Origin of the sequence: Nostoc sp. (genome assembly GCF_036917815.1) — a bacterium.
GTDB lineage: Bacteria > Cyanobacteriota > Cyanobacteriia > Cyanobacteriales > Nostocaceae > Nostoc.
Map to the genome: position 1 here is coordinate 171,043 of NZ_JBALEK010000100.1, position 57,671 is coordinate 228,713.

Annotated in this window: 44 protein-coding genes and 2 pseudogenes (1 of these 46 running past the window's edge); 24 read left to right on the forward strand and 22 right to left on the reverse strand. The window is 41.9% G+C overall.

Annotated elements, in window-relative coordinates:
* Positions 1-65 precede the first annotated feature (65 nt).
* Positions 66-968 carry a class I SAM-dependent methyltransferase gene (locus tag V7K97_RS30595; RefSeq protein ID WP_334804721.1) on the reverse strand — a complete coding sequence of 301 codons (903 nt, stop codon included), beginning with the start codon at positions 966-968 and terminating at the stop codon, positions 66-68.
* Between the two features lie 263 nt (positions 969-1,231).
* Here V7K97_RS30595 and V7K97_RS30600 point away from each other — a divergent pair, with 263 nt between their 5' ends.
* On the forward strand, positions 1,232-2,743 hold the full coding sequence (locus tag V7K97_RS30600; RefSeq protein ID WP_334804722.1) for a hydroxysqualene dehydroxylase: 1,512 nt from the start codon (positions 1,232-1,234) through the stop codon (positions 2,741-2,743).
* Positions 2,744-2,824: 81 nt separating this feature from the next.
* Here V7K97_RS30600 and V7K97_RS30605 read toward each other — a convergent pair whose 3' ends face one another.
* Both V7K97_RS30605 and V7K97_RS30610 read right to left on the reverse strand, forming a co-directional pair.
* Positions 2,825-2,956: a hypothetical protein gene (locus tag V7K97_RS30605; RefSeq protein ID WP_334804723.1), complete on the reverse strand. Its 132-nt coding sequence runs from the start codon at positions 2,954-2,956 to the stop codon at positions 2,825-2,827.
* Positions 2,957-3,021: 65 nt separating this feature from the next.
* Positions 3,022-3,525 carry a 2TM domain-containing protein gene (locus V7K97_RS30610; protein ID WP_334804724.1) on the reverse strand — a complete coding sequence of 168 codons (504 nt, stop codon included), beginning with the start codon at positions 3,523-3,525 and terminating at the stop codon, positions 3,022-3,024.
* 308 nt (positions 3,526-3,833) lie between these two features.
* On the opposite strand from V7K97_RS30610, the gene V7K97_RS30615 reads away from it, so the two are divergent.
* Positions 3,834-4,550 carry an ROK family protein gene (locus V7K97_RS30615; RefSeq protein WP_334804725.1) on the forward strand — a complete coding sequence of 239 codons (717 nt, stop codon included), beginning with the start codon at positions 3,834-3,836 and terminating at the stop codon, positions 4,548-4,550.
* A gap of 416 nt (positions 4,551-4,966) precedes the next feature.
* Complete coding sequence (locus V7K97_RS30620) at positions 4,967-5,263, forward strand: hypothetical protein (protein WP_334804726.1); 297 nt, start codon at positions 4,967-4,969, stop codon at positions 5,261-5,263.
* 16 nt (positions 5,264-5,279) lie between these two features.
* On the opposite strand, the gene V7K97_RS30625 is transcribed toward V7K97_RS30620, so the two are convergent.
* The 4 genes from V7K97_RS30625 to V7K97_RS30640 all read right to left on the reverse strand — a co-directional run bounded on the left by V7K97_RS30625 (position 5,280) and on the right by V7K97_RS30640 (position 10,349).
* Complete coding sequence (locus V7K97_RS30625) at positions 5,280-8,033, reverse strand: DUF3769 domain-containing protein (protein ID WP_334804728.1); 2,754 nt, start codon at positions 8,031-8,033, stop codon at positions 5,280-5,282.
* A gap of 297 nt (positions 8,034-8,330) precedes the next feature.
* Positions 8,331-8,447, reverse strand: coding sequence for a photosystem II reaction center protein I (locus V7K97_RS30630; protein ID WP_041566417.1), 117 nt, complete (start codon positions 8,445-8,447; stop codon positions 8,331-8,333).
* A 363-nt stretch (positions 8,448-8,810) separates the two neighbouring features.
* A complete protein-coding gene (locus V7K97_RS30635; RefSeq protein WP_334804729.1) occupies positions 8,811-9,506 on the reverse strand; it encodes an acyltransferase in 696 nt (231 codons plus the stop codon).
* A gap of 714 nt (positions 9,507-10,220) precedes the next feature.
* Positions 10,221-10,349, reverse strand: a complete 129-nt coding sequence (locus V7K97_RS30640; RefSeq protein ID WP_334804730.1) for a hypothetical protein — start codon at positions 10,347-10,349, stop codon at positions 10,221-10,223.
* A 610-nt stretch (positions 10,350-10,959) separates the two neighbouring features.
* On the opposite strand from V7K97_RS30640, the gene V7K97_RS30645 reads away from it, so the two are divergent.
* The 4 genes from V7K97_RS30645 to V7K97_RS30660 all read left to right on the forward strand — a co-directional run bounded on the left by V7K97_RS30645 (position 10,960) and on the right by V7K97_RS30660 (position 15,092).
* A complete protein-coding gene (locus V7K97_RS30645) occupies positions 10,960-11,283 on the forward strand; it encodes a hypothetical protein (protein ID WP_334804731.1) in 324 nt (107 codons plus the stop codon).
* 565 nt (positions 11,284-11,848) lie between these two features.
* Complete coding sequence (gene glgP, locus V7K97_RS30650) at positions 11,849-14,416, forward strand: alpha-glucan family phosphorylase (RefSeq protein WP_334804732.1); 2,568 nt, start codon at positions 11,849-11,851, stop codon at positions 14,414-14,416.
* A gap of 129 nt (positions 14,417-14,545) precedes the next feature.
* On the forward strand, positions 14,546-14,821 hold the full coding sequence (locus V7K97_RS30655; RefSeq protein WP_334804733.1) for a BrnT family toxin: 276 nt from the start codon (positions 14,546-14,548) through the stop codon (positions 14,819-14,821).
* Complete coding sequence (locus tag V7K97_RS30660) at positions 14,802-15,092, forward strand: ribbon-helix-helix protein, CopG family (RefSeq protein ID WP_334804734.1); 291 nt, start codon at positions 14,802-14,804, stop codon at positions 15,090-15,092. The genes V7K97_RS30655 and V7K97_RS30660 overlap by 20 nt, the downstream gene beginning before the upstream one ends.
* A gap of 216 nt (positions 15,093-15,308) precedes the next feature.
* Here the strand turns inward: V7K97_RS30660 and V7K97_RS30665 are convergent.
* A pseudogene (locus tag V7K97_RS30665) lies at positions 15,309-15,581 on the reverse strand (DUF429 domain-containing protein); the annotation flags it as partial.
* Between the two features lie 82 nt (positions 15,582-15,663).
* Between V7K97_RS30665 and V7K97_RS30670 the strand changes: the two are divergent.
* Together V7K97_RS30670 and V7K97_RS30675 are read left to right on the forward strand one after the other, a co-directional pair.
* Positions 15,664-16,512, forward strand: a complete 849-nt coding sequence (locus tag V7K97_RS30670; protein ID WP_334804735.1) for an RnfABCDGE type electron transport complex subunit D — start codon at positions 15,664-15,666, stop codon at positions 16,510-16,512.
* Positions 16,513-16,544: 32 nt separating this feature from the next.
* Entirely contained in the window at positions 16,545-17,924 is a 1,380-nt protein-coding gene (locus V7K97_RS30675) for a DUF2330 domain-containing protein (protein ID WP_334804736.1), read from the forward strand.
* 518 nt (positions 17,925-18,442) lie between these two features.
* Here the strand turns inward: V7K97_RS30675 and V7K97_RS30680 are convergent.
* Positions 18,443-18,805, reverse strand: coding sequence for a hypothetical protein (locus tag V7K97_RS30680; protein WP_334804737.1), 363 nt, complete (start codon positions 18,803-18,805; stop codon positions 18,443-18,445).
* Between the two features lie 386 nt (positions 18,806-19,191).
* Here V7K97_RS30680 and V7K97_RS30685 point away from each other — a divergent pair, with 386 nt between their 5' ends.
* The 3 genes from V7K97_RS30685 to V7K97_RS30695 all read left to right on the forward strand — a co-directional run bounded on the left by V7K97_RS30685 (position 19,192) and on the right by V7K97_RS30695 (position 22,735).
* On the forward strand, positions 19,192-19,842 hold the full coding sequence (locus V7K97_RS30685) for a sigma-70 family RNA polymerase sigma factor (protein WP_334804738.1): 651 nt from the start codon (positions 19,192-19,194) through the stop codon (positions 19,840-19,842).
* Between the two features lie 69 nt (positions 19,843-19,911).
* Positions 19,912-20,055: a hypothetical protein gene (locus tag V7K97_RS30690; protein WP_334804739.1), complete on the forward strand. Its 144-nt coding sequence runs from the start codon at positions 19,912-19,914 to the stop codon at positions 20,053-20,055.
* Between the two features lie 46 nt (positions 20,056-20,101).
* Positions 20,102-22,735: a CHAT domain-containing protein gene (locus tag V7K97_RS30695; protein WP_334804740.1), complete on the forward strand. Its 2,634-nt coding sequence runs from the start codon at positions 20,102-20,104 to the stop codon at positions 22,733-22,735.
* A gap of 425 nt (positions 22,736-23,160) precedes the next feature.
* Here V7K97_RS30695 and V7K97_RS30700 read toward each other — a convergent pair whose 3' ends face one another.
* The 8 genes from V7K97_RS30700 to V7K97_RS30735 form a co-directional block, all read right to left on the reverse strand.
* A complete protein-coding gene (locus V7K97_RS30700) occupies positions 23,161-24,270 on the reverse strand; it encodes a hypothetical protein (protein ID WP_334804741.1) in 1,110 nt (369 codons plus the stop codon).
* 45 nt (positions 24,271-24,315) lie between these two features.
* Positions 24,316-25,284, reverse strand: a complete 969-nt coding sequence (locus V7K97_RS30705) for a lysylphosphatidylglycerol synthase transmembrane domain-containing protein (protein ID WP_334804742.1) — start codon at positions 25,282-25,284, stop codon at positions 24,316-24,318.
* A gap of 163 nt (positions 25,285-25,447) precedes the next feature.
* The gene (locus tag V7K97_RS30710) at positions 25,448-28,747 is read right to left on the reverse strand and encodes a glycosyltransferase family 39 protein (RefSeq protein ID WP_334804743.1); all 3,300 of its coding nucleotides are present in this window, start codon (positions 28,745-28,747) and stop codon (positions 25,448-25,450) included.
* A gap of 8 nt (positions 28,748-28,755) precedes the next feature.
* Positions 28,756-30,105, reverse strand: coding sequence for a tetratricopeptide repeat protein (locus V7K97_RS30715; protein WP_334804744.1), 1,350 nt, complete (start codon positions 30,103-30,105; stop codon positions 28,756-28,758).
* A 195-nt stretch (positions 30,106-30,300) separates the two neighbouring features.
* On the reverse strand, positions 30,301-31,008 hold the full coding sequence (locus V7K97_RS30720; RefSeq protein ID WP_334804745.1) for a class I SAM-dependent methyltransferase: 708 nt from the start codon (positions 31,006-31,008) through the stop codon (positions 30,301-30,303).
* 96 nt (positions 31,009-31,104) lie between these two features.
* A complete protein-coding gene (locus tag V7K97_RS30725) occupies positions 31,105-32,649 on the reverse strand; it encodes an efflux RND transporter periplasmic adaptor subunit (RefSeq protein WP_334804746.1) in 1,545 nt (514 codons plus the stop codon).
* Between the two features lie 155 nt (positions 32,650-32,804).
* Positions 32,805-34,031 (reverse strand): glycosyltransferase family 4 protein, encoded by a 1,227-nt coding sequence (locus tag V7K97_RS30730; protein WP_334804747.1) that lies wholly within the window; start codon positions 34,029-34,031, stop codon positions 32,805-32,807.
* Positions 34,032-34,124: 93 nt separating this feature from the next.
* Positions 34,125-34,949 carry a glycosyltransferase family 2 protein gene (locus tag V7K97_RS30735; RefSeq protein ID WP_334804748.1) on the reverse strand — a complete coding sequence of 275 codons (825 nt, stop codon included), beginning with the start codon at positions 34,947-34,949 and terminating at the stop codon, positions 34,125-34,127.
* Positions 34,950-35,954: 1,005 nt separating this feature from the next.
* On the opposite strand from V7K97_RS30735, the gene V7K97_RS30740 reads away from it, so the two are divergent.
* From V7K97_RS30740 to V7K97_RS30750, 3 genes are all read left to right on the forward strand, one after another.
* The gene (locus tag V7K97_RS30740) at positions 35,955-36,923 is read left to right on the forward strand and encodes a DUF1822 family protein (RefSeq protein ID WP_334804749.1); all 969 of its coding nucleotides are present in this window, start codon (positions 35,955-35,957) and stop codon (positions 36,921-36,923) included.
* Between the two features lie 276 nt (positions 36,924-37,199).
* Positions 37,200-39,533 (forward strand): CHASE2 domain-containing protein, encoded by a 2,334-nt coding sequence (locus V7K97_RS30745; protein WP_334804769.1) that lies wholly within the window; start codon positions 37,200-37,202, stop codon positions 39,531-39,533.
* Between the two features lie 253 nt (positions 39,534-39,786).
* On the forward strand, positions 39,787-40,635 hold the full coding sequence (locus V7K97_RS30750) for a DUF928 domain-containing protein (RefSeq protein ID WP_334804750.1): 849 nt from the start codon (positions 39,787-39,789) through the stop codon (positions 40,633-40,635).
* Positions 40,636-41,312: 677 nt separating this feature from the next.
* Here V7K97_RS30750 and V7K97_RS30755 read toward each other — a convergent pair.
* Entirely contained in the window at positions 41,313-41,807 is a 495-nt protein-coding gene (locus V7K97_RS30755) for a DUF4363 domain-containing protein (protein ID WP_334804751.1), read from the reverse strand.
* Between the two features lie 433 nt (positions 41,808-42,240).
* Here V7K97_RS30755 and V7K97_RS30760 point away from each other — a divergent pair, with 433 nt between their 5' ends.
* Positions 42,241-42,525, forward strand: coding sequence for a peptidase (locus V7K97_RS30760; protein WP_334804752.1), 285 nt, complete (start codon positions 42,241-42,243; stop codon positions 42,523-42,525).
* An 83-nt stretch (positions 42,526-42,608) separates the two neighbouring features.
* On the opposite strand, the gene V7K97_RS30765 is transcribed toward V7K97_RS30760, so the two are convergent.
* From V7K97_RS30765 to V7K97_RS30780, 4 genes are all read right to left on the reverse strand, one after another.
* Positions 42,609-44,456, reverse strand: a complete 1,848-nt coding sequence (locus V7K97_RS30765) for a glycosyltransferase family 39 protein (protein ID WP_334804753.1) — start codon at positions 44,454-44,456, stop codon at positions 42,609-42,611.
* A gap of 102 nt (positions 44,457-44,558) precedes the next feature.
* Entirely contained in the window at positions 44,559-45,803 is a 1,245-nt protein-coding gene (locus V7K97_RS30770; RefSeq protein ID WP_334804754.1) for a glycosyltransferase, read from the reverse strand.
* An 805-nt stretch (positions 45,804-46,608) separates the two neighbouring features.
* Entirely contained in the window at positions 46,609-48,318 is a 1,710-nt protein-coding gene (locus V7K97_RS30775) for a multicopper oxidase family protein (RefSeq protein WP_334804770.1), read from the reverse strand.
* Between the two features lie 848 nt (positions 48,319-49,166).
* Complete coding sequence (locus tag V7K97_RS30780) at positions 49,167-49,337, reverse strand: hypothetical protein (RefSeq protein WP_334804755.1); 171 nt, start codon at positions 49,335-49,337, stop codon at positions 49,167-49,169.
* A gap of 90 nt (positions 49,338-49,427) precedes the next feature.
* On the opposite strand from V7K97_RS30780, the pseudogene tnpA reads away from it, so the two are divergent.
* From tnpA to V7K97_RS30820, 8 genes and pseudogenes are all read left to right on the forward strand, one after another.
* A pseudogene (tnpA, locus tag V7K97_RS30785) lies at positions 49,428-49,823 on the forward strand (IS200/IS605 family transposase); the annotation flags it as partial.
* 584 nt (positions 49,824-50,407) lie between these two features.
* Positions 50,408-51,331 (forward strand): energy-coupling factor ABC transporter permease, encoded by a 924-nt coding sequence (locus V7K97_RS30790; protein WP_334804756.1) that lies wholly within the window; start codon positions 50,408-50,410, stop codon positions 51,329-51,331.
* Entirely contained in the window at positions 51,324-51,977 is a 654-nt protein-coding gene (locus V7K97_RS30795) for an energy-coupling factor transporter transmembrane component T family protein (protein WP_334804757.1), read from the forward strand. The genes V7K97_RS30790 and V7K97_RS30795 overlap by 8 nt, the downstream gene beginning before the upstream one ends.
* A 114-nt stretch (positions 51,978-52,091) precedes the next feature.
* Positions 52,092-52,856, forward strand: coding sequence for an energy-coupling factor ABC transporter ATP-binding protein (locus V7K97_RS30800; RefSeq protein WP_334804758.1), 765 nt, complete (start codon positions 52,092-52,094; stop codon positions 52,854-52,856).
* Positions 52,857-52,986: 130 nt separating this feature from the next.
* Positions 52,987-53,466: a hypothetical protein gene (locus V7K97_RS30805; RefSeq protein WP_334804771.1), complete on the forward strand. Its 480-nt coding sequence runs from the start codon at positions 52,987-52,989 to the stop codon at positions 53,464-53,466.
* Positions 53,467-53,785: 319 nt separating this feature from the next.
* Positions 53,786-55,678 (forward strand): iron uptake porin, encoded by a 1,893-nt coding sequence (locus V7K97_RS30810; protein WP_334804759.1) that lies wholly within the window; start codon positions 53,786-53,788, stop codon positions 55,676-55,678.
* A gap of 147 nt (positions 55,679-55,825) precedes the next feature.
* Positions 55,826-56,857 (forward strand): hypothetical protein, encoded by a 1,032-nt coding sequence (locus V7K97_RS30815; RefSeq protein WP_334804760.1) that lies wholly within the window; start codon positions 55,826-55,828, stop codon positions 56,855-56,857.
* Positions 56,858-57,419: 562 nt separating this feature from the next.
* On the forward strand, positions 57,420-57,671 hold the 5' portion of the coding sequence (locus tag V7K97_RS30820; RefSeq protein WP_334804761.1) for a DUF1361 domain-containing protein. Its footprint extends 411 nt past the window's final position; 252 of the gene's 663 nt are visible here — the first part of the coding sequence; the start codon lies at positions 57,420-57,422; its stop codon lies off the right edge, out of view.

Below are 57,671 nucleotides of genomic sequence, written 5' to 3' on the forward strand. Positions count from 1 at the left end.
GCGCGGTTTCTAACCGCCCTTTTAACTACGACAGGTGTAATTCAAATAGATGAAAATAGCTGTAATTAGTCCAGTTGACTGCTGTAGGCACTAAAACCATAAGCCAAAGTTTCTTTTAAATTACCTGATGGCTTGAGACTTCTGTTGATAGCATTAGCAAACGGTACTGGGATTCCTTTGATGGTTTCCGGCAAAATTGCATATTCTTCTGTTGGTTCGACAATGTATTGGGAACACTTCGCTTTCATCCCAGCAGTCGCTAACATTTCTTCTATTTCGGCAGCTGAATATTGCTTGAGATAAACTGGATTTCTCACAAATGGGTTCAGCCTTCTGATAAAATTATGGATAATATGAGAAGGACAAGACTTGTTGTGAAAGGAATGATTAAAAACAAAAATTCCACCAGGTTTTAGCACACGAGATATATCAGCCAACAAATTTCTTAATTGTGCATCTGGGATATGCATAAAGACACAGTTAGAAATTACCAAATCTATAGAATTATCTTCTAAAGGCAATATTTCAGCAGAAGTGCAAATCAAGTTAAATTCAGCTTCTGGGAAAAAATTATATTCTTGTTTAACCTTGATTAACCGCCGTAATAAAGGCTCAGAAATATCAATGCCATAATATTTCTCGCATCTCAGATTTTTCGCTTTAGAAAGATGCAAAGGTGCGCGACCATAACCAGAACCAATTTCCAGAATAGAACCGACAGATTTATTCAACGGAAATTTGTTCCAAGTACCTCCAGGCGTTCCAGTTAGCAGAGTGTAATCTTGTTTAATGGGCGATGCATCTGTAATTTTTTCGATTTTTTGGGAACCATAATAGGTTTTACCAATTGCGTCCCATGTTTTTTTATGTTGAGTATTATTCAATTGTTCATAGTCGCTAGGAAAATAAATCCCATCTCGTAATTCAAAGTCATTCAAACTGAATTTTACATCTGCTAATTGAGACATTATGATTATTCCTCATGAATAGTTTAAGTCTGTTTTCTGTTATACTCTTAACTCAGCATTAACCGCAAGTGATTTTTACTGAACTGCTTACGGGAAGCTTTTTTTAAAGTCTATAGCTGTTTTAAATTCGATAGGATACGACAGATTTGCTACCAAAGCGCCTATTGCATCCAAAGGAAAACCGCTATAATAACAACCCGTCGCCTGATTAGAACCCAAGTTCGTATACATTAATTGATGGACTGCAACAATTGGAGGCTGTGATGGTAGAAGGGTCACAACAAAAACGGGTAGTAGTTGTAGGTGCTGGTTGGGCTGGTTTAGGAGCAACCTACCATTTGGCAAAACAAGGTTATGACGTTACCCTTGTAGAAGCAGGCCCCTATCCCGGTGGATTGGTGGCAGGTTGGCAAACAGCCGCCGGAAAATCTGTAGAAGCTGGCATTCATGGCTTTTGGTATCCTTACAGAAATATTTTTTCCCTAATCAATGAATTAGGAATTAATCCTTTTACTACTTGGACTCGTTCTTCGCAATATTCGCCAGCAGGTTTGGAAGTTGAATCACCAATTTTTCAAGACTTACCGCGACTCCCCTCGCCACTGGGAACTTTTCTCTACACTCAGTTTAAGCGGCTACCACTAATTGACCGTCTTAGCGCCCTCCCTTTACTTTATGCTGTTGTTGATTTTAACAATTCTGATGCAGCTTGGCGGCGCTATGATTTTGTAACCGCCCGTGAATTGTTCAAAGATTTTAACGTTTCTGCACGGCTTTACCGTGAGGCTTTTGAACCGATGTTATTAGTGGGTTTATTTGCCCCTGGTGAACAATGTTCAGCCGCCGCCACTTTAGGGATGCTTTACTTTTTTATTCTGGCTCATCAACCGGATTTTGATGTAGTTTGGTGTCGGGGAACTGTGGGGGAAAAGATATTTCGTCCTTGGGTGGAACGGATTGAAAAAGCTGGTGTGCGAGTCTTACCCAAGCGTCGGGTTACAGATTTAATTGTTGATAGTAATCATCGAGCCAAGGGTGTGGTTTGCGGTGATGAAGTAATTGAAGCAGATGCCGTGATTTTTGCGGTTGGAATCACGGGGATGAAGAAAATTGTCTCAACTAGTCCTATTTTGCAAAGCCGTGAAGAATTCCGTAATTTGAGCAATTTAGGAGCAATTGATGTTTTAGCAACGCGACTATGGTTTGACCGCAAAATTGATATTCCTCGTCCTTCTAATGCTTGTTTTGGATTCGACACAAGTACAGGTTGGACGTTTTTTGATTTGAATGCTCTACATGATGAATATCGGGATGAGCCGGGAACGGTGATTGAAGCTGATTTCTATCACGCGAATCAGTTCCTGGGTTTGAGTGATGAGGAGATTTTAGCAATCGTTCAGGGTTATTTAGCAACTTGTGTACCAGGGTTTCGGGAAGCAAAGATCATTGATAGCAGTGTAATTAGGCTATCTCAGGCGGTGACTCACTTTGCACCTGGTAGCTATCGTTATATGTTGCCCGCTAAGACAAGTTTTGAAAATGTGTTTATGAGTGGGGATTGGATTGTAAACCGTCATGGTTCCTGGTCGCAGGAAAAGGCTTATGTTACTGGTTTGGAGGCGGCGAATTTGGTGGTGTCTTATTTGGGAGAAGGTCAGCCATCTGAGATTTTAGCTGTAGAACAGGATGAAGTGCATATCCAAGTGGCGCGATCGCTCAACCAAATTTGGCGTGACTTGGGCAAATCTATTCTACCTAACTTTTGGTTACCCTAATGTATGTATATTTCTCGCAAATCTAGTTAATCATTAATTGTAATCTAAATTCGGTAAGCTAAAGAAAGCGATCGCAGCATATCAGCTAATTCGCTCTAGCAGTACCTCATTAATAACTGTTTGATAGCCAATACCTGTCACGGCTTCCTCAAATGTAATACCATGCTTAAGAAAATTAGACTCAGCTTTGTTGCCGTCCCACTCAAAGCGCATTTATAGTATATACCAAAAATCTGTCCTCCAGTTATTTTATACTGGCTGATAGCCAAGCAAATCTACTAAGCCTGCAATATCTTAAACCACTTATTCAAAACTGTGCTGATGGTTTTCTTAATCTGATGTTTACGACTCCACTTCTGGAATGCCATTTCATACTCTTCGCCTTTGATTTGAAAGGTATTCCAGACATCAAGACCTACAGGCAATACGCAGAACAGTGAAATGTACAGCGACCAAGAAATTCCGCCACCAGTGATGAAATCTACCAGTATTAAAAAGCCATTGAAAATTGCATAATTGCCTAGACGCTTCTGAAATCTTCTGATGCGGTAAGCGTCAAAGGCTTTTCGTTGTTGGACTTGGCCTTGTTGTACTAACCAATCGCGTTCTGCTAATTTTAAAGACTCTGGTGAGATTTCTAACTCAGCAGCAATTTCTAATATCTGCTCATAAGAAAATTCTGTGTCTTTGTCATCAGCTTGACGAGCGATCGCTAAGTGCAGTATTTGTTGGACATCTTCTTGGCTATAAGAGCGGATGCTTTGAGTTTCAAAGGCTGTCATAATTCTTTCTCTTATATTACTTTTAATAGAAATTTGCGGCTCGATAGATTTTAAGCAGTTATGCCAGTGCTATTCCCCTTATCCTTACATTAGCAAATCTAGATGCTGTCCTGCATCTAAATGTATTGGATTTTTAACTTTGGGCATGGGGCAGGAGGCAGAAGTTCTTTTATTGGGAATTTGGAATTTGGAATTGATTTCTACCCACTCCCCCTCAATATAAAGACTCTCCAAACATCAGGATATTATCAGATGCGGCAGAGCATAATTAATAACGAAATAACAAGCATTAACAAGGATGTCATTCAATGGTTGAAGAAAATGGATCGATTCGTACCCTATCCGTTGATATTGGCGGTAGTGGCGTTAAGGCTATGGTTTTGGATATTACAGGGAATCCGGTAACGGAAAGAGCGCGTTTAGATACACCCCAACCTGCTACACCAGAGGTTGTAATTAATGCAATTGTTGTGTTGGCAGCCGCTCAAGGTGAATTTCATCGCGTTTCGGTCGGTTTTCCTGGTGTGGTGCGGTATGGAGTCACGGAAACGGCGGTAAACTTACATCCAGATTGGATCGGATTTGATTTTGAAACAGCATTATTAAAACACTTAAACAAGCCTGTGCGGGTGATTAATGATGCAGATATGCAGGGGTTGGGAGCGATCGCAGGTAAAGGTGTAGAATTGGTGATTACTCTGGGTACAGGGTTTGGTTCGGCTTTATTTGTAGATGGTAAGCTAGTGCCAAATATGGAAATGGGGCATCATCCATTTCGCAAAGGAGAGACTTTCGAGCAGCAATTGCAGCGTGCAGAGTTAGAAAAAATTGGTGATAAAAGATGGAATAAACGTTTAGAAAAAGCGATCGCATCCTTGCAACATCTGTTTAATTATGATTATCTTTACATTGGCGGCGGGGAAGCTGTGAGAGTGAATCTTCAGCTACCTTTAAATGTCAAACTCATCCCCAATATCACTGGTTTGTTAGGTGGTATTGCTTTGTGGCGAGATGAGAAAAGGTAAAAAGTTTTTCAGTATCCTCAACTGGGCGTACTAAGCGATGTCTAAGGGCAGGCTACGCCTAAGCGCATTTTATTAAGGTGCATCCTTTTTCAAAATTATCCTCGTTAGAAAACAATACGCTTGGGTTAAGGAAAATTGTAGGTTGGGTTAAGCAAAGCCCCGATAATGTTGGGTTTCCTTCCTCAAACGCCAGATGCTTCTCCCTGGGCGCTAGCCTCTCACGGGTGGGAGAAGACCGCGCTGGCTCCCCAGCCTACACAATTTCAGGTTTTTGACGCTAACCCAAGCGTATTGCGTTATAAAACTTCATTACGAATTATTTTAATAATTTTTATTTATGATTTTGAGCAGAAATTATATTAGCTACTATTGATACTTTCCCTTAAAGTGAAATGAGCAATTTTGAATACACGTATATGATATTAATCATGGAAAATATTAATCCCATTCCAGAAATACTTGGTGAAACAACCGACGTGGAATCTTGGCTGATTCGAGCTGGGCTAAGATTTTCAGACTTAGGTAACGATGCCGCCAGTATAGCAATCCGCAAGCAATGGCGAGAGTACCAAGCCGCAGTTCAAAGATGCTGTGCAACTCTACACCAACCACCGTCAGGTGTTCAACTAAGCGGCGACTATGCCAACCTGAGAATACCTGGTGGTACATCAACCAATTCTGCAATCAGCTGTCGAGTCGTCCCAAATCCTTAGACTGGGCAAAAGTTGACTAATTACCCTGTTGCACACCGTTCACTACTGGCTTAACTTCTGAAAATGGATCAGTGCCGCCACCCCAGTTAAAATCACTAATTCTGATGCTGAAGCCGCCTAGCTGCAACACCGGATTGTAACGTAAGGTGATGCCATAGCTACGACGACTATATTCCACAATGTAGTCGGTGCTAGTTTGTACACCAGTATCCAAGTTAATAGATGTTTGGAAGCCCAAGCGAAAAGGTCCGTAGATTTGCTGTGATATCCCAGCGCTCAAGACTTTGTTATCAACAGACCGATCAAACAAAAAGGGTGAGAATCCGTTATTTAAACTTTGGGAGAAACTGATATTAAAGGCGGTATAGTCTAAAAAAGTCCGAGAAAAATGACCAATTTGACCTTGTAAGCCAATGGTACCAGTTAAGGTGCTTTGGCTATCACCACTGCTGTAATAACTGCTAGTACCTGTAACGCCCGTGAACACTTGCAAGTAAGGAACTACAGGATTAGCCGTGTATCGTAATCCCTCAGTGGCAGTGGGTGCTAATGGTTTTCCCCGCCACAGTAAAAACCCGCGATTGAGGGAAGCACTGCCTTGTAAACGACTTAATGAGATCAGACCGGTTGCCTCCTGCGGTTGTTTTAGTAAGTCTTGGCGATCGGTATTGGCATTGATATACTCAGCACTTGCCTGATAGGTGAGGTTGATTCCACTTTTTCCTAAAGGAATTACAGGAGAGGAAAGAATGCCGCCAAAACTGCTCTGGACAGTTTGAAAGCCGAGGCTGCCGTTGTATAGAAGATCGCGGTAATTATATTGTAAATTCAACATATAGGGAAGGCGATCACCTATTTTCTGGTGCAATGCTAAATCCACCCGCAAATTGTTTTCCACCTGGCTCAAGTCAAGACTGCTTAACTGCCCAGTCCCCTGAAGTGTTGTCCGTGGACTCAAAACAGAATTTATCGTTGTCTTCACACCAAATAGTGCGCCTAAGTCACCCGTGCCTTCTTGCACAGCTCTCTGTACTAATAACTGGGGCGTGATCGTCCAGTGAGTCTGGCTTGTACTAATCACTGAAAAGCCACGCTGAATATAGAAACCACCCCGATCAGTTCCATCATAACCAGGGGAGACTAGAAAGGGTGTAACGTCCCTTTGGTTGCGGTCAATAGTCCACCGATCCAGCAGAATTGGTAAGGAGAATGTTTGATCAAATACCAAACGCTGTCGCTGTGTGCTAAGGGTCTCTACCAAGGGTGTCTCTTCCGTCAGAGTTGCTTGATCTGCGCGTAATTCTAGTTCTGGGGGCGAAAAAGGATCATTGGTGATGCGGACATTGCTTCCTTGCCAGCCGTGCGGATAGAAGTCAATGTGTTCAGCTTCAAACCTGAGCCGATTGACTACACCCCCTGATTTTAGTGGCGAGAGGTTGCTAGGATCTGTCTGATCGCCAATTGTCGTATTAATTCCTCCAGGGCTGCTCACACCTGAAAGGGGTTGATTGGCTGTAACGCGATCGCTTAGAGTACGTTTTTGGACTCCACTCGTAGTTACATCCGTGGGTAAAAATGCTAAATCTGTTTGTGCTGAGGGTACGTAAATTTCTCCTCTAGCATTTTCCAGTTCCCCGCTATCTTGAACAAAGTTATAGGTAAAGCGTTGTCCATGCAGTATCTGACGGCCCCTTGTTAAAGTGACGTTGCCTTCCCCCGCAGCGATCAAGTTATCCAAATTGACTTGCAAGCGATCGGCATCCACTACCGCCCCATCAAATCGCACAACTACATTACCAACAGCTGTAATAATTCGCTGTTGCTCATCATATTCTTGCCGATCTGAAGTAACTTCCACAGTTCTCGGTGTGGCTGGCAGCGTCCTAGCTGGGGCAGTTGTCGCAGATGGTTGACGTTGTGGCTGATTACTGGTGTTTACCTTTGGTGTAGGCGTTGGTTGCTGGACTTGGGACTGGAATTCTACAGTGATGGGCTTTGATAGTTGGTTTGTCGGGTTACGAGACTTGAATTCTATAAAATTTTGTACTGATTGAGAACCCGGTGCAAGATCAGTAGTAGATACAGAAATATTGTCTCCTTTTGGAGACTCTTGTGTAGTAATATCACGTTGCTGTTTTTCTTGGGTTAACTTCTCAGCGACAATTTCCGCCTTGGACTCGACTAACTTGTGGCTATCTGCGATCGGGGCAATTTCCAGAGGAGGCGGAGATTGGGCGACAAGGGGATTTGGGGAAACTCTATAGCTAAAGGTACCAGAATCCACAATGCCTTCTCTTGGGATTTTCCCTTTACGCAGGGCTGAAATTAGGAGAAGTTGCGATCGCCCGATGCCGATGCTCGGACTTGTCTTTGTATTTTCTTGATCTTGGCCATTAGAGGTTGTAACCTCTTGTGTGGGATAACCAACTACAAGCGGTTGCCCCAAAAATGCAGCACTTCTAGAACCTGTGAGTGGGGAAGTTTCTGGTGGGAAGGTTTCTGGTGAATGAGGTACAGAGGGAGTTTCGGCAACTACCAAGTTATCTTGGGTTGAGTTGAGCAGAGTTCGCAATGGCGGATCACTCTTGGTGTTACCCGCAATTGCCAACTGAGCCAAATTCTTGGGCTGTTTGGATTTGTCTGTCTTTTCGCGTATTCCAGTATCTACACCTGAAAGAAATTTTGTATGACTAGCAGATGAGGCGGGATTTACAGGTTGTAAAGATTCGACGATAGGAGGCGGATCGGGCGGCAGAACTGGATGAAGCATATTTGAGCAAAATCGGGCTAACAAACAGCCAAATGACGGACGGAAGGATAAACATACATTTTGCCTTCCGACTGTCGCCTTCTGCCACTTATAGCAAGCCACTTGCAGGAAGAAACTTACTACGCAAAAGTTTACAGAACTTACGCAAACAATAGCCGAAACCCTGGTTTTCAGATGTAAGAGCAATTCATGAATTGCCCCAGGGCGCGTCTAGTTTTGCGTAAGTCCTAGTTTAGTAAGTATCCGTGGCGTTTAGTATCTTCTGCCTTTCGGAGTCGCGGATGATTTATCGCCCTTTTACTCTAAGTCCCGACGGCCGGGGTTACGAGCTGGATCGTTCGACAAAAATCCGAAGATGAAGATAGTTACGAAGAAGGCAACAACAATATAAACAGCGATTTTTAAAGTCAGCATAGAAATATCTCCAACGGGTAAAACAAAGAGAGCTTTTCTTTCAGGATCTGCCATGCAGAAAAGATGGCTACTTTATATTACCCAAATCTCGTCCCTTTTTTAGAGGACTCTGGGGACTGGGGACTGAGGATTAGGGACTGGGGACTGGCAGTAACTATCCTACGGTTATTGAGAATGGTGCAAAATGTCAGTTGTCTGACTTTTAGATGCCCTTAATAAATAACTCAGAGATTGTTTACTCTTGTGACGTTAACCTACGGCAAAGGTTTCCCAAAATAGTTAATAATGCCCCATGCCCCATGCTTCTCTACGAGAGGCTGCGCCAACGACTGCGCTCAGTACAAGTGCCCAATGCCCAATTTCTCAGCTTGAAGTAATGCTTAAGTCTTTGCCAATTCGGTTTTTGATTACTCGTGCAGGTATGCCTACAGCAACGGAGAAAGGAGGAATATCTCTATTGACAACTGCTCCCGCACCAATAACGCTGCCTTTGCCGATGGTAACGCCATCTAATACCGTTACTCCATGCCCTAGCCAACAATCATCCTCGATCGCAATTCCTTTCCGAGTAACACCTTGGTATTTGATCAGCTCCATCGGCTCGGCAAAATTATGATTATTGGCATATATCCCTGAGTGGGCAGCAATCAAGCAGTGTTTACCAATTTTAATGTCTCCTGGCCCCTCAATACACACGTTGGGAGCAATAAATGTGTCTTCATCAATATGTATATACGTATCTTCCAAAGACCCTATATCAACGTTACGCTCAATAGCGACTCTATTTCCTACATGAATCCTATTATTTTTGTGTCCTCTAGCATCCATCCGCACACCTTTAAAAATATAGACTCCACTGCCGATCTCAATACAAGAAGTACCGTTAAATTCAACACCATTCTGAATATACACTTGACTGCCTATCTGGGCAAAAATACTCCGATATCCCAAATTACGCAACTTTGTCCCTAGAAGAAGTGTTGGGATATCTCCTAACACCGTAGTTACTAAAAGTTCTTGCACACGCTGCAATTTTGAGAAATATTCCTTGTGATGCATGGTTACATATCTCTTCAATCAATTGTTGTTGACAGTGTTAAAAGTTGTTTTGGCTGTATCCTAATCTTCTGCAAATACCAACCGCGTTACTATTTATTGGCACAGGAGGTAACTTGGCAGTATTACCTAAATTTCCCAATATTTTAGATGGTTTTTCAACAGTTGAAAAACCCAAGTTTGGCTTCTTTTTTACCAGAGCAATTAACAAAACAATTTCAGTGCATTGCCGGATAAAAGCTCAGACTATAGCGCTAGATACCTAACCCCCAAGCCCTTCCATTAAAATTTAAAGCCTCTCTCTTTTTCCTTTATAGGAGAGAGGTTTGGAGAGCTAAAAGTTTGATTGCAAGTTTCATCTACTCAAAGCTTTTCAAGATAGAGATCAGAATGTATTGGATACAAACGAGCATAGACGCGGAGCGGCTTGTCGTCAGACATCGCTATATGAAATTGTCTGATGAGACAATTTACTGTTTTGATTATCCGGCAAATTTGCAAAGCTTGTTATGCAACTGGGGATAGAGTTGTTTGCCTTGAGGCTACTTCCTCTCAGGCGGTTTTAGTCTTTTAAAACAACTCAGTTTCCCAAGCTATTTTGCAACAAAAAATACATTTAACTAGACTATTTCAAAGATTTAGATAAATTTTATGCCTAGCATGACAATGTAATTATTGTTGGATTCCTCTGGGTATTTTTGCCCAAATAAAATCCAATTAGGGTGGATTATCTCCCACATCAGCCATCACATTGAAGTTAACCATCGGTGCAAACAAGTAAGCGCTTCCCCGACTGCTATGACGACTTTCTGGCAACGAATTTTTAGGGTATGCTGCTCGAATCATGTTGCACACGGATGATTTACAGGCTAACCAATTCACGTTTGTAATTAGGTGAATGGTTTCTAATAACAATTGCTTTTAACGATAACACATTTTATTTTTAGTGGAACACTCTCAATAAATAAGTTGATTTTCGGGTTGTTTGTTGATGAGAATTGTGGAAATCAGTTAACTTTTTTACTGGAGCGATGCCTAGGTTGGGCAAAGCCTACGTTACTATAAAATAATTTTATCCACTTAGATAAAATCCCTTGGTTACGAGGAATAAAAAATGCTGTAAGCGGTTAATTAGCATTTTTGTATATATTTCTACCGTTGCTTGTCCAAGTAATTTTATGATTGGGCATTAAACTCAGAATGATATCTACTATACTGATGACACCCTATTCTTGAAAAAGCTAAGATGTTTTTCTTCGCTATGAATTGTATCTAAAAATTTGTAAATCACCCATTCGGGTGAGCCAAGCGGGTGATGCGTGCTTGGCACTACTCATTATAAATTTTATTGAAGGAAAGCTAAGACGTAGCTTAATTTTCAGGGTAAGCCTACAAAACAAGATCAAATTGCCCAAATTGAGGTATCGGTTTTTAACTCACACACTTGGTTCAAATTATGGCTTTAATTAAAGAAATTGTGCAAGAAGCTCTAACTACTGGCTATCTAAGTGTTGTAGCGGAAGATAAACTGCGATCGCAACTTCAAAGTAATTATGACTCAGAAGACCTAGATGCCTGGATCATTTTACAGCGAGCTATTGGAGCCGGTGGTGTCAAACAAGAGTCCCGCCGAAAAAAAGCTTCCCTCACTCCTAAAGCCAAGGACGCTTCATCGAGTATCAAACTTGCTTATCAAATGGCGGCGGAAATTGCTTATGCAGCAGCCGTAGCTCTGACAATGACAAAAAGTACTAAAGATCAGCCTTCACTAGGTGCATAAAATAACACGTTACTACGTTATTTTTCTGCTTTAATGTCAACATTTAATACCAAGTAGTTAGCGTAGGCATAGCCCAACCCAGGCATCGCCTTTCCTGCTTAACTACTTGGTACTGTTTTTACCAAGCCAACGATATATTAAGTAACGCATCACCTTAAACTAAGCTTAATCTCACACGGCTTTTTTCCCAGCGCAAATTTATTAAAAAATAGTTAAATTTTTAACCTTCCTGGATACAGCTATGAGGAATTTTCACCCTTAGCCAAGACCTGAGAATTGATCCCCGAAAGCAATAGTAAAATAAATATAAATTATTTGTTCAAAACTAAATTTTTTTAAGTGATATATGCCAGTAAATGATTAAATCTTAAAATACCAAGTATATGGCTGAGTGTGAGGCATAGAATTAGAAACACCTTGGTGTAAACTTTAGCAACGAGGTTAAAAAGAATTCTCAATGTTTAACGAAGTCATCGCTTTTTCACAAAGTACAGTGTGAAGAATTGGCAACATTGGTAAAGAGAGTAAACAATAACCATAGCTAAACTTGGAGTTTTGCCAACCTATGCAGCCAATTCGCACATTTAACGTATCTCCTTCACTACCGCCGCGACTGGAACCACTACGGCGGCTAGCATATAACTTGCACTGGGATTGGAACGTTGATACTAAAGATTTATTTCGTCGCTTAGACTCCGACCTATGGGAGTCTAGCCATCATAATCCGGTGTTAATGCTGGGTACTATCTCTCAATCACGGCTTCTGGAAGTTGTGGAAGATGAAGGGTTCCTAGCGCAAATGGATCGATCTGACCGTCAGTTAGAAGATTATTTGCAAGAGCGCACCTGGTATCAGAAACAACGGGAGGAGAAACCAAAGGAATGCTTCGCCTATTTTTCGGCGGAATTTGGACTTGTAGATTGTTTGCCGGTCTATTCTGGGGGCTTGGGCGTTCTGGCGGGGGATCACCTCAAATCTGCCAGTGACCTGGGGCTACCGCTTGTAGGCGTAGGTTTACTGTATCAGCAAGGCTACTTTGCCCAGTATCTCAATGCCGATGGCTGGCAGCAAGAACGCTATCTGCTCAACGATTTCCACAATATGCCCTTGCATCTAGAGCGCAATCCCGATAGTTCAGAACTGCGAATTGCGGTAGATTATCCAGGGCGCAAGGTGTATGCCAGAGTTTGGCGCGTACAAGTAGGAACGGTGCCTCTATATCTGCTGGACACCAACATTGAACCTAACAATGTTTACGACCACGACATTACAGATCAGCTGTATGGTGGCGACATTGATATGCGTATCCACCAGGAAATTATGCTGGGGATCGGTGGTGTGCAAATGCTCAAAGCCTTGGGGCTGAAAGTCACCGCCTACCACATGAATGAAGGTCACGCCGCCTTCTCTGCCCTAGAACGCATCCGTTTGCTGATTCAGGAAGAAGGACTGAATTATGCCCAAGCTAAACAGGTGGTGGCTTCCAGTAATATTTTTACCACCCACACGCCAGTACCAGCCGGAATTGACTTGTTTGCTCCCGATAAAATTTTGCACTACCTAGGGTACTATGCAGAGATATTTGGGTTGCCCAAAGAGCAATTTCTCGGACTGGGGCGCGAGAATATAGGCGATTTATCTGGGCCTTTCAGTATGGCGGTGCTGGCACTGAAGATGGCGACATTTTCTAACGGTGTCGCCCAACTGCATGGTGTAGTGTCGCGGCAAATGTTCCAGGGCTTGTGGAAGAAAGTACCAGTAGAGGAAGTGCCGATCGCTGCAATTACTAACGGTGTCCACGCTCGGAGTTGTGTGGCGAAATCGACTCAAGAATTGTACGATCGCTACCTGGGACCCAACTGGTCATCAGCACCACTAGATAGCCCATTGTGGGAGCGGATGGAAGCCATACCAGATGAGGAGTTGTGGCGCAATCACGAACGCTGCCGCTTAGATATGGTTTTGTATGTGCGAGAGCATTTGGTTAAGCATCTGCGCGATCGCGGTGCTTCCGCCTCCGAAATTTTCCAAGCCCAAGAAGTTTTAGATCCTTACGCTTTCACCATTGGCTTTGCCCGTCGCTTTGCCACCTACAAACGCGCTACCCTCTGGATGCGTGATTTAGATCGCATTAAACGGCTTTTACTAGCTAACAAAGACCGGAAAGTGCAATTTGTGATTGCTGGTAAGGCACATCCCAAGGATATTCCCGGTAAAGAACTCATCCGCGACATCAATCACTTTATCCGCGAACAACACTTAGAAAAACAGGTAGTGTTTGTTCCCAATTACGACATTCATATTGCCCGGTTGATGGTTTCAGGTTGCGATATTTGGTTAAACACACCGCGTCGTCCACGGGAAGCCTCTGGTACCAGTGGCATGAAAGCCGCAATGAATGGATTGCCGAATTTAAGTGTACTAGATGGCTGGTGGGATGAAGCTGATTACGTCCGCACGGGCTGGGCGATTGGACATGGAGAGAATTACGACGATCCTAACTACCAAGATGAAGTAGAAGCAAACGCTCTTTATGAGTTGTTAGAGAAGGAAGTTGTACCGCTATTTTATGAACATCGAGATCCTGATGGCTTACCCCGTCCGTGGGTTGCCAAAATGAAGGATGCAATTCGGTTAAATTGTCCGTTCTTTAATACAGCACGGATGGTAAGAGAATATGCCGGACGAGCTTATTTCCCGGCTAGCGATCGCTATCATACCCTGACTGTTGATAACTATGCTCCGGCTAAAGAACTAGCTGCTTGGAAAGAAAAACTGGGCGAACACTGGTTCAACATCAAAATCAAAGATATTGATGTATCAGCAGCTTCAGACGACATTGAGGTTAACCAAACCGTTGCTGTCAAAGCCAAGCTTGACTTAGCAACTTTGACGAATAATGATGTACAGGTGGAGTTATATCAAGGTGCGATCGATGCCAATGGTGAGATTGTCAACGCTATACCAGTGGTGATGAATTACCAAGGCGAGGATGCACAGCAATTGAGTATTTACACGGGTAATATCACCTATACCGCTTCTGGTTTGCAAGGATTGTCTTTGCGTGTATTACCGAAAAATAAAAATCTGGCTAATCCTTATGAACCAAGGTTGATTGCTTGGGCAGAATAAGAGGGCTAAGTAATTTTTGAATACTCAAGACTAGGCGTTGCTGATTTAAGTTTAGCAACGCCTTTTATTTTGCGATGCAGTCATGCCCCAAAATAACTATTGCTAGAATGATGAGGAATTATAAGGGAAATGCGATTTGACTGGGATAATCACAAAAGTCAGCTTCTTAAGCAAAATAGGGGATATTCCTTGGAAGAAGTTGCTACTATTTTGGCAGGCGACTATGTAGAACGAATAAAACGAGATGATCCAGAACAATTTATTGCTATTGGATATCTGGGAAACACCCTTTTGTCGGTCATTTACGAAGTTCGTTATGATGATGAAGGGGAATATATTTGGTTAATTACTTATTGGAAAAGTACGAGACGGGAGAGAGAAATCTATGAACAATATTTCTATTAAAAAACTTGAGGAGAAAATTGAGGCAGGAGAGGAAGTTGTTGATCGTTATTTTGACTCCACCACAACTAGAGTCGGAACACCTCGTAAAATGACCTCACGAAGAGGACAGGATATAATAACAAATCTTGAAATTCCTAGTCCGATGCTCAACGAACTCGACGAAATGGCAACCGAACTCAATATTAGCCGTCAAGCTGTGATTAAAATGATGCTAAGACGCGCTCTTGATGAACACTATTTGGCCAAGAACCAGATTAAATCAGAAATTTGATTGCGTAACTTGCCGCCGTAGGCATAGCTTTTGCGTGTGCTGTTACCCGAATTCTTCAAATTTCACTCTGAAAACTTCATGTTTTGAGTAGGAAAATCAAGCACTGAGGGAAATTAGACATCTGGTGAAATTAAATATGCGTTACCCATAACCCTTGTAGAGACGTAGTACTGCTACGTCTCTACATTCTTTTTCACTCCTATGTCTATTACAATTTTAGGCTAATATTCTCTGAGGGATGACAATGTAGCCAGTGGTGCCGCAGCTACGCCCGTCGTAGACATCGCCTAATACTAAATTACGTTGTTCTCCCCAATACCACCAATAAGCAGCAACATAGGCGCAGATTAAGCTATCTAATTTATCTGCTTTGAGGGCTGCGCCTGTGGTGGGGATTTCGGAAGGAAACGAACCGCAGAGGCGCAGAGAACACAGAGGAGGAGAGAGGGAGGGGAGGATATCGAGAAGATAACGGACGCTTTGTAACAAAATCTGTAACAGCAATACTATTTGAGCTAATACTCGTCTAGATTAATGAGAAATCTACGGGGAATCCCTGAATAAAAGGGTAATGTTGCTCAAAGATATACGAGATTATCAAATTCTATTTCTGGGCTTATTCCTAGTCTTGGGAATCGGTACACGAGATTGGACTCTGCGACCAGAGTTAATTGGGGTAGCGATCGCCACAAGTCTAGCAACTCAATGGATCTTTTCATTAGTCATTTGTCATTGGTCATTGGTAAATAAGAAAGGACAAAGCCCAAATCTTCGTAGTGCTTTAATTACCTCTTTGGGACTCAGTTTATTGTTGCGGGCTGATCACTGGACGACAATGGCAATAGCCGCAGCAATGGCAATCGCTAGCAAATTTATTTTTCAAGTCGGCGATAAGCATTTCTTCAATCCCGCCAATTTTGGCATCATCTCTGCCTTGATTTTCACCCCCGATGCTTGGGTTTCGCCGGGACAATGGGGTGAAGAGTGGTGGTATGGGCTATTATTTCTCGGTACTGGCGGCATGATTTTGCAGCGCGTTGGGCGTTGGGACACCACAGCAGCTTTTTTGGGTTCCTACTCCTTGCTAGAAGCCATTCGTAACCTCTGGCTGGGTTGGACTTGGGATGTTTACTGGCACCGATTGATGAGCGGATCTTTGCTGCTGTTCGCCCTATTTATGATTACAGATCCGCGATCGATTCCCAATTCCCGAATTGGGCGTGTAGTTTGGGCAACCTCCATCGCCGGATTAACCTTTATCCTGCGAAATTATTTCTTTATTTCCACAGCAGTATTCTGGGCGCTGTTTGCCCTTGCACCATTGAGCATCCTACTAGATGTTTTCTGGTTAGCGCCGAGGTTTGGTTGGAGTGAGGGAGATGAGGAAGATGGGGTAGTACTGCTAACTCCAAACTCCTAACTCCAAACTCAGCAAAAATACAGAGGTATAAAATGAAATTTTTTCGACTTTTAACGCCATTATTGTTAGCAATTGTAGCTGTTTTGTGCTTTGCACCAGCAGCTTGGGCATTTTGTGGATTCTATGTAGCTAAAGCTGATACCAAACTGTATAACAAAGCTTCTCAGGTGGCGATCGCACGGGATGGCGAACGCACCGTCCTAACGATGGCAAATGACTTTCAAGGCGAAGTCAAAGATTTTGCAATAGTAATACCTGTGCCAACGGTATTACAAAAAGAGCAAGTTCACGTAACTGAACCAAAGATTATTGAACGCCTAGATGCTTTTAGTGCGCCGCGATTGGTAGAATATTTTGACTCAGATCCGTGTGCCCCAATAGGTAATACCGATTGGGTGGGTGCAGTACCAGCGCCAGCCGCCGCGAGAAGTGAGGCGGGGAGTGCAAGGAGCGATCGCAGTTTGGGGGTAACAGTCGAAGCACGTTTCAATGTGGGCGAATACGACATTGTAATCCTCAGTGCGAAAGAATCTGGCGGATTGGAAACTTGGCTCAAACGCAGTGGCTACAAAATTCCCAGAGGTGCGAAACAGTTACTTCAACCTTATATTCGCTCCTCAATGAAGTTTTTTGTTGCCAAAGTTAACTTAGATAAATTCGAGCAATCTGGCTATCAGTTCCTCCGTCCGCTACAAATTTCCTACCAGTCACCTAAATTCATGCTGCCAATTCGTTTGGGCATGATCAATGCCACGACAGAGCAGGATCTCATTGTCTACATTCTTTCACCCCAAGGACAGGCAGAAATCACTAACTATCGGACGGTGAAAATTCCCTCCGACGCAAACGTTCCCTTATTTGTCAAAGATGAATTTGGGGAATTCTACAAATCCATGTTTCAAACCAGCTACACCAAAGAAGATCGGAAAGTTGGTTTTTTAGAATACGCTTGGGACATGAGTAGTTGCGATCCCTGTTCTGCCGATCCTCTAACCCCAGAAGAACTCAAGGAAGCAGGCGTATTTTGGCTAGATGATAATTCTGGAAATAATGTGCCTGTATCCCCAAGCTTTCGTCGTTCCTTTCCTAGAAATAGCGTTTTCATCTCTCGGTTGCATGTCCGCTACACCCGTGATAAATTCCCTGAAGACTTGATATTTCAACAAACTGCTAACAGTGAATCTTTCCAAGGGCGGTATGTTTTGCAACATCCGTTCCAAGGGGAACTTAAATGTCAGGCGGGTAGAGAATATAAGCGGTCTTTGCCTAAGCGTTTTGAACAAGAGGCGCAAACTCTAGCTAAACTAACCAATTGGAAAATCCAAGACATTCGCAACAAAATGAAGCTGAGTGTCGGGAATTTAAGATATTCTTGGTGGGAAAATTTCATGTCCTGGCTGGGATTATATTGAGGGGAGTGGCTACAGAGAATAAACCTTAGCTCGACTTTATCCATTTTTTGGCAACACTCAAGCTGCCGATGAAACCTTTGTGGGACAATAGTTTGACTTTTTCGATTTCACCGTGAATCAGTCACATGGAAAAAGGTTTTGCCAAAAAGCTAGGGTTTTTGCTCTATAGCGGTTCCCATTCAGATGCGGTACAACATTATCTAAGTGTAGGGGCACGGCACTGCCGTGCCCCTACGGGTGTACCTCACGTAAACGAGAACTGCTATATAAGGAGAAGCAAGTTCTTAATTTTGGATCAAGTCGAGCTAAGGCAAAAGGGAGAAAACCAAGAAGTTTTCTCCCTTTAACTAGTAGTCCGCCAAGTCAACAATGCTTGGTTTGTAGTGAGCGCTTCACCGCTCAAATCAAGGACTAAAGTCCTTACTACGAACTTATTCACCCAATCATTGTTAGTGTGGTGGACTACTAGTGAGATGACATCTTCAATTACTGTGACTCTTGCTTTTTCTAATTCCCAATTATTGATGTTGCTCTACTGGGCGTTCACGTTGACCTTGGCCTGATTGAAGCTCATTGTGACGCTGGTTTATTTGGCGTTCACGCTGACGTTGCCCAAACCGACGCTCATCGTGACGTTGGTTTACTCGGCGTTCACGCTGACGTTGCCCAAAACGACGCCCATCCTGACGTTGGTTTACTTGGCGTTCACGCTGACGTTGCTCAAACCGACGCTCATCCTGACGTTGCCCAAACTGACGCTCATGCTGACCTTGATCTACTTGACGCTCATTTTCTACGGTTCCTTGAGCAGAGACTTGCTCTAAACCTGTACTGGAAGCCAACATTAGACCTAACAGACAATAACCGATAATTTTCTTCATCAAAGATAGGCTTTTAATAAAACATACTTAAGTAAGTAGGCGAGAATAAATCAAAGTAGATTAAGTAATGTAAAAAATCTTGAGATGAGTTCGTAGTGAGCGGCTCCAGCCCTCAAATGAGGACTTTAGTCCTCTCTACGAGACGTTTTGCGTAGCAAGATCCCCGAAGGGGTACACTACAAACCTTGAATTATTCACGCCGCTCTACTTAAGCTCTAGCTTGCCATAGCAGTCAGGTGGCTGTCTTCGTTGAAAACTCTACATATACTTAAAGTTTAGATAAAGCTGATCGTCAGTTTGCCTTGACGATCTTGATGAAAGGTAATTTTTTCGGGCGTTGTTATACGCAATACTAAGATATTCTTGCTTTCTTCGCCAAGATTGTCATGGTTCAATTCGATGAACAGCTACGCTGCTTAGTTAAAGAAGCCTGTGGACACAAACCTGGAAGCCCTCAGCGTCAGAAGCTGCTCACGCAAATTATTCGCTTGACAGCAAGTAGACTTTGGAGGGAAAATACTCCCTACTATCAAGATGCACTACAACAAACTTGGTTGTATTTCTGTCGTAATGTTTGTGAAGGTTTGACAGGTAAAGTCTATGACTCTACTTATGGCAGTGTCATTACCTGGCTGAATGCTTACCTAAAACGGAGACTACAAGACTTTTACATTAACCATAACCGAGAACAAGCCACAACAGTCTCTCTGAGAATTCGTCAGTCTACATCGGGTAGAACAAGTGAAACCATTGACCCTGTAGAGAATCTCCCGGCTAGCCCCCAAGTACCTCCAATTCTAGAAGATTTGGAGATATGGGTGCAGACTGATTCTGATGGAGAACTGCGCGGTACTTACATTAAAGGGCATCCAGATGTGAATTGTCAGGTGTTAATTCTCAAACGCTTACCCCCAGAAGTTAGCTGGAAAGAATTATCTGAGGAATTTGGGCTGTCAATTCCGACATTAAGCAGTTTTTATCAGCGCCAATGTCTACCGCGTTTGCGTAAATTCGCACAGTTGGAGGGATTATTGTAACCATTCCCTGCTTTAAAAAGACAGAGCTATGTCCCCCGCCCAACACTACTAACAATTGCTGGTTCACTTATGTTGTTTGCGGAACTGAAAGCGGCAAAAGGCGATCGCCGCTTAGGTCATGATAAAATAACCTCATCAGTACAAGATTTAAAAACCTACCCCCGGACTGAGGGAAAGTCTACGCCCGAAACAACTTTTGAGTGTCAAGGCTAAAACAACTAGGATTTTTGGCACCTGCCCAACGCACATATTCACCGCATTGGTTCACCTTTTACGTTTGCTTTTGTACTTCCTGATCGCTTTGCTATGCATTCTCGGTTCACCTGTGCTGGCAAAAGTTTCTGGCTCAATCAATTTCTTATCTCAACTGCCAATAAACAGTTTTACATCCCTAGCGGTGGCGGTTGACCCTGCCTCACTACTAGAACAGGGCAAAGTTTTATACAGTGCGGGAAACTTTGCCAAAGCTGTAGAAGTATTACAACAGGCTGTGAAGGAATATAAGCAGCAAGGGGATAGCCGCAGACTGGCAGCGACACTAAGTAATCTTTCCCTAGCTTACCAGCAACTCGGTGCATGGAGTCAGGCGCAGCAAGCAATTACAGAAAGCTTAAATTTGCTCAAAGGAGAGAATGAAAAGCAAAATCTGCAAATATTTGCCCAATCACTAGACATTCAAGGTCGTCTGCAACTGTCAATGGGACAAGCTGAGGCGGCTTTAGCAACTTGGCAACAGACAGAAAAAATTTACAAGCAAACAGATAATCAAAGTGGCGTGGTGCGATCGCTAATCAATCAAGCCCAGGCGTGGCAAACTCAAGGATTTTACCCCCGGTCTGTCAAAATACTCGAAGAAGTTAGTCAGACCTTAAAATCTCAAGCAGATTCCAGAGAAAAGACAGTGAGTTTGCGATCGCTCGGTGATGCCCTTTTGGTATTGGGCGATTTGGAAAAGTCACGTCAAGCCCTAGAAGAAAGTCTAATGATTGCTCGAAATCTGCAATCAAACGCGGATATTGGGGCTAGTCTGTTCAGCCTGGGAAATAATGCCCGGAAACAACACCAAAAGCCACAGGCGATCGCCTATTATCAACAAACAGTCGCGGTCTCTCCCTCACCCCTGACAAAAGTCCAAGCCCAACTGAATCAACTGGGACTACTCATTGAAGACCAACAATGGGCAAAGGTTCAAACTCTCTTGCCGTTGATTAAGTCCCTACTCGACCAACTCCCTCTTAGCCGTGCTAGTATCTACGCTCAAGTCAACTTATCACAAAGTTTACCAAAAGTCAAGAGTGGTAATTTGCAAGCATCTAGTCAGAATTATTACTCAGGATTCAGCACCAAAGACTCAGCAGTATTACTCGCTAGTGCCATCCAGCAATCGCGCAGTTTAGGGGACAAGCGGGCAGAGGCTTATGCTCTGAAGAGTCTAGGCGGCTTGTACGAAGAAACCAGACAGTGGTCAGAGGCGCAAGACCTGACCCGACAAGGATTAGCCTTGGCACAGAGCAGCAATGCACCAGAAATTACCTATACCTTGGAATGGCAGTTAGGTAGATTGCTCAAAGCAAAAAAAGATATTAATGGTGCGATCGCGGCCTATGATGCTGCTGTAAACACTCTCAAATCTCTTCGCAGAGATTTAGTAGTGAATAAAGATGTAGTCAACCAGGATGTGCAATTCAACTTTCGGGACAGCGTAGAACCCGTCTACCGCCAGTCAGTAGAATTACTGCTGCAATCCCAACAAGGAAAACCAGATGAAAAAATATTGGAGAAAGCCCGCGAACGGATTGAAGCACTCCAACTAGCAGAATTGGACGACTTTTTCCAGGAAGCTTGTTTGCAAGGTAAGAAAGTAGCCCTCGATCAAATGGTAGACCAAGATAATTCCCAGGCTGCCATCCTTTATCCGATTATTCTTCCTGACGAACTCCAGGTAATTGTCAAAATTCCCAAACAACCTCTGCGAAGCTACAAGACTGAGATTTCCCAAGCAGAAGTAGAAAAACTCTTAGTAGAACTGCGAAGAAATCTTGTCAATCCCACCGCTACCAAGATTGTCCAAACTCAATCCCAAGAAGTTTACAACTGGCTGCTCAAACCCATTGAGTCACAATTGCAAACAAGTGGCGTTGACACCCTAGTTTTCGTTCTGGATGGCGCGTTACGTAATTTACCAATGGCAGCTCTCTATGATGGTAAGCAATACTTGGTAGAAAAATATGCGATCGCTCTCAGCGTAGGGCTGCAACTCCTCAACCCAAAACCACTGGTGCAACAGCAGTTAAGAGCGCTAACCGCAGGATTAACTCAGCCCCCGCCAAGATTTGCCAACTATGGGCCATTGCTTGGGATCAAATCTGAATTCGACGGCATTACCAAAGCTGGAGTATCCACAACTCGTCTACTAGATGGGGATTTTAAGAAAAAGAATTTAGAAAGTGAAATTGCTGCTGCTTCATTCAACATAGTGCATTTAGCAACCCACGGACAGTTTAGTTCCCGCCTTGAAGACACTTTTATTTTAGATTTCGATGGTCAGATCAATGTCAAAGATTTTGATACTCTCTTTCGCAGTCAGGGTAAAACCGTAGTAGAACTATTAGTTTTAAGTGCTTGCCAAACAGCAGCCGGAGACAACCGTGCAGCACTAGGTCTAGCAGGAGCCGCAGTACGAGCTGGGGCACGTAGTACCATAGCTTCCCTGTGGCAAATAGATGATGAATCGACAGCGATGTTTGTGAGTGCCTTCTATCGAGAACTCAAGAGGGGCAAAATCACCAAAGCCCAAGCAGTCCACCGTGCCCAGCTACAATTGCTGAAACATCCTAACTATCATGCACCAAGCTTTTGGTCTGCCTATGTATTGATTGGCAATTGGTTGTGATTTGAGGATTGGGGATTGGGGACTCGTTTATCTAGCTCAGAACTTCAAATCTGCCAATCGATAAGCCGCTTTTAGCAGTTTGAGGCTCTCTTGATAGAAGTCTAAAGACTCAAAACCTCTATCTCCCATATCATCTCAATATACAATCCATCAATTTTATCAATACCTTTGCCAAAATAAGAGCCTACCAAAATTTTGGTAAAACTGGCAAAATTACCTATACATAAGCGTTTCGCTTCAAAGGTAGTTTGTCATCTCAAACCCTTATACTGCGGTCAATACGTTAAAAAAACCTTGTGGTAAACCTGAAAGGAATTTTTAGGACTTATTGTTTTTGCCAAACCTCAGAGAAAAGGGACTTAATAGTTCAAGCACCATCAACTCACCCTCGTAAATTGGCGAAGGTATTGTCTGTAGTAAACAATTTACGGCATTTTATAGTAAAACTTTGCTAACTGACGGGCGCTTTCTTCCCACTTTTGATTACCTGTCACAGATGCCCAATAAGCAAAACCACGTAAGGCTGTCTTTCTATCTATACCTTTTACCTTGCCAGAGCGTCCCTTTTCCTCTCCAGCAGTGCGGGTATTACCCTCAGTGCTAATTTCTCCAGAAGGCAAGATTCTTGTCTGCTCCCATAGCAGCGATTTATTGATCATCGCTACAACTTTAGGCGTTATGGTATCTTGCGGAAAGTACATCACCCATCGCTGGGCATAAATCACACCTACCATCTGATAACTACTGTCATGGCCATTTTTTTCTGGGTTAACACCATCTGGACGTTGCAAAGATAAACCATCTTCAATAGACTTACGGGCGTATTTAATCAGTTCTTCATCGCCAGTTAGTTTACCTGTCAATCCTAAAGCTGTTGCAACTAAGTAACGACGATGGGTGTAAGGTCTGTTGCCTCTGATTCCTTGTTCCCAGACTTTCGACGAAATCATCCAACGGGCGGCGCGATGTACCAAAGGTTTATATTTGGCTACTTGAAAGGCATACTGTTTTGAGTGTGGAGATTGTTGTATGACTAGAAGTGCATGGGCAACTCCTTCTACAAAGAAAGAGGTACTATGGAAGCGATCGCCCGTCATGGAGAAACTGCCGTCATCAACTTGCTGGGCAAACCCCCAGTCAAACATCTTAAATCCTGCTTCAACGGCTTGTGGATCATTCTTTATCAGCCCACCAATAATTAATTCTTCCCCAGGTCGCTGGTCTTCGATATACCAACCTCCTGCCTGATGATGTAGCCAACGCACATTTATACCGTTAGCACCATTGGACATCATTGATTTATGCAAACCTGACAAATTTCGGTAGAGAACATTGGCGATTAAATCAGTTGATTCATGCTCAAAATCTGTTTTTTGGGATAATTGAGACTGAGATAGATTACTTTGCTCTGTTCTTAAAGCTACTTCAAACTGCTTATTGAAATGACTGGTATATTGTTTAGCAAAAACCATAGTGATGTTAGTCATTGGCAGCAATAATAAAAGTACCCAAGCTGCTAGATATTGCCTTTTCATCGTTTTATCTATCCTTCGTTAGCTGAAAGTTTTTATCCTGCTGTATCATTCCATTTTTCCTTGCCTTGCTAATTGAAATCCTGTTGAATCCAAAAGCAAAATTAAAGCTCCTGGCAAACTCAATAGCCAGCTTAAACCTGTAATTGTTAAGGATAACAGCAGAGCCTGTTCTGTAGTTAAACCAATACGATTAAACAGGTAAATCCATAAACCCTCTTTTAGACCCAGGCCTCCTAAAGATATGGGCAATAAGGTAACTACTACGATGATCGGAATAAATACTAAAAGCTGTAAATAAGAAATAGAAATTTTCAACTGTTGCGCCACTATATAGTGGTAATAAACTATAGCTAACTGAAGTAACATTGATAGCCCCATTGATAAAGCTAAGGCTGTACGATGCTGGGCAAATTTTCGTAACAGAATTTGAATCTTAGCAAAGCGAGTAGTTACTTTGCCGAGGTGAAACTTTTCTAACCAAGGTTCAGCTAACATTAATAGTTTGGGGCTTGATATAAGTAAAACTGCTGCTACTAAAGCAGCTACACAGGTTAGAAATAACAAAATAATATCCCAGCGTCCGATTAATCTAAAAGCGGGAGGTAGCCCAATTAAAGCTAAAGCAGATAAAGCTGCCAGTCCGGTAAATCTTTCTAAAAATACAGATACTATTGCGACTTCTGAATCTTTGGTTACTTGAGTAATTCTATAAACACGATATACATCTCCACCAAGAGCACCTGGCAGAAAAATATTAAGAAACATTCCAGCAAAATAACTGGTCAGCAAGCTACTCATTGGTACAGTATGACCGCTTGAATTAAGAACAACCTGCCAGCGCCAGCAACTCAACACTTGACAACCAGTGTAATAGACTAAAGCTAGGATAATGAAGGGTAAAGATAGGTGTTGAAATTGAGTCCATACTTGACTAAAATTTATGCGAGTAAATACAAAAGCAAGTAGACTAATACTTACAGTTGTTTTAATAAATGTGATTGGTTTAAACTTCATGTTTTTTAAACTTGATATATATAGGACTCCTGTCTGATTTCTGAACAAAATTTCAGATAAAACCCTGATAAAACTCGCTTTTCAGTCTCAGGATGTGTTCAAAAATAAAATCGTAGTTCTATATCTGTATAAATTAGTTATTAAATACAGATATATAATTTGATTAATAAGCTCCTAAATCTTTGCCTTGGTTAGGTATAAGTTTAGGTAATCCATCTTCTGGTTGCCAAAGTCGTAAACGAGTTCCAAACCTATCTATAACTGGTTTACCTAATGTTTCGATATACTCCCAAGTATTGGGTTCAAATCTGCTTATTCTTATATCATCTACATGAATCCATACACGTTGAGATTTTGCTAATATCTGATTTATTTGATCTATATTACTGACTACTACTCCACCTCCCCATCTATCAATTAATTTTCCGTTGCGCCAGTAAATTGCATCTAAATAGTCTGTTCCCATTAAAAAGTAATCTAAACCTCCTAAATTAATTGCAGCAAATGGAGGTGTAGGTGAAATAATTATATCTTCTGGAGTTTTATATCGGTGTATATACTCAAATATCTGGGTATTACTTCTATTAATTGCTTCGGAATAACCCGCTAACACTTTAGTTGGCTGTAGGTTAATAATTATTATTATCAAACTAGATATTAACGTAGCCTTTTTTAAAGGCATAAGTTCATTTATCATCACCTGTAGTTTATTACCAATGGTTTCCGTTAAACAGATCATGCTGTAAATAGCTAGCAAAATAAATAGTGGATAAACACCGTAAACGTAGCGTTCTTCTAGTTGATAACTAAGAAGCGTTACAATAAATATTTGAGACATAACGCAGACAAAAAAGAAAGATAATATAGGGTGACATTTTTTAAAGAAGTAAAGCATTCCTATACAGAAGAAGCCACTATAAATTATTTGCATCCTATCAGAACCAATAAACATATTAGAAATTAGCACTGTGACATCAGAAAAGTGTAACCTTAGATAATCACCCGTACTATCAGATAATGCAGCCAAAGGAGTTAAAAGGCGGATAGCAGCAAAGCCAATATCATAAATAAAAATAGCTAAAGTAACTACACAGCCTAAGATAATGTGCCAGTCTTGCGATAAACTAAACGGACGATAAAAACAAAGGAAACCAATTAAAAATACTGGCAGTAGAGTTAAGCTAATTTCTTGAGTTATTAAAGTTAAAGTAAGAGCAGTAAAGAAAATATATTGATAAAGCTTTCCAGATTGTTCAATAAAACCCTTAAAAAAAGACCACAAAGATAGAATAGTTAAGCATTGTAGAACCTGGTAAAACCGGATATTGCGTGAATACCAAAGTTCCCAAGGGTTGATAGCTAAAATTGCTGTTACTAGTAGAGCAATCCAAACCTTTCCAGTAAGCTGACGAGCAAATATATAGACTAAAATTAGAGTAGCTGTACCCCAAAGTGCGGATAACAAGCGAGCATTAACTATAGAATCTCCCACTAGTCGTAACCAAAGAGCCAGCAAGTAGTGATAAAAAGGGCCACGAGTGTACCAAATACCAGAAGTAGCTATGGGTGCGCCCGTGCGTAAGATACCTCTAGCAGCATCTAGGGAAGTATTTTCATCAGGATCTAAGTCTATAAAACCAAGATTATAAACCCTTAACCCAAATCCTATACTGACAATTAAGATGAGAAATATCCACTCACCCCAAATAGTCCATTTCTGCTGTAAAAGATTAAATTTATTTTGTAATACTGAGATTGGTGATTGTCCTCGTCTCTGCATCCAAACAAAAATGTAGGCAATAATCGCTGCTACAACAGCTAAACTAAACACAAGAAAGACATTTCCACCCCATGCCAAGCTGAAACTAACACAAGCTACTAAACCCAGCGAGAACCAAATAAAAGATAGAGGTAATTTACTAATCTTTCTCTTGACACGAATGAAAACTAATGTCAATACAATTATGGCTGTAAACCCAAACAATATTACGTAGTTACTGTTTGATTGGGCAAATAGTAATCCAACTTCTGCTTCTGCAAAGCGGTGTTTGAATAAACCAATAGCGACTAAAAACAAAGTGCTTGGTGAGAGTATTGCAGATCCGGCAACCAAGTTTTCCCACCACCGATTTCCATATCCCAGCCATAAACCCAAAAGTGAAGCATAAATTACCGCAAAGGCAACTCCTCCTATTAACCAGAGACTCTGATGCCATAAGTAATTAGGGTAATTGAGAAGATAGGCATTACCTTCAAAACTGCGCTGGAAGCTTTCCGGTTTAGGTAAACCTAAAAGACTTACAGGTTTCTCTTCACCTGCACCTTCTGTCCATCCAGGTACAGGTTGATTTAAGGCTGTCCAAGTCTGATCAGTGCCAATTTCTCCAACAATTTCGCCTGTTTCTGTTTCTGCCCACCCATCTAAAAAGAAGTCAATAATACTATTAGGATTAATGGAGTTAGTTCCTGTCAATGCTGTATTTAATGGGCTAACTAAACTCACAGCTAATGTATTTTTTCCGGATCGGATAAACTTTGTGACTTCTAAAAGATGCAACTGATTGCCGTTCTCAATTCTATAATTGTTAATAAGATTGCCGTTTAGCAACAGAGAATATGCACCTTGTCCAGTAAATCGAATATAGGCACGAAAAATCCGATCTGTTGGTATTTGCCATCCAACTCTGAGCCATACTTGTCCTTGAGAACTTTGATTTCCTGCAATCAAATTTCCCTGTAGAGAGCGGTCAAACAAATTTTTACTTAAGCGACTGTAAGTTGCTTCTCCAACCGAACCTAATACCTTAGCTTCTGGCCAATTTTCATCTGAGAAATCTCGGTCAAACCATTGGAGAGATTGACGAGTTTCTGACAAATTTGAAACTCGCCAAGTAGTTTCTCCTGTTGACAAACTAATAGGTATAGCATCATCTGTAGGATAAACAGCCCCCTCAACAACTACACGAGGATTAGTTTTTCCTTTTTGAATTTCTAACGCAATAACATTTTTACCTGGGCGCAAATAACGAGTTAAGTCTACATAAGCTGTTAATTTCCAGTCATTGGAACTAGCCAGTAAATAATTGACTGATGTTTTAGTATTGTAGCGATTACTATCATTAATATCTTGAAAAGGTATTTTCAGCCTTGCACCTAGACCAAGAGAATTGTTGAGAACACTATTTTCTCTTGCTATACGCCTGTTATTTACATACAGAGTAAAGTCATTATCAGCGCTGATTCTTAGCCAACTTACTGTTGCACTATCTGGTAAATTAAAAGTGTGACGGGCATAAAAACGGTAAGTAGGTGTTTGAGGGGCAATCCATTGGGCTTGTTGTGACCAATCCACACGCTCTACAGAAGTAGGTATTCTCTCCCAAATAGAAAACATCAAACTTCCCAGTAATAATCCTAAAGCTAATATCAGCCCCAATGGGAACCAACGTTGTGACCGTTCCATTATTTTTTCTATACTCCTGATTTATCCCAAGCCTTGGTGTCAACTGATTGACGATATCTTTCCCAGGTCTTGTTAATATCGCCGTTGTTATATTCAGCCCAAGTTAGATGGACATAGGCTTGTCCCATTAAACCAATCCCTGGTTCTTGAAAGTACTTTTGCCCATCTATGATTTGTTTAGCAACTTCAGCCGATTTCTGAAATTCTCCATTAACAACCCTGGCTAACATCAGGTCATATAAAGCTTCAACATTACCCGGAAATATGTTGAATGTTTTTTCAAAAATATCTGCGGCTGTTGCCGCATTTCTAGTATTAAGTTCGTTAAAATAATTAATACCTCGATTTAGAATTGCTGCCACAAAATACCCTCTTACCAAAAAGCGGTTAGGTTGACTATGTAAAGATTTTTCAAAATAGTTCTCTGCTTCTAAAAAATTACTATCTTTATAATTTTCTAGACCCTGAATGAAATTAACTAATCCTGGGTCGGCTGTATCTGTATATAACTCTGCCCTTGCAAGCCGCTCTAAAAATTCTTCGTCTCCCTGGAAAGGTGGATACAATCTTATTAAAGCTTGGCTAGTATTTACTACTTGATAATATTCACCTTTGGCAAACTGCACATTTAATTGATAATTAACAATATTAAAATAAATATGAGAGCCTAAAATAACAGAAAATAATAGTAAGCTCACAGGCACTAATATTTTCATGTCTTTAATTAAAGAATTGATTCCCTGCTGTTCCCAAGCTAGATAAAAGCCCATTAAGCAAATTATCACTCCAATTAGGCTGAAGCTCCAACCTTGACCAATACCAGCAAAAAAACTATTTTTGTAGCCAAATCCTTCAAGGATAACTTTATCCCATGATGGCAGTTGAAAAAATCGGCTATCCTCAATTTTTATGCCAAAAGTAGAAGCTGGAGGATCTGAATTATCCAAAACTATATTCTGCTTCCACTGTGCCTGAACTTCTGAGAAATTTTTATCTATGTGAGAGGATACTTCTTTTCCCCGGTTGTAATAGTCTGCCGCAATAAAAGACACAGCAGGCGACCAAGTTGTAATGAAATAGGGAAAAAGTAATATTGGGATTAATGCACCCCAAAAAACTAAGCGTGGAGCTTGTCGAATATGAAATAAAAATGTGTAAGTAAAACCAGCGATCGCACACAACGCTAATGGCACTCTGACAGCATTTGTCCAAAATAAATTTGTACCGAATGCTTCTAGAGTTTCTTGAGGTAAGCAATACCAAGGAAAGATTGCTCCTAAAAGTAAAACTAGTGACCCGATAAAAAGGGTAATCTTTTCTCGATTAAACCAGCTAGACCAGGAGCATAACTTCTTCATAGAGAATTATTTCCAAATTGACGATGTACAATTTATTCTGTCAACAGCTGGCGATTCAAATGATTTATTAAATCCCACATATCTCTAGCTCACATTTTTAAAATATGGAAGAATAAGTCAGAATTAAAAAATTCTTAACTGGAAAATTTAGAACTACCACTGATTGAATATCACGCAAATTTCAAGCATAAATAATTACTTTTTTATTGAAAGAAGATAACCAGTTCTAAATGGGATCGATTCACCAATCTTGTTGTCTTTAAAACAAGATTTAAGATTATCAATAGTCCAATCACTAAGATAAAACATCACACGTTTTTTTGTCTTTAATAAGGGAGCTAAAATAAAAACTCCATCATCGGACAAGCTTGATTTTATTTGATTCATAGCTGATTTAAACTTCGCATCTGTGACGATGTGTTGGATAACATCAATCATGACTATTAAATCAAATTTACCTGAGATATCATCCGTGGTAATGTCTTTTTTTTGAAATTGAAAATTTGCAAATTTTTGCTGAAGTTCGGGAAACAATACATCAGTAATGTCTACTCCCAAGTAGTTCTTTACACCTAAGTCAAATAGCATTTGAGTGTAATAACCAGTGCCGCAACCAATTTCTAGAACTTTGGCATTATTGAAATCAATATTTTGCTTGAAGCAGTAATCGAGAAAAATTTTTGCTGCTTGGGCATAAGCCTCTTGATTGTCTTTTTCAGACAAGCTTTGATCGCCAACTCCTCTGATAGATTTACCATATTTAGACAGGCGATCGCGCCAATATCGACCAGCATCATAGTCATCTCCCTTACCATAGATTACTGGCCCCATAGTTAGTTTATATAAAACTGTTTTAATGAAACCGATTGGAGATGTTGTGAATTTTAAGAGTAGTTCTTTCATTTGATATTTCTTTACTTTGTTAAGTGTTTGTAGTAAACGTGTAGCTGATAATGTCGCGTAACATTGCAAGTAAATTGCACTCGGTCTAAATTTTGGTCAACGAACTTGTACCTCGTTTTTGCCGACTGATTGCTGTGCTAGTGGGGTATCAATTTTTAGGCGATCGTCTGGATTTAACACTCTGGGAGATAATACTACTTCTTCTCCTGACTTTAAGCCTGCCAGCACTTCACGCTGGTTATCAAATGTTCTTCCTAGCTTGACTTTTTTCACAACAGCTTTACCTGCTTCAGCAACCATCACTATGCCTTCACCAGCAGACAAATGAGTCACAGAACTTTCTGGAATCATTAAAGCCGTTCTACTTTGATCAACAAACTGAACATAACCCTGCAAACCTGGAGGCATTTGCAAATTATCAACAGCAACCCAAACAGAATAGGTAAATTGTCGGTCAATACCCACTTTACTGGGCTTAGTGGCATCAGTTTGTACGGTTGGATTAAGCTGAATCACCCGTCCCTCAAAAGTACGTCCAGGATATGCCACCAAATGCACTATAGCTTTATTACCCACTTTGACTGCATTAAGTCTAGCTTGATCAATGTAAGCCTTAAATACAATATTCTGAGTTAAAGTTACTAACGAGTCACGGAGCCGTGCATCTGCTATTTCACCAGCATTTATATTTACCAAACTCACTAAACCATCGGTGCTGGCATATATAACTGTTCTACTTAAATCTCTCAGAGCCTCTTGTAGTTCTATTCTCCTGTTGTCAACGGTGAGACGAGCATCTTTGACATTTTTCTCTAGTGTGTCCTGGGCTAATGACAGAGCTTGCTGAGAAGAAATCAAGTCGTTTTGGCGAGCAATGTAGAAATCTTGGTTTATAAATTGCTGGGTTTGGGTAGTAATAATTCCCTGTTGAGCAGCTATTAGTTCTCTTTTGCGAGTTGCATAGGTATCTTGCATATCATAGAGTTGAAACTTGGAAATTGCTCCCTGCTCCGCTAAAATTTTAATTTGTCTGAGTTTCTCTTCAGCAGTCCCTACCCTTACCTGAGCAGCCTGGATATTGTTGTTTAATTCTTGATCTGCGAGTTTGTCAATTGTTCTTAGTCTAGTTTTAGCTGTATAAAACCTGTCATGAGCAGACCTAGCATCCTCTTTTAGGTCTGATAACCTTTTTGATACCGAGTTTTGCACAGTTTCAAGGTTCTTTTCCGCAATAGCGAGGTTATTGCGAGCCGTATTCACTTCATTTTCAAAGGGAGCTTTTTGTAACTGGAGCAGAGGTTGGCCTCGGCGCACCCTTTGCCCTTCCTCAACAAAAACTTTTTCTACGGTCCCCGATATCAAAGAACGAACATTCACTTCCTGCATAGCAACAGATTCACCAGGAGCGGCTAGATTATCCTCTAAACTTTTTGACGCTACTAACGCAGTCTCTACTTGGATAGGTTTGCCAGCCATACGTTGCAAAGCTGGATAACCGAAACCTGAAGAGTAAAATCTTGATTCTGGGTTTTTGAGAGCAGGGAGAAGTACAGTAAAGCTTAAAATCCCCATTAAACCTAAAGGGACTACTACGCAAGTTGTGAGAATCCCGCGAGTTAAAATTAGACGCGACTGTATCATTATATACAAGAAAAGTAGAACTAATTCAAGAATTTCATTCAGAGATGGATTTATTTACCTACCCTTCATACAAGCTATATACATATTTCCCTGAATACTCAACAAACTAACAATCCTAATAGAAATCACCAATCACCATTAATCGGAAAATTTTACTAGGCAAGAATTTCAGTACCTTTTCTAGTTACAGCGCTATCCAATGCGTTTGCAAATACTTTTTCCCATATAGGTGTAATCCGATACCAAGTAAAGCGAACTTCTATATCTGCTAAACCTTCTTGACCCATTTTTTGGGCTTTGATGGGATTCGATAATAAAGTCAAGATTGCTTGTGCTAAAGCTTCTGGATCTTTTTCTGCTACTAATAATCCAGTAATTCCAGAATGGATTACATCGACAATTCCCCCTACAGCACTGGCAATTACAGGCTTTTGGTGAGCTAAAGCTTCTATCATCACAATTCCTAAGCCTTCAGTATCACCCTTGCTATCGACAATTGCTGGTAATACAAATATGTCACACCCCGCATATTCATCAGCTAATTCTTCTTTACTGACAAACCCAAGAAAATCTACTATGTTGTTTAGACCCATTGCGTGACATTGTGATTTAATCTCAGGTTCGAGAATTCCCTTGCCCACAATGCGTAAACGTACAGGATATTTAGCTAAAACTAAAGGTAGAGCTGCCAATAAATATCGCAAACCTTTACGTTCATCTAACCTACCGACAAACAGAAGCTTAGGCACTTCCTCTGGTGAACGTTTTTTAGGTGGCTTCGGCTTTATAGTCATACCGTAAGGAATAACGGTAACAGACCCATCATAAATTTTACGAATTAACCCATTAGTAAAAGAAGAATTGGCTGTCACACCTTTAGCGATAGGCAGTAACCAACGGAGAATATGTGTCACAAAACCGAACTTATTTGCTAACATTAGTTCGGCTCCGTGGAAACTAAACACCATCGGAATACCCAATAAGATGCTGGCAGGTAAAGCCATCAACCCGTGAGGAAAAGGCCAATGAATCTGGAGTAAATTTGGCTTTTCCTTGCAGCATACCCAAAACAATTGCAGCGTACCCAACAAGATATACAAAATAGCAGCTAACAAATAGAGAGGCTGTCTCTGCAACTTGGTAGGAGCACCATCCCTTGCCAAATTTTCAAAATGTTTTGGGCAGTAGCGAAAGCGATATACTTTTACTCCATCTAATACATGGCTTTTAGAACCTTCGTAGGCAGGAGCGAATACCGTAAACTTAGCCCCTGTTGCTTGCAAGCGTAAAATTGCCTCACGTACAAAAGCACCATGATTGCCGTCAGCAGTCATAGGATATACAGAAGTGACGACAAGAATGTGTTTATCTTCAATACTCATAGGTGTGAAAAACTTACTAATTTTGGGGTGAAAATGAAACCCAGAAGCAGATGACTAACTCTCTCTGGGTTCATTTATGACGAGTTGAATTGACTAGACTATTTCCTGTAGAACAACACCAGGATAGTTTATGGTTGAATCAATTCTTTTCTCTTGGCGTCGATTAAGTAGACGACCTTCAGTTTGAAACCACCACCATAACTTGACAAAATCAATAGCTGAAGTCAGAAGACGCTTTTTGCCAAACTTGCTTGTTCCAGAATGTCGAGGATGCCAGGGTGTGAGAACCTCTGTAACGTTATATCTTTGTGCTGCTAATACCGCTAATAAGTAGCGATGGGTAATTGTTTCTACTGGCAGAGTCGATAATAAATCACGACGGACTAGTTTGATCCAGTTCATGTCGTGGATGTTTAAACCAAAGAGTAAACTACAAGTAGTATTGGCGAATTTAGAAGCAAGAATCTTACCATCACCCCGTTTCTGCCGCCAACCAGCTACTGCATCTACCCCTGGTACACAAGCTTCTAACAGCAATGGTAAGTCAGTTCGCATATCTGACTCTAAATCTGCTTGTCCCCAAAATATCCAATCAGTTTGGACATCATCTAATGCTGTCTTCCATACTCCAGTTACACCCCGCCTCTGGGGATGACGAATGATCCTCAAGTAATCATATTCTTCACTCATTTTCTTGAGGATTTGATAGCTATTATCTGTGCTGCCATCATCAACTACTAGTACTGGCAAACTAAAGCCCATATTCTCAAACGTTTCTTCTATATTAAGCAGGAGACGTTCTAGATTCCCTTCTTCATTAAGGCATGGAATAACTACAGTAATTGAATAATTTTCAGAGGTAGCCAGTTTTTTAAAACGTGATTTTTCCAAGAAGCTTACAGGACTTAAGGTAACCATATTTTCTTTCCTAATGATTAAGTCTTTTCCAAAAATGCTACTTTTGTTGAGGCTATCAATAGTTAATTACTTAAATTGATTAGCATCTCAACTTAGACTAATTAACTAAGGCTAATTAGCAGACATCTCCCATTTCCTAGCATGTTTCAATTTTTCGACTTTATCTATCTGTATACTTCCGCGCCGAATTCAATAATTTCAAAATGAACCCTGTTGAAGAAGAATGCAGAATCCAGAATTCAGAATCAATCAGTCGGGGATTCAGACCCGCCACTGTCTTGTTGACCACCAAATCATAGATTTGGTGGGGGTGCAAAAACGCCGGTTATTCATCCGCCAGCGATGCACTGAGCGAGTCGAAGTGTCGTACAGAAAACATTGCTAAATTCAGACTCCTGACTCCTGAATTCTGTTCGATAAATTAAATATAAATTTAAAACTTAAAAAGGGAATCAGTATTTTTATTTAATATTAATAAATGAAAAGATTAATAACAATAATCATTAAATCATCCAGAAATTATTAATATCAGGATTTTTAACTATTTTTTATAATACTCAAAAACTAAATTCTTATGTTTTTGAGTATTATTACAGACGTTAATCTTCATACTCAACAATCACTATTTCAAAAACAGTCATAACATTAGTATTTTTTACTACACAACTTACGCATTGACAAAAGAAACAATAAATGAAGTGAGAAAAATCAGAAATAAGAGGCAAACAACTAGTCAGGAGGGGACTGGAAAGACGGATAATTTACACTGTGTCTATTGAGGATATGGGTAATCAGAATAACTACCAAGCCATCCACGGCAAAATGTGACCTCAACACTGACACTCTCTTTTTACAATTCTCTCAAAGCCTATTGGCAAAAGACTTACAGCCTTAACTTGTCACCAATGATCCCCAATCCTTTTTTCCAGTATTCAATTTTGTGGCATAAATTTAGTGAATGCGGGTGATATGTACATAACAGCATTGATCAGTAGGAATTGAATTATGAATGACTCCACCTATCAGCTAGACGATTTCGCTTTAACATTGCCGATTTCCCAATCAGCTCGGAGAATTGCCCAGAAATTTGCTAGTCAGCAGCCAAATTCTCAAAAAGCAGAGCAAGTCCGGCTGAACACTCTGGCTGTATCGGTGGTGAATGACTACTTGGAAATGATGGATATTCCTACTGATCTTCAAGCTAGTGACAGCTGGAACCCCATTATGCGCCTTTGTGGAAATATAGCTGACTTAGACATACCCTCAATTGGTCGTCTGGAATGTCGCCCTGTCCATCTGCATCAGCAGATATGTTCCATTCCTCCAGAAACATGGGAAGAACGGGTGGGTTATTTAGTAGTTCAATTTGATGAATCGCTCCAAGAAGCTCGGCTGCTTGGTTTTATCCCTAGTATCGTAACTGAAACACTGCCTTTAGCGCAATTACAACCATTAGAAGCATTTATCGACCACCTGTGGCAACTGCGCCAATCTCCAGTTACTTCAATAGTGAATTTGAGTCAGTGGTTTGCTGGCATATTTGAGACGGGCTGGGAGACTATTGAATCCCTGTGGAATGTGCCGGAACTCAGACCAACTTATGCCTTTCGCAGTACTGAAACTTTGGAACTAGATGCCCTCAACCGACGAGAATCAATTACTAAACGGGCAAAACTGATTGATTTGGGTATCCAAATTCTCAATCAACCTGTGATGTTGATTGTGGAAATCAATCCCGAAAAGGATCAACAAACCAGTATTCATCTGCAATTACACGCCACTGGGAATCAAATCTATTTACCGCTAGGAGTTCATCTCACCGTTTTAGATAGTTCGGGAGCAATATTTCTAGACGCTCAATCTCGAAAATCGGACAACTACATTCAGTTACAGTTTCGTGGTGAACCCACAGAGCAATTTAGCGTTAGGGTAGCCTTGGATAATACCAGCATTACCGAACATTTCCAAATTTGAAATATGTAGCTATCTTCCCTCTTTGTCGGTAATTTATTAAGTAGTAATTGGTTAATTAGAAATTAAAAATTCAAGTCTGCTTTTGGGGATTTTGAAAAAAGTCTGTAGACGCTTGTCGAGCTTGTCAAAACAATTTTAGATTTTAGATGGACTCCAACAATCAAGTCAAGGAAAAGTAATTAAATTTTGGATTGAAGATTCAAAATTTAAAATCTAAAATTTGCTGATCAGACATGAGAACAGGGCATGATTTTGCACAGGGGCATAGCGACGGTCATGGGTAAGTTAGTGGTTCTGAAATTCGCAGAGGGTAGTTTTGAGCAGGGGTTTGCTGTCAACCTCCAAATTGGTGAAGAATCCGAGCGGGCTGCAACAGAAATCACGGGGAAGTTACCTTCATTCCCGGAAATGCCGCTTTACTATAGTCATTGGCAGTCTAGTTATCGGCAGATGGGCAATCGTTATCGCCTCCATGCTGACCAAATGCAGGTGACGAATGTATCGATGATTCAAGACTGCGAAAACACTTCCCATATTTTGCGGGCACGCTTTAATACTTGGCTGCGAGCAGAAGAGTTTCGCCCTTTGAGGGAAAAATGGTTAGAAAGATTGTCGTCTACGGAAGAAATTCGGGTAATTTTACAAACAGAAAATAGCCAATTGCAGCTATTACCCTGGCATCTGTGGGACTTGTTAGAACGCTATCCAAAAGCGGAAATTGCCCTTGCTTCACCATCCTACGATCGCATTCACAAGCCACCCATTCCCAATAAACTAGTCAACATTTTGGCAATTGTCGGCAATAGTCAGGGAATTGACACTCAAGCCGATCAAGCTTTACTGCAACGATGTAGTAATGCAGACGTTAGCTTTCTGGTAGAACCACAACGTAAGGAATTGACTGACCATCTTTGGGGAAAAAACTGGGATATTCTCTTCTTTGCTGGACACAGTTCTAGTAACAGAAATACAGAAAGTGGACGAATTTACCTAAATAAAACTGATAGTTTGACTATTAGCGAGTTAAAATATGCTCTCAGGAAAGCTATTGAAAACGGCTTGCAGTTAGCTATATTCAACTCCTGTGATGGATTGGGATTGGCGCGAGAATTGGCTGATTTGCAAATTCCTCAAATGATCGTCATGCGCGAACCAGTGCCAGATCTGGTTGCAAAGGAGTTTTTAAAGTATTTTCTTGAAGGCTTTGCCGGTGGCGAGTCTTTATATCAAGCGGTACGCCAAGGGCGGGAACGCTTGCAAGGACTTGAGGATCGATTTCCTTGTGCAACTTGGCTACCAGTGATTTGCCAAAATCCCGCGCAGATACCGCCCACTTGGGATGAATTAAGGTCTGTCAAAAGTGAAGATATACCGAATTTACCTTTGTTGAGCAGACGCAGATTTCAGACAATTTTGTTATCCAGCTTGGCAATTACAGCCTTAGTTTGTGGGGTGAGATTGGTGGGATGGCTGGAAAATCCAGAGATTCAAGCCTTTGACCTGATGATGCGATCGCGCCCTGGGGAGAGACTTGATCCGCGCCTGTTGATCATCACAATTGACGATGACGATTTGGCGACTCAAAGACAAAATGGGGAGTATTTAATCGGAGCTTCCATTTCCGAAAAATCTCTCAACAAACTCCTAGCGAAACTGGATCAATATCAACCCCGGGCGATCGGTTTGGATGTCTACCGTGATTTTACCGCCAAAGAGCCAGATTTAATTACTCGTCTCCAGCAAACTCATAATTTGATTGGCGTATGCAAGGGGAGCGATCGCACAGAAAATATCAAAGGTATTAAGCCACCGCCAGAAATCCCCCCAGAAAACTTGGGATTCAGCGACTTTATTCACGATCGCGATGGAGTTATTCGTCGGCATCTTTTGTTCATGAACCAAGAGGCGACATCATTGTGTCCGGCTCCATATTCCTTCAGTGTACAACTAGCTTCCCTTTATCTGCGCCCTTTAGGTATTCAAACAAAGTTCACCCCTGAAGGTAATTTGCAGCTAGGTAAAACTATTTTTGGGAATCTGAAATCTCATACTGGCGGCTATCAAAATATTGATCCCAATGGCGGTCAAATCTTGCTCAACTACCGTTCCTCAAAAGAGATCGCCGAACAGGTGAAGCTAACCGAATTTTTATCTAGTCCGGTTAACCCCAACGCGATCAAAGACCGAATTGTTTTAATTGGTGTGGTGGCAAAGGGGGATTCTCCAGACACCTGGCCGACACCCTATGGCGCTCCTTTAGATGAGCAAATGCCAGGAGTGTTAGTACAAGCGCACATGATCAGCCAGATCCTTAGTGCTGTCCAGGATGGGCGGCCATTGTTGCGGGTTTGGTCACTGTGGGTTGAGGTGATCTGGATTTGGGGCTGGTCTTTAGTAGGAGGAGTCCTGACTTGGCGTAGGCTTTCGTTACCCTGGTTGGCGTTGGCAGTTGGTGTTACCTCTAGCGTTTTGTACTTAGTTTGCTTTGGTCTGTTAATTTCGGGTGCTTGGGTGCCCTTTGTCCCGCCGGTCTTATCGCTGGTAGCTATGGTGGGCTTGATGTCAATTCATAATTCAAAAACAAAAGTGCGAGAGGGGAGTGGGGAATAGGGAGTGGGGAGTGGGGAATAGGGTGCAGGGAGCAGGGAGCAGGGAGCAGGGTGCAGGGTGCAGGGAGCAGGGTGCAGGGAGCAGGGTGCAGGGAGCAGGGTGCAGGGTGCAGGGAGCAGGGTGCAGGGTGCAGGGTGCAGGGAGCAGGGAGAAGAGTTTTCCCCTCTGCAAGAGCAGCATCCTGCCCCTCTGCCTCTTTTCAATGCCCAATCTAAAATCTAAAATCTAAAATCTAAAATCGCATGAGGTTTTTATGAATTCAAATTCACAACCGATAAAACTGTTTTTAGTAGTAGCTTTTAGCTGTACAAGTTTACTCGTTAGCCTAACTCCAGTACCGGCGAAATCAATCTCTGCTTCTTCAGATAGCGATGCCTACGGCGGGCTACGCCTGCGCTCTGATGTTAAAACCATTCTTGCTCAAGGCACAACCTTTAATCAACCTCCAATTCCACCAGGACCCCCTCCAGGAGGTCGCGTTCGTGGTGGAGCAAAGCGCGGGACGCTTGGATGTCCACTTACTAAACCTGATCTGACTGCTTTAGTGCCCTTTACTGAAGAAGCTAACTCAGTGATTAATGTTTGGGGACAGACAACGCGAGAACGCCCAAGTTGGTTTTTCTATGTGCCTTATACTAAAGATTTGCCTTATGTAGTTGAATTTGTACTGCAAGAAGATCCTGAGTCTAAAAACTCTAAAGAGATTTACCGAAAAGCGATCGCTTTACCGGATAAGTCAGGAGTCATCCGCGTTTCTTTGCCTAAGACTACTCCGGCTTTAGCAGTAGACAAACAATATCGCTGGTTTTTCAGCATTAACTGCGATCAACAAAAAAATTCGCCCTGGACTTATGTTGAAGGGGTAATACAACGAGTTAACCTGAGTCAAGCAACAGTCAAAGAACTAGAAACGGCAGAACCTCTAAAGCGGTACGCAATCTATGCCCAAAAGGGGATATGGTACGAGGCACTGACGACGCTAGCTGAACTGCGTCAAAAAAATCCTCAAGATGCGGCACTTCAGGCACAGTGGCGGAATTTACTAGGCAGCATCCGCTTAGATGATGTTGCAGGAGAACCCATTCTTCCAAGAACACCTTAAACGAGTAGTCTGTCAAATACATTTTGATGGATAAAAGAACGAACCGCATTCGCGTTAGCGTCTCCCCAAGTGGAGCATCTGGCGTGGTTTCCCCCATGAGCGACTGCCGCCGCTAAGTAAGAAGGAAAGAAGAAAAATTGATTGAAAGATTTATTTATCCGTCAATTAGTTCTTGACAGACTACTAGGAAAAAGGGCAACTTCAAGAAAAAACAGGTGCAGTCTTAGAGGTTGTTTGAAAAGTGGTTTGCTGTAACTTTTGGCACTGATTGATCCCCCCTAATCCCCCTTAAAAAGCAGGGCTGATTCATTCCCCAAAAGACCTTAATTTACAAGCGTATCAGTCAAAAAAATCAGGTTTTTAAACACTCTAATTGGGTCAAAAACCAGGCGATCGCACTTAAATTTACCGATTGAAACAGTAATTTTTCGATTACCAACTCACTAAATTTTCTGGTTGATACTCTTGACAAAATTCTGATCTGAACGAATGAAACAGCCCTGCCTTAAAAAGGGGGGAACCGGAATCAAAGTCCCCCAATTTATCGGGGAGCCACTGCGCCCTTGCGGTTAAGAGACTTGTTCGCGCAGCGTCTCCCCTTGGGAGAAGCACGTGGCGTGGATTTAGGGGGATCTAGAACTTTTTGCTACCGATAAGAGGACTTTTCAAACATCCTCTCAAGGCTTGGCAACACTAGTGACATTCTTGTTAAGAGACGCTAAGGCTGTTAACAATTTTGGTTTATTTGGTGCAGAGGCTTTAAGCCCTGCCTTAATCTCATCAGATTTATCTTCAATTTCTTTGTAGGTAGTGGGAGATTTAGCTTTAACTCCATCCTCAACCTTTGACCAGAAATCCTCAAACTTATCAAATTCCCCTTTAGCTTTGGTAAAATTTCCCGCCACAACTGCCGTCTTCGTATTGGTAACAACAGCCTCTAAACCTTTAAATTCGGTATTTGCAGTGGGACTAACTGCTGTTTGGGCGTTGGTTGTCGCAGCAGGACTAGCAGATGTTTGGGCGCTGGTTGTCGCAGCAGGACTAGCTGCTGTATCAGAGACAGAACTCCCAGCAGGTGATGTCTGTGCAGTAGGTTCTTCACCCTTGTTGCATCCAACCAAAGCCATCAGGCTGATTAGAGAGACTATCAGTACAGGATTAAAACGATTCATTATAGACTCCTCATCAAAACTCGTTTTTGTAGACTAATACAGCCTTGCAGAAATAACTATCCAGTTGAAGAGGCTTAAGAGCCAATACTGAGTGCTGAATAGAATTAGTATTTTTCCAAGGCTTTTGAGAGTGTAATCAAGAACAGAACTAGTGTTCAGATATCGCGCTCACTATGAACAAAAATATTGGGTAATATTTCTGCCATTCAAATATTAAAGCTATTAAGATAAAAAACTCGGGAAAAACCAATATTTTATCTTTCCGAGTTTTTTACCTGCTGTGCTTTAACTTAAGAACAGAGTCTCTAAAACTCCTCACACCAATTGCTTACTTCGAGTCTGTCAGACAAGACTCGATTTTTATCATCTAATTTGCAATTTAGGTGATAGTGAGCCTAGATTGTAAAAAGTTTATACTGACCGGAGAACTATTATGAAACGCTCATTTCGTAAGTATCATCGGATCTTTGGTATCATCCTATCTGTGCCACTTGTTTTAACCGTACTGACTGGAATGTTAACAACATTTGTTCGCGAGTGGTCTATGAGTATAGGAGTTCCAGCTAGCTTCCTCTTAAGTATCCATACGGGCGAAATCTTTCATCTGCAAGGAATCTACCCAATTTTGAACGGATTAGGACTTCTGGGATTGTTGGCAACAGGATTAAGTATGTCTGGTTTATTTGGTAAAAAAACTCGGTCAAACCCCAAGAATTAAACAGAGAGACTTGGAATTTTTCCCCTTAGAGCTTTGGCAATGGGGTTAGTGGGTTAGCTTTTCGTGGGCTTCCACTTCCCAGCTTATTGACAATGATAAAGTTCATATTCGTAGCCATTCACCCTTGGCAAAGATTTAGTATCAGATATAATGCATGTTTTGACGGTTTCTGCAACAGGAGCGTGAAAGTTTACCAGCCATAAGTCAAAAGGTCGTGGTAAATTCTTTAAAGTATTTTCCAGAGCAATGGTAGAAGTATTCGGATCTTGGTCTTGATGAGCAAGGAGAAACAGAGGTTTTTGGAGTGAATTGGCAAGTTTAATTTCCCTACCTACCCCCATCATTTCCCCAGTGTGTACATAAGTTTTGTGGGTAGTGGCAATCAGTACTGGCACTGGGGATATTTGTTTAATTAGTTGCACAAACAAGTCAGGGCGATAATATTTTTGATAGCCGAGATTGCAGAAGACTGTAACTGCACTGAGCAATGCCATTAACCAAATTAACATCACGGCTTTTTTACCGTTTATTCCCCATCTGCCGATCTCTTCTCTTCCCATCAATTCCTTGAGAGGATGCCAACAGACTGCGAGACTTGCCCCTAGTAAAATAACGATCGCGGGAAAGTAAACAAAGTTATAACGAGCGCCCCTAGTTAGATCGATTCCCAAAAAGTAGGCAAAGATAAAGAATAAAGCGATCGCGCCGATCGCGATTCCGATAAACACCTGCATCATTATCCCGTTTTCTGGGTGCCGTAGTTGAATCTTGATCCCCCGCAGCAAAATTGGTACTGCCCAAATAAAGAAAGTCAACATCACCACTCCAGAAGGAATCACAACCAATATCTGTGAAGATTCAACTGGTAACAGGCAAATCATGGCAATCAATGTTCCTAAAGCTTGAAAGATTGGGCTGAACCAATCTAGTCCAACGCGCGAACCTTGAATCCACTCGGTCAAATTTTCCCGATATTTATTCTCTAAAAAGATTGGTAGCCAAATTAAACTCGTTACAAAAGTACCTGTAGCAACGGCATAGAGGCGCCGCCAAGGAGGAGAGAAGAGGAGAGAAAATTTGCTGCTAGTCTGCAATTGACGCCAAGCCAGAAAAATCAAAACTACTGCTTCACTACAGAGGGTGAGGGTGAAAAAGTAATGAGTCGCAACACCTAAAGCATTAATTACTACCCAGGAAAGTGCTACCCAGATGGGTAAAGGTGTGCGGTTTTGAATATGACGTGTGGCAATTACCAAGCAGGTAAGGGAACCAATTACCCATAAGACTGCCAAGGTGTAATGACGCGCTTCTTGTGCTAAAAATACGCCGTAGGGTGATACTGCCATCATGGCAGCAGTCAAGTGTCCCACTAATCGTGAACGAAACGCTACTCTAGCTAATATGTAAACACAGGGAATGGAGATAGCACCGATGATGGCTGGTAGCAATCGCGCCCCAAATAGCGATACTAATCCTTCATCGCTGGGAAATAATTTCATCCACAGGTAAGCCAGGACAAAATACAGTGGTGGATGGTTATCTTGTGTAAGTAAGTTATGAACCACATCAGCAATACTAGCTGCTGGGTTTGGTTGCAGTGGTTGCAATAGGATATCAGGTGCGATCGCTTGATCTAGGGGAACTCCTAAAAAAGTATTCCCCAAACTAAACACCAAGGTAGAAAACTCATCAGTCCAAGGAGGCTTTGCAGTCAAGTTGGCTAGGCGTAAGCTGATGCCGACGATCAACCAGATTAAGATCAGCAAAGGGTGAAGCCAGGAAGCAGGGAGACGAGTCTGCCAATTATGCCAATGCTTGTGTTGTGAACCAAAGTTTGTATTTGCCAGAGGTAGGAAATGGGTAGCAGAGGCAAGTAGCAACGAGATAATTTTTCTGTAAAAATAAAATGCACCTTGGAAAAGAACTCTCATTGGCAAGACTCACACGAATGAATTTGTAGATTTGACGTTCGAGATTTAAGTTCGTTATAAAATCTAAAAACAAAAATCAAAATCTCAAATCCCTCGTTGTGACTATTTTACGTCAGTGACGCGCCAGCTAAGTTTCAAATTAATCCAGAAATTCCAGATAGTAGCAACTGCGATCGCAATAAAGTTGGCAATATAACGGTTAGGAATGATAAAATTGTATACCAGATTTAATATCAGTACGTTCAATAGGAGTCCAGCAAGGCAAACGGCGTTGAATTTTAAAAACCGCTTCCGGCGTTGATGCCATTCTTGCTGTCTAGCGCTGACATCAGCAAATGTCCAAGCATCATTCCAGAAGAAATTATTTAAAATTGCGATTTCACCAGCAATAATTTTGCTACGTGTCAGGGGCAAAGCCAAAGTAGTCGGATCGCTGAGTAGATAAAGTAATCCCATATCTACAAATACCCCACTAAAGCCAACCAACCCAAAGCGGAGGAATCGACCAATGGGGAAATTGACTTTTTTACTCAATTGTCCTGCCCGCCCTGTGGAAAGCCGCAACCGCACTAAGTGGTGGATGTAATCTATATATTGCTTCCATGTAACTTTGCTTTCACCCTCTTTACGTTCACAGAACACATACCCAACTTCGGCAACTTGGTCTACTTTTCCCCGCCCGATTACCTCTAAGAGAATTTTGTATCCTACAGGATTGAGTGTTGCATTGGCGATCGCACTCCGACGCACCATAAAATAACCACTCATGGGGTCGGAAACTCTGCCCAGTACCCCCGGTAAGATCACCAAGCCTAACAACTGAGCGCCACGAGACAAGAAACGCCTCACAACACTCCAGCTACTAACACCGCCACCTTCGACGTGACGACTGGCTACTGCCAAATCTGCTCCCTGCTCAACACTACGCAATAATTGTATCAGCACCTCTGGTGGATGCTGCAAATCTCCATCAATCACCCCCAACACATTCCCCGTCGCTGCTTGCCACCCACGAATCACCGCAGAAGACAGCCCCCGTTCCTGTTGGCGACGCATCACCCGCAACTGTGGGTATTCTGTTGTCAAGGATTGGGCTATTTCCCAAGTTCGGTCTGGGCTATCATCGTCTACCACTATTAGCTCATAGTTCCCTGGAATAGATTCATCCAGTAATTGACTTAATATACTGACCACATTCTTGATGTTGTCACGCTCTTTATAAGTAGGAATTACTAGAGAAAGATAAATAGATTCACTACCTGTATCCACAGGGTTAGGAGGCAAATCTAAAATCTTTAGTGGACCAGTTGGTACTGTTAACAGTAAGTTAGATGAGTTTGTCTTCATATTCCAAATTGCAGAACGAGGGTGTCTCAAGTTCGTGGAAAATAGAGCCGAACTGCTGGCTTTATTGACTGAACTTAGTTATTTAAAACTTAATAAATACTTTTGTTACAGTTAGCTTTTCTGAAAGTTTAGTAATTTCTGCACTTCGATTCAGAGTATTTTCGCAAGTTTTATCTAAAGTTTAAATTTTACCACTTATTTTTATGGTATATTTACAATAGCGATATATTTTTATATAGTTCCGCCCAATCATTAAGTAAACTAAGTCAGAAAATATACAGTTTATAAAGCGTATTTTTATGATTTTTTAATACTACTTTGTCAAGCTAGTAATGAAGAGTTAGTAGTAAGCACTTTAGTGCTTAAGACATCAGGGCTGAAGTTCTTACTACTAACTTGCTTACCATCAATTTAAACCTGAGTTTTGAAGATCAAGTCAGAAATTTTGGGAGCATCCACTTTTGGAAGCACGGTAGGGGCAATTCATGAATTGCCCCTACGACAAATGTGGTTTTTCAAATCACCCATATTTGTTCTTTGCTGTCAATGCGTAATATCATGTCCGCATAATTAGTTATGCCAACCACAGTCAATACACCCCACCCCCAGCCCCTAAGAGCTTGCGGGGAGGGGAGACAAAGCATAGCTTTGGCGGGGGTGGGGTTCTTCGGGTTTAATAAGCAATCAAGCGGACATGATATAAGTCCTAAAACGTACTCCTCTTCGTTGACAAATACTTCTGAGGAATTGGCTGCTACCTCTCTATAGGCAGCTAGTTGCAAAACGCTGTATATTTTTGACGGGTCTAGTTAGCACTCTTGACTTGAATAGATGCCATCATACCCTTGTCTTCGTGTTCCAAGATATGGCAGTGGTAGACAAAAGTACCTGCAATACTTGTACCATTACTTGTACCATTCTGAATGCCTCGGAAATCCATTTGTAATTTCACACTGGGAAATGGGGTGTTTGGGTTACCGTTCCAGGCGGGTACATTGATTGTGTCGCGCATCATCCCGATTTCAGTGGCATCGGAACTGTTTAAGACCAGGAAGTGGATTTGGTGGATATGGAAGGTATGGACTTCCGAAGTTCGGTTTTCCACGATCCAATCCTCAGTCGTTCCCTCCTGAACCGTGATATCGGGAGTCTGGAAATTTGGATCGTAAACTTTAGGCTGATTTGGCTCTACTGTGATGTAGAACTGCTCTGGTTCTACATTAGGAGCTGTTTCAGAAAAGTAGAGCTTGCGCTGCTTTACAGACTGGCTCTGATTTATTCCAGAAAAGCGATTGCCCGATACCTTGCTTAAGTCAACGCTTAACTCAGGATCTGAGGCTGAAGCAGATGATGCTGCTTGCATCTGAATTTTAGCTATCGTTCGTTGTGGGTTATTAGCATGTTGTGCCCCTGTGACATAATTCAGCGTCAAAAACTTGGCATCCTTAACCGACGCTTGAGGACCCTTAATCATGAACTCTGCCCTTGCGGCTGGGGCTAGCACAATGTGGTAGACAGATTTAGTCTGGTTCAGCAACTGACTATTAGCATTGATCGGAACACCATCCATCGATACTAATTGAAGCGGTTGAGCAATGCTATTGTATTGGACTTGCAAGTCAAAGAAGCTATCCGCCGCAGTATTAGCCACACGCCAAAACTGTTGTTCATTGGGTTTCATTTGAATGATCGCTGGCGGATCGTAAATCCCCCCACCTTTATACTTAATGGGAACTGAGTTGATGGAAATATCCTTCAGTGGTTGCTGATAGTCAAAATATTTTGGTAGATCCGTATCACGTAGCACAAACACCCGTTCTGGAAGTCGAGCAGCTTGGTTGTTATACTTCCCGATGCCTTCAATAATAATCGCACCTGTTAATCCACTCAGCACTTGGGTTTGACTCAGCATGTGGACGTGTGGGTGATACCAGTATAGTCCGGGTGGCTCTCCCTGTGGAATATTGATATTGTACTGGAAGGTCTGTTTCGGCTCAACCACCGTCCGCACAACTTCGTCCTGATGGCATTGTGAAGATATACTCAAGCCATGAAAATGCAGGTTGGTTGAATTTGCGGGTGCCATTCCTCCAGGATATTGGCGCTGACAGTTTTGGTCTTGTGTTCCTTTTGCTTGACCTGGTAATTGGTTATTCAATCTCAGTACTAAGTTTGTGTTACCTGGACTCACTCTAATGGTTGGTGCTTGCAGGTTACCATTGACAACATAGCAGTTTTGCTTAGGGGCAATGTTGACAACCGTAAAGTTTGCTGCATGGGTGGCATCAGGATTGCGGATTTCTGGTGGGTTTTTGACAATGCTTCCCGCAGGCGGTACAGCGCAAACAGAAGATGGGGATATGGTTTGCGCCGTCCCTCGCAACGCATATATCACAACAACAAGAACAAAAAAAACACTGCCAGCAATCTTCAAGAGTTGCCGCAGTTGTCTTCTCTTCAATACCCCTGCGAGCGCTGCAAGTTTTAATGCTATTCGTTTAATAATTCTGGTCATCAATGGTTTTTCTCTCAAAGAAGTTAAGTAGCACTTACAATTTGAGCTACTCTCTGCACTTATAGTGCGGAGAATCGGGTAAAAATCAAGTTAGGTATTTGGCCTTATTAGCTATCTGGCTAAGAGATTTGTCCTCGACAGAGATCGACTCTAAGAGGTTGTTTTAAAAGTAGTTTGGTGTAATTTTTGGCACTGATTGATGGTAGCATCTCAATGAGTGCAAATATACCTGGCGATTAGAAATCGCGGCTACACAAACTTTCGTCCGCCTGCGCGGACTCAAGAAATTTGAAACCCAGGTCGGTGGGTTTTGTCTGTATAGCCAAGCCAGTGCGTTGGGGAGCCAGCGCGGTCTTCTCACATTGGGAGAGGCTAGCGCCAAGGGGAGACGCTAAAAGCGATAGCGCCGGCGGCAAGCGAGTCCGCGTACCCTTACAGGGAAGCAAGCTACGCTTTTAGCGTCTCGTAGAGAGCGTCTGGGGTCTCCCCTTGGGAGCATCTGGCGTGGTTTCCCCCATGAGCGACTGGCATCTGGTCTGCCGACTTGTTCGCTCTTAGCGTTCCCGCAGGGTAGCACGTGGCATGCATTTAGGGGGATCTAGAACTTTTTGCTACCGATAAGAGGACTTTTCAAACATCCTCTAAGCTCGACTTTATCCATTTTTTGGCAATGCTCAAACTGACACTGAAAACTTTGTGCGACAGTAGTTTTACTTTTTAGACATCTCCGAAAATCAGTTTGAATTTTTAGCTACCTGTGCAGCATAAGAGTATAAGTCGTATTCGCCATAATGAGAAGCTTTTCTTGTCTCTGCAAAAGCATTACCTCTGTGTATCTTTTTAGCTTGCTAATAAGCTGATGAGTTCCCCACTAATTCTAACCTTGTCATTATTTCACCCAAACAAGCATTATAGAGTTGTCTTCCCGCTTGAAACCGAGCTAACAATTCTTTTGCTTTTTTACTGTCAACAATTAAAGGCATCTCTCTGATGAATGAATTAGTGGAGCCTTTAGCCATCGTTTATCTTTTGATTTGGAGATATTATCGACCTGAAAACAAATATATAATAAAGAATTGTTCCTGTCAATTAGTTATTGTATCTCTATAATGAATGCAGCAAATAACAGACAGTATCAACATAAAAATCATTGAGTTGGTTCAGCAAATGTCCATTTAGTTTCGATTCCCAAAGTTCGCAAGAAAGTTTTGGTGGGAGAAATAAAGCTTAGACTTAGCCAAATATTAACAGAAGTGGCCAATGAAAAAGGATGGATTATCAAAGCTTTAGAAATAGCACCATATTATGTTCATCTTTTAGTCGAATACGATCCTAGGGTTGCGATTAATTAAATAGTTAAAGCTTTTAAGGGAATATCATCTCGATATTTAAGGTAAGAATTTCCTCATTTTTTGAGACTTTCGACCTTGTGGACTCACGCTTATTTCTGCGACATAACTGGTAAAATAAGTTTTGCAATTATCCAGAAATATATCAACGATCCTTCAGAAAGCAAAATAATCTTGACGGTAAATAAATTTACCGTGTCGGCATTCCACCCCGACTTAAAAGACGTAAACCCATCAAAATTTTTGAGATTTTGATGGGTTTACTTCGGGGCTATCTCCCTCTTGTGTTTCTTAGGTATAGAATAAACAGCTACTCAGATTGAAATAAGCTTTAGCCCTTTAGTCGGGATTTCTCACAAAGAGAGAAAAAAGAGTGGATCAAAAACTGCGGAAATATATAGGAAGAGTATTTCAGGAGTTATAAAACACGACCCAGTTCTCAACGGATCATACACCAAATCGGATTGCTATGTATAAAATTAGACATATAAAAATATTCCTTTTTTGGAGGGTTTATCAACGTTTACTGATAAAAAATAAACTTAACAAAAATTAACGACTTAATAAATTAAGTATAATATTGAATATATACTGAATTCTAGGAGTGTCAAAAACAACAATACAAGATCCTCCAATAGGGCATTGCAAAAAAGAGAAAAATCTTGTTTGTTATTAACTTGATGGCGTAGTTTTATTGCTTGTTTTGCGTAAACGAACATCTAAAAAATACAGGGTAAATCATGCATATTCCTGATGGATTTGTTTCTGTTCCGGTGGCAGGGGCTACTGGTTTAGTGAGTTTGGCGGCGATCTTCATTGCCTTCGAGCGATCGCAAAAAGCTTTTGGTATGCGTCGTGCGCCCTTATTGGGACTAACCACCGCTTTCATTTTTGCCGCCCAGATGATCAATTTTCCGGTAGCAGGAGGTACCAGTGGTCACTTGTTGGGGGGAACCTTAGCGGCGATCGTTTTGGGTAGTCCTTGGGCAGCAACTTTAGCCATGTCAACGGTTTTCGTCATTCAGGCAGTTCTATTTGCCGATGGTGGCATCACTGCACTGGGGGCAAATATTTTTAACATGGGGCTAGTGGGAATCTGGGTTGGTTGGTTGTTATACCAACCATTACAGCGACTACTGGGAGGTTCTAGAGGACGCTTACCTCTGGCAGCCGGCATTGCAGCAGCGTTCAGTGTGGTGGCGGCATCCATTGCTTGCGCTATTGAGTTAGCCATTTCAGGAACAATCCCCTTGAACATCGGTTTACCAGCAATGGCAGGTGTCCATATTTTGATTGGCATTGGCGAAGGACTGATTACAGGGGGCGTGTTAAGTTATCTTGTCAAAGTCCGACCTGACCTCTTACCGGGAGAACAGCCGCAATTACAAAAGTGGTTGGTGCCAGTGGTGAGCGTTCTCCTAATTGCTGGTGTGCTATCGCTGTTTGCCTCAACTTGGCCTGACGGATTGGACTCAGTAGCCGAAAAATACCGCTTCAAAGATAAAGAAGCCCCAGTAGTTGAAATTCCTACTCCTTTGGCTGATTACAAGGTCAAGGGCTTAGATGGTAAAGTTAGCACCAGCATTGCTGGGCTTCTGGGGTCTGGAGTTTCCTTTGCTGTTGCCTTTGGCATTGCCAATGTGGTGAAACCGAAGAATGCTTAAACTTTCCTTACCGCTACGCTTGCAACTGTCTCTAGTGATTGTAGTCGGGGCAGCTTTATTGAAGCACTCTGCTTGGTATGGACTAAGTGTATATGGCGCGATCGCACTTTTATGGGCTTGGCTGTTGCGCGTACCAATTCGCCAATTGGGAGGATTACTCGGTACAGAATTGATTTTTTTGTCATTACTAGCATTGCCCTTGGGATGGGAACGAGCCAGTTTTTTGCTGCTTCGTTCGCTGGTTTGTCTGGTTACTATGAATAGTTTTTTGTTAACCTTACCGCCCCACAGTGTCGGCATCGCCCTCAAAAGCTTACCTGTACCTGCACCTTTAAGGGAAAACTTGTTGTTAACTGGGCAATATATGGAAATTTTGCTCTCCGAAGTAACGCGGATGCGCCGCAGCGCCCAATTACGCGGTTTGACTGGAACAGGGGGATGGCTGCGTTATGCCAGTGCTGCCATGATTGGAGCTTTGTATCTCCGTAGTCTGGACAGGGCAGAGCGAGTCTACGCGGCAATGGTAGCTCGTGGTTACAACGGACAATTGCCCACAGATTCTACCCTCAGACCAAAAGAACGTTTTGCCCTGTTACTAGCTTGGGCGATCGCTGCTGGTATAACCCTAACTTCTTACAAAATTTAACCCACTCCCCAGTAGAGACGCGATTAATCGCGTCTCTCCTCACTCCCTTACCCATGAATTAAAATCCCCGTGCGTTCACGCCGGGGAGTATGTCAAATATTGAGTTTGTAAATTTTGAAATCATTAACTTCTAATTACCAATCATCAACCAGTAATCCCCACACAGCCGTCGTCGAGGTTGAGAACTTGGTGTATGCCTATTCTCGCCAGGAACCAGTATTACAAGAAATTTCTTTTATCTTGAAGAAAGGCGATCGCGTGGCCTTGATGGGAGCAACTGGTTCAGGAAAAAGCACCTTGTTGGAGAACCTGATCGGCTTAAAACAACCGCAATCTGGGAAAATTACAATTAATGGTATCCCCGTAGAATCACAAACTTTACCCCAAGTGCGTCGTCAAATTGGCTTTGGGTTCCAAGATGCCAACGACCAACTATTTATGCCGACCATTTTGGAAGATATTACTTTTGGACCACGCAACTATGGGATGTCAGCAGCAGAAGCAAGCGATCGCGCCCGTCAGTTATTAGCTGATTTTGGTCTAGAAGCCTACGCCAATCGTTCCGCCCACGAACTTTCTGGTGGACAAAGACGACTAGCCGCCCTAGCCTCGATTTTAGCCCTAGAACCAACAATTCTAATTTTGGATGAGCCAACTAACGGTCTTGATCCAGCATGGCGGCGTCATTTGGCAAAAGTATTGTTAAAGTTACCTGTGCAGGTGATATTAATTGCCTCCCACGATCTACATTGGTTAGGCAGAGTTACGCAACGGGCTTTGGTACTGTCTGGTGGTCGCATTCAAATAGACAGTGATATTCAACCACTTTTGCAAGATGGTGCGACTTTAAACCAGTTGGGTTTGCCGATAGATTGGTGATTTGGGATGAGGGAGATGAGGAAGATGAGGGAGATGAGGGAGAATAACTATTGCCCAATCCCCAAATACCTCCTCCTTTACTCGTAATATTGAATACTATATTGTGGCTTTTATTGCTGTTGGGGTGTTAATGTCTGTTTTACATAAATATACTGTTATTGCTCCTGTTAGCCTGAGCATTGCTTTGTTCGTTACTAGTTGCAGCGAAAATAAAGTTTCCCAGTGCCAGCGACTAATTCAAGTTGTGAATACCGGAACTTCTCTGATTGATAAAAATAAAGGAACCCAAGTGATAACTAGCATACAGCTATCTAAAGATTTAGAATTTGTGACTAAATCCATTGGGGAACTGAAGTTAACAGATCCGAAGCTGAAAGAATTTCAAAGCGGTTTTGTCAAGATTTTTCAAAATCTCAGTCAAGCGATAGCTATTGCAGGTAGGGCGCTGGGTGCAACTAAAACAGCAGAAGCCTCAGTATCTGGCAGAGAAAAAATCCAAAAGGCTAGAGCCGAAATTGATTCAACACTGACAACAGCAGCTACAACTGTTGGCAAGCAGTCAGATACGTTAGTCAATGAAATGAATAAGTATTGTAGCCAGCCAGAATAATCCCATTTGGGCATTGGGCATGGGGCATGGGGCATGGGGCATGGGGCATTGGGCATTAGTTATTCTTTCTGCCCCTGGCTCCTCTGCTACCTTATCCCCCACTTCTCACTCACACCGCGACGCAATCGCCTCTTTCAGCTATAGTAACCCACAATCCGCACTTCAAAGTCAGAAATAAGACTAGCCTCGACAGAGTAAAAGTCTTACGCATAAGTGAAGTAAAGAATGTAGATTTTATCACTTTTATTTCAGAAATTTTCCTGATATACACCCACTTTGTCCGTCAAAAGAGATGTTGGTGTAAGTCAAATTAAATACTATGAGTGATATTAGTCTACTGATGGTGAGTGTGCTAGCAACAGCGCCAATATCTGTGCTAAATTTACCAAGTAATTCCGTAATTATGCCAGATAATCCGGTGCAGGAGTCAACACAGGAAAATTTATCTCAAGTTGTCTTACCTGCTGAAACTACACCGCCTGAATTTGTGCAGCCAAATATAACCAACTCGTCAGCTATCAATAATAAGTACGAAAATATACTTAAAAAAAGTAGAGAAAAAATTCAATTCATCAGTTACCCTAATTTACCTGAACGGAAATATACTCAACCTGTAACCGAAGTTGCACAGAGCCAGGAAAATACAGAAGAATTTTCCCTATCTACTGATCCTCCAGACTCAGACAACCCAATGTCTCAAGTCACCTCAGTATCGCAACTCCATGACGTGCAACCCTCCGATTGGGCTTTTGGTGCTTTGCAGTCTTTAGTAGAACGCTATGGCTGCATTGCGGGATACGCTGATGGGACTTTTCTGGGGAATCGTACCATTAGCCGTTATGAATTTGCTGCTAGTTTAAATGCTTGTTTGGAGAAGATTAACGATGCGATGCCTGCGGCGGGCTACGCCTACGCGACTAATCAAGTTAATACTGTTAATAATCAAGATTTAATCTTGTTGCAAAGATTACAGGGCGAATTCAAAGCAGAGTTGCAGCAATTGCAGCACCGTGTAGAGGCTGTGGAAGAACGAACTAGTGAATTACAAGGAAATAAGTTCTCTACAACTACCAGATTATATGGTCAAGCCATTTTTAGCATTCAGGGAACCAATAGCCCCAATGTCGATTTGTTTCCCAGAGATGGAGTACCTGAAGGCCAGGGAAAAACCAATCTGACTTTCACAAGTAGCGCCCAACTAACCTTCTTCACTTCATTTACAGGGCGAGATTTACTGCTAACAGGGCTATCGGCTGGTAACTTGGGTTCTAATGCATCCTTGTTATCTACCAATATGGGGCGGTTGGGTTTCGAGTCAAATACAGACAACAATCTAGTTATTAGTGACTTATCTTATCGATTTCTCATCTCGGATCACTTGGGAATTGTCATCGGTACGGCGGGAGTCAACCCCATCAACACCTTTCGTGGTATTAGCCCTTTAGAAGGTTCTAGCGACGGTGCAATTTCTCTATTTGGTCAGCGTAACCCGATTTTAAGTATTGGTAACGGCACTGGTGGTATCGGCTTTGACTGGCAAATTAGCGATCGCATTAGTTTACAAGGCGTTTATAGTGCGGAAATTCCCAGTTTTCCTGGCGACAGCAAGCAGGGCGGACTATTTGGCGGTAGATTTACTACTGGCGCTCAGTTAAGTCTAGCACCCACCAATAACATCGATATCGGCGTACATTATCTTTATTCCCACTCCCCAGATGGTTTATTGGGAAGTGGTATTGGCGATTCTCAACTAATTTCGCCTTTTGCAGATACTACAGCTTTCAATACCCAAGCAATTGGCGCTACTGTTGCTTGGCGAGTTAACCCTAACTTGCAGTTAGGCGGTTGGGGTGGCTTTACTTCCTCCAAGCCATTAAACCTATCTGGAAGTGTGGAAACCACAAATTGGATGGTGTTCGCGGCTTTTCCCAATTTGCTGCATCCTGGGAATTTAGGGGGCGTTCTCGTAGGACAACCACCCAAAATTACTTCTAGTAGTTTACCCGAAGGCTTCAATTTTCCCAACTTTTCTGATGGGGGAACAGCAGGCGGACGTAATGACACATCAATTCATCTAGAAGTTTTTTACCGCGCCCAACTGAGCGATAACATCGCCCTGACTCCAGGCTTCTTTGTCATTTTCAATCCCGATCACAATGCTGCTAATGATCCATTAATAGTTGGGGCATTAAGAGCAACTTTCCGGTTTTAATTTTACACGGATGTAAATGTAATAAAATACGCTGTTTGCATACTGAGTATTTCAGTATTAGATGCTTTCACGATCCAGTGGGAGCAAGAAAAACCCGTGCGTAAACATACACGTATTTTTTTAGATGATAAAAGGAGCAAATTTTTCATGAAATTAGATTCATTAACTAAATTGGGTTGTGCAGTTGTTAGCAACAGCTGTTTAGCCGCAGTCTTCATTGGTTTCGGTGGAACAAGCGCTTCCGCTCAAATCACAATTCAAAGCACCGGCACATTATCAGGCACTATCCAACTTCCCAGAAATAATCCCAATTTCAATCAAAGCACTACTCGTGTTGATACAGACAACACCGGGACTTACTCGCGGAACTTAGGTACTAATAACAATCCTAATTACGTTCCTGTATACAAGTCAGACTATGTGAAAGTACAAACACGCTCTGATGGTAGTCTGCATTATTTTGTTGACTTTAAAGGCATTCCCATTGTCTCCTTTAATGGCGTTTTAACTTCGCCCATTCTCTCTGGTGGTGAGTTAACACCTTATAAATACCAAGGACAATTGGCAGGAACTACATTTCAAGGAGTAGTTCAAGATGAATTTAATCTCACAAAAGCCTTATACACTGGCACTGTCACCGATCCCAAGACTGGAAACCAGTATCAGGGGACTTTTGAAGTGAGTGGATATGGAGTCCGATATAGCGATCGCAATGGTGGTAAAACCCCCACAGTCTTTGATTTCAAGTCAGATATCCCCGGTTCGCCAAAGGTGACATCTTTGGAAATGACTAACTCTCCCCTAGCGACAATAACAATTAAAGTACCTGCAACTGCAACTCTCATAACTCCTGCACCAACTACTGGTAGTAGCACACCCACTCCCCCGTCAGTAATTGGCGGTGGAAGCACACCTAATCCCACATCCGCAGTTGATGGTGGTAGTGCGATCGCTCCCTCGACACCCACAACCTACACATCTGGATCGAATTCTCCATCGCTCTCTACTACACCTAATATGGAATTGAGTAACGGTAATTCTGTGGAGGTCAATCAAGTAGTTGTGACCCCTGCAACCCTTGCTCAAACTGCTTGTTTACAGAATTCTGCCAAGAGTTGTACAGGATCGACTTTGGCCAAACAAGCGATCGGCCCCCGTAGTCGAGTGCTAATGCATTAGTTAGAGACTTAGGGGTGGGCATCTCACCATACGTGTCAACTTAACGCTAAAAGGGCGGTTGGAAACTGCCTCTAAATAGGCAAAACCCGCCTGCGCGGGTTAAAGGCGTCTCGCCCGCCCCTAAGCAAAGGCACACTTGACAAACTTAGACCTGTTAACAAAAACTTTAGGTGCTTCTGGAACTCTAGCAGGGCAAAATGAAATCTATATAATAGCCAGGACACGGGCAACATTGCAATTAAAAAAGTCCACCAGAAGTTATTCACAGCGTTTTTGCTGCTCAGACTTCCTTTTGGTGGTAGATTTTACCCTGATGATTTTCTGGGTATACTAGTGAGTTAAGCTGATTGATAAATTTCATCCCCCAGCATGAAACATACAAAAACTCTAAATTTTGGACATGAATGAGTGTGTATTGACTTTTAACTGACACAAAAATACTGTCTGATGTTGGAGGAAACTAATTTTCTTGGGAACTATAAAAACTTGATCAATCAATAATGTTAACACTAACACTACAGAGTGAATCTACATCAATTAAACATCTTCCGAGTAAGCACCTATGAAAGAAGAATTGATAGCCAGAGTTGTGCAGGTCTTGCAAATTAATATGAAGTGGATGACTTGGAATTTATTTCTGGCTTTTATACCTTTAGCTTTAAGTGTGTGGCTATTTCGCTTTAAGCGTGGTGCCTCTTGGCTTTGGTGGCTAGGATTCTTAGTTTTCTATGCTTTTTTGCCAAATGCACCATATCTGTTGACTGATGTAATTCACTTGATAGATGATATCCGTACCATTCAATCAGTATGGATA

Bases quoted from the DNA above. Each gene is read 5' to 3' on its own strand.
- V7K97_RS30595 (WP_334804721.1), bottom strand. From the start codon at position 968: ATGTCTCAATTAGCAGATGTAAAATTCAGTTTGAATGACTTTGAATTA.
- V7K97_RS30600 (WP_334804722.1), top strand. From the start codon at position 1,232: ATGGTAGAAGGGTCACAACAAAAACGGGTAGTAGTTGTAGGTGCTGGT.
- V7K97_RS30605 (WP_334804723.1), bottom strand. From the start codon at position 2,956: ATGCGCTTTGAGTGGGACGGCAACAAAGCTGAGTCTAATTTTCTTAAG.
- V7K97_RS30610 (WP_334804724.1), bottom strand. From the start codon at position 3,525: ATGACAGCCTTTGAAACTCAAAGCATCCGCTCTTATAGCCAAGAAGAT.
- V7K97_RS30615 (WP_334804725.1), top strand. From the start codon at position 3,834: ATGGTTGAAGAAAATGGATCGATTCGTACCCTATCCGTTGATATTGGC.
- V7K97_RS30620 (WP_334804726.1), top strand. From the start codon at position 4,967: ATGATATTAATCATGGAAAATATTAATCCCATTCCAGAAATACTTGGT.
- V7K97_RS30625 (WP_334804728.1), bottom strand. From the start codon at position 8,033: ATGCTTCATCCAGTTCTGCCGCCCGATCCGCCTCCTATCGTCGAATCT.
- V7K97_RS30630 (WP_041566417.1), bottom strand. From the start codon at position 8,447: ATGCTGACTTTAAAAATCGCTGTTTATATTGTTGTTGCCTTCTTCGTA.
- V7K97_RS30635 (WP_334804729.1), bottom strand. From the start codon at position 9,506: ATGCATCACAAGGAATATTTCTCAAAATTGCAGCGTGTGCAAGAACTT.
- V7K97_RS30640 (WP_334804730.1), bottom strand. From the start codon at position 10,349: ATGATTCGAGCAGCATACCCTAAAAATTCGTTGCCAGAAAGTCGTCAT.
- V7K97_RS30645 (WP_334804731.1), top strand. From the start codon at position 10,960: ATGGCTTTAATTAAAGAAATTGTGCAAGAAGCTCTAACTACTGGCTAT.
- glgP (WP_334804732.1), top strand. From the start codon at position 11,849: ATGCAGCCAATTCGCACATTTAACGTATCTCCTTCACTACCGCCGCGA.
- V7K97_RS30655 (WP_334804733.1), top strand. From the start codon at position 14,546: ATGCGATTTGACTGGGATAATCACAAAAGTCAGCTTCTTAAGCAAAAT.
- V7K97_RS30660 (WP_334804734.1), top strand. From the start codon at position 14,802: ATGAACAATATTTCTATTAAAAAACTTGAGGAGAAAATTGAGGCAGGA.
- V7K97_RS30670 (WP_334804735.1), top strand. From the start codon at position 15,664: ATGTTGCTCAAAGATATACGAGATTATCAAATTCTATTTCTGGGCTTA.
- V7K97_RS30675 (WP_334804736.1), top strand. From the start codon at position 16,545: ATGAAATTTTTTCGACTTTTAACGCCATTATTGTTAGCAATTGTAGCT.
- V7K97_RS30680 (WP_334804737.1), bottom strand. From the start codon at position 18,805: ATGAAGAAAATTATCGGTTATTGTCTGTTAGGTCTAATGTTGGCTTCC.
- V7K97_RS30685 (WP_334804738.1), top strand. From the start codon at position 19,192: ATGGTTCAATTCGATGAACAGCTACGCTGCTTAGTTAAAGAAGCCTGT.
- V7K97_RS30690 (WP_334804739.1), top strand. From the start codon at position 19,912: ATGTTGTTTGCGGAACTGAAAGCGGCAAAAGGCGATCGCCGCTTAGGT.
- V7K97_RS30700 (WP_334804741.1), bottom strand. From the start codon at position 24,270: ATGAAAAGGCAATATCTAGCAGCTTGGGTACTTTTATTATTGCTGCCA.
- V7K97_RS30705 (WP_334804742.1), bottom strand. From the start codon at position 25,284: ATGAAGTTTAAACCAATCACATTTATTAAAACAACTGTAAGTATTAGT.
- V7K97_RS30710 (WP_334804743.1), bottom strand. From the start codon at position 28,747: ATGGAACGGTCACAACGTTGGTTCCCATTGGGGCTGATATTAGCTTTA.
- V7K97_RS30715 (WP_334804744.1), bottom strand. From the start codon at position 30,105: ATGAAGAAGTTATGCTCCTGGTCTAGCTGGTTTAATCGAGAAAAGATT.
- V7K97_RS30720 (WP_334804745.1), bottom strand. From the start codon at position 31,008: ATGAAAGAACTACTCTTAAAATTCACAACATCTCCAATCGGTTTCATT.
- V7K97_RS30725 (WP_334804746.1), bottom strand. From the start codon at position 32,649: ATGATACAGTCGCGTCTAATTTTAACTCGCGGGATTCTCACAACTTGC.
- V7K97_RS30730 (WP_334804747.1), bottom strand. From the start codon at position 34,031: ATGAGTATTGAAGATAAACACATTCTTGTCGTCACTTCTGTATATCCT.
- V7K97_RS30735 (WP_334804748.1), bottom strand. From the start codon at position 34,949: ATGGTTACCTTAAGTCCTGTAAGCTTCTTGGAAAAATCACGTTTTAAA.
- V7K97_RS30740 (WP_334804749.1), top strand. From the start codon at position 35,955: ATGAATGACTCCACCTATCAGCTAGACGATTTCGCTTTAACATTGCCG.
- V7K97_RS30745 (WP_334804769.1), top strand. From the start codon at position 37,200: ATGGGTAAGTTAGTGGTTCTGAAATTCGCAGAGGGTAGTTTTGAGCAG.
- V7K97_RS30750 (WP_334804750.1), top strand. From the start codon at position 39,787: ATGAATTCAAATTCACAACCGATAAAACTGTTTTTAGTAGTAGCTTTT.
- V7K97_RS30755 (WP_334804751.1), bottom strand. From the start codon at position 41,807: ATGAATCGTTTTAATCCTGTACTGATAGTCTCTCTAATCAGCCTGATG.
- V7K97_RS30760 (WP_334804752.1), top strand. From the start codon at position 42,241: ATGAAACGCTCATTTCGTAAGTATCATCGGATCTTTGGTATCATCCTA.
- V7K97_RS30765 (WP_334804753.1), bottom strand. From the start codon at position 44,456: ATGAGAGTTCTTTTCCAAGGTGCATTTTATTTTTACAGAAAAATTATC.
- V7K97_RS30770 (WP_334804754.1), bottom strand. From the start codon at position 45,803: ATGAAGACAAACTCATCTAACTTACTGTTAACAGTACCAACTGGTCCA.
- V7K97_RS30775 (WP_334804770.1), bottom strand. From the start codon at position 48,318: ATGACCAGAATTATTAAACGAATAGCATTAAAACTTGCAGCGCTCGCA.
- V7K97_RS30780 (WP_334804755.1), bottom strand. From the start codon at position 49,337: ATGGCTAAAGGCTCCACTAATTCATTCATCAGAGAGATGCCTTTAATT.
- V7K97_RS30790 (WP_334804756.1), top strand. From the start codon at position 50,408: ATGCATATTCCTGATGGATTTGTTTCTGTTCCGGTGGCAGGGGCTACT.
- V7K97_RS30795 (WP_334804757.1), top strand. From the start codon at position 51,324: ATGCTTAAACTTTCCTTACCGCTACGCTTGCAACTGTCTCTAGTGATT.
- V7K97_RS30805 (WP_334804771.1), top strand. From the start codon at position 52,987: ATGTCTGTTTTACATAAATATACTGTTATTGCTCCTGTTAGCCTGAGC.
- V7K97_RS30810 (WP_334804759.1), top strand. From the start codon at position 53,786: ATGAGTGATATTAGTCTACTGATGGTGAGTGTGCTAGCAACAGCGCCA.
- V7K97_RS30815 (WP_334804760.1), top strand. From the start codon at position 55,826: ATGAAATTAGATTCATTAACTAAATTGGGTTGTGCAGTTGTTAGCAAC.